General features: G+C 42.4%; 50 protein-coding genes and 2 pseudogenes (1 of these 52 running past the window's edge). 43 read left to right on the forward strand and 9 right to left on the reverse strand.

What is annotated here, in order from left to right; translation table 11 throughout:
* The first annotated feature begins 87 nt into the window (after window positions 1-87).
* The 3 genes from ligA (at window position 88) to V7654_RS04780 (ending at window position 3,818) form a co-directional block, all read left to right on the forward strand.
* A complete protein-coding gene (gene ligA, locus V7654_RS04770; protein WP_335428902.1) occupies window positions 88-2,094 on the forward strand; it encodes an NAD-dependent DNA ligase LigA in 2,007 nt (668 codons plus the stop codon).
* A gap of 196 nt (window positions 2,095-2,290) precedes the next feature.
* Window positions 2,291-3,469, forward strand: coding sequence for a CamS family sex pheromone protein (locus tag V7654_RS04775; protein ID WP_335428903.1), 1,179 nt, complete (start codon window positions 2,291-2,293; stop codon window positions 3,467-3,469).
* 214 nt (window positions 3,470-3,683) lie between these two features.
* Window positions 3,684-3,818 (forward strand): hypothetical protein, encoded by a 135-nt coding sequence (locus tag V7654_RS04780; RefSeq protein ID WP_335428904.1) that lies wholly within the window; start codon window positions 3,684-3,686, stop codon window positions 3,816-3,818.
* Window positions 3,819-3,994: 176 nt separating this feature from the next.
* On the opposite strand, the gene ftsZ is transcribed toward V7654_RS04780, so the two are convergent.
* Complete coding sequence (ftsZ, locus tag V7654_RS04785; protein WP_335428905.1) at window positions 3,995-5,230, reverse strand: cell division protein FtsZ; 1,236 nt, start codon at window positions 5,228-5,230, stop codon at window positions 3,995-3,997.
* 389 nt (window positions 5,231-5,619) lie between these two features.
* Here ftsZ and V7654_RS04790 point away from each other — a divergent pair, with 389 nt between their 5' ends.
* The 15 genes from V7654_RS04790 (at window position 5,620) to V7654_RS04860 (ending at window position 26,181) form a co-directional block, all read left to right on the forward strand.
* Window positions 5,620-6,723 (forward strand): sugar ABC transporter substrate-binding protein, encoded by a 1,104-nt coding sequence (locus V7654_RS04790; protein ID WP_335428906.1) that lies wholly within the window; start codon window positions 5,620-5,622, stop codon window positions 6,721-6,723.
* 86 nt (window positions 6,724-6,809) lie between these two features.
* The gene (locus tag V7654_RS04795; protein ID WP_335428907.1) at window positions 6,810-8,330 is read left to right on the forward strand and encodes a sugar ABC transporter ATP-binding protein; all 1,521 of its coding nucleotides are present in this window, start codon (window positions 6,810-6,812) and stop codon (window positions 8,328-8,330) included.
* Window positions 8,331-8,342: 12 nt separating this feature from the next.
* Window positions 8,343-9,518: a sugar ABC transporter permease gene (locus V7654_RS04800; RefSeq protein ID WP_335428909.1), complete on the forward strand. Its 1,176-nt coding sequence runs from the start codon at window positions 8,343-8,345 to the stop codon at window positions 9,516-9,518.
* A gap of 417 nt (window positions 9,519-9,935) precedes the next feature.
* Window positions 9,936-10,913, forward strand: coding sequence for a sugar ABC transporter substrate-binding protein (locus V7654_RS04805; protein ID WP_335428910.1), 978 nt, complete (start codon window positions 9,936-9,938; stop codon window positions 10,911-10,913).
* A complete protein-coding gene (locus V7654_RS04810) occupies window positions 10,910-12,379 on the forward strand; it encodes a sensor histidine kinase (RefSeq protein ID WP_335428912.1) in 1,470 nt (489 codons plus the stop codon). Before V7654_RS04805 ends, V7654_RS04810 begins: the two co-directional genes overlap by 4 nt.
* The gene (locus tag V7654_RS04815) at window positions 12,354-13,895 is read left to right on the forward strand and encodes a response regulator transcription factor (protein ID WP_335428916.1); all 1,542 of its coding nucleotides are present in this window, start codon (window positions 12,354-12,356) and stop codon (window positions 13,893-13,895) included. Before V7654_RS04810 ends, V7654_RS04815 begins: the two co-directional genes overlap by 26 nt.
* Window positions 13,896-13,922: 27 nt before the next feature.
* Window positions 13,923-15,020 carry a D-xylose ABC transporter substrate-binding protein gene (gene xylF, locus V7654_RS04820; RefSeq protein WP_335428917.1) on the forward strand — a complete coding sequence of 366 codons (1,098 nt, stop codon included), beginning with the start codon at window positions 13,923-13,925 and terminating at the stop codon, window positions 15,018-15,020.
* Between the two features lie 317 nt (window positions 15,021-15,337).
* Window positions 15,338-16,885, forward strand: coding sequence for an L-glutamate gamma-semialdehyde dehydrogenase (gene pruA / locus V7654_RS04825; protein WP_335428918.1), 1,548 nt, complete (start codon window positions 15,338-15,340; stop codon window positions 16,883-16,885).
* 617 nt (window positions 16,886-17,502) lie between these two features.
* On the forward strand, window positions 17,503-18,783 hold the full coding sequence (gene aceA, locus V7654_RS04830; RefSeq protein ID WP_335428919.1) for an isocitrate lyase: 1,281 nt from the start codon (window positions 17,503-17,505) through the stop codon (window positions 18,781-18,783).
* 351 nt (window positions 18,784-19,134) lie between these two features.
* A complete protein-coding gene (locus tag V7654_RS04835; protein ID WP_335428920.1) occupies window positions 19,135-19,581 on the forward strand; it encodes a YueI family protein in 447 nt (148 codons plus the stop codon).
* Window positions 19,582-20,135: 554 nt separating this feature from the next.
* A complete protein-coding gene (gatC, locus tag V7654_RS04840) occupies window positions 20,136-20,426 on the forward strand; it encodes an Asp-tRNA(Asn)/Glu-tRNA(Gln) amidotransferase subunit GatC (protein ID WP_207502662.1) in 291 nt (96 codons plus the stop codon).
* A 12-nt stretch (window positions 20,427-20,438) separates the two neighbouring features.
* Window positions 20,439-21,896, forward strand: a complete 1,458-nt coding sequence (gatA, locus tag V7654_RS04845; RefSeq protein WP_335428923.1) for an Asp-tRNA(Asn)/Glu-tRNA(Gln) amidotransferase subunit GatA — start codon at window positions 20,439-20,441, stop codon at window positions 21,894-21,896.
* Window positions 21,897-21,908: 12 nt separating this feature from the next.
* Entirely contained in the window at window positions 21,909-23,336 is a 1,428-nt protein-coding gene (gatB, locus tag V7654_RS04850; protein WP_335428924.1) for an Asp-tRNA(Asn)/Glu-tRNA(Gln) amidotransferase subunit GatB, read from the forward strand.
* Between the two features lie 418 nt (window positions 23,337-23,754).
* Window positions 23,755-25,392 (forward strand): PTS transporter subunit IIBC, encoded by a 1,638-nt coding sequence (locus V7654_RS04855; protein WP_335428925.1) that lies wholly within the window; start codon window positions 23,755-23,757, stop codon window positions 25,390-25,392.
* 3 nt (window positions 25,393-25,395) lie between these two features.
* On the forward strand, window positions 25,396-26,181 hold the full coding sequence (locus V7654_RS04860; protein ID WP_335428927.1) for an endonuclease/exonuclease/phosphatase family protein: 786 nt from the start codon (window positions 25,396-25,398) through the stop codon (window positions 26,179-26,181).
* 449 nt (window positions 26,182-26,630) lie between these two features.
* Here V7654_RS04860 and V7654_RS04865 read toward each other — a convergent pair whose 3' ends face one another.
* The 7 genes from V7654_RS04865 to V7654_RS04895 all read right to left on the reverse strand — a co-directional run bounded on the left by V7654_RS04865 (window position 26,631) and on the right by V7654_RS04895 (window position 32,488).
* Window positions 26,631-26,849 carry a helix-turn-helix domain-containing protein gene (locus V7654_RS04865; protein ID WP_064551977.1) on the reverse strand — a complete coding sequence of 73 codons (219 nt, stop codon included), beginning with the start codon at window positions 26,847-26,849 and terminating at the stop codon, window positions 26,631-26,633.
* A 10-nt stretch (window positions 26,850-26,859) separates the two neighbouring features.
* Complete coding sequence (locus V7654_RS04870; protein ID WP_335428930.1) at window positions 26,860-27,339, reverse strand: DUF2975 domain-containing protein; 480 nt, start codon at window positions 27,337-27,339, stop codon at window positions 26,860-26,862.
* Window positions 27,340-27,357: 18 nt separating this feature from the next.
* The gene (locus V7654_RS04875; RefSeq protein ID WP_335428931.1) at window positions 27,358-27,831 is read right to left on the reverse strand and encodes a DUF2975 domain-containing protein; all 474 of its coding nucleotides are present in this window, start codon (window positions 27,829-27,831) and stop codon (window positions 27,358-27,360) included.
* A gap of 596 nt (window positions 27,832-28,427) precedes the next feature.
* Window positions 28,428-29,159, reverse strand: a complete 732-nt coding sequence (locus V7654_RS04880) for a hypothetical protein (RefSeq protein WP_335428934.1) — start codon at window positions 29,157-29,159, stop codon at window positions 28,428-28,430.
* 108 nt (window positions 29,160-29,267) lie between these two features.
* A complete protein-coding gene (gene putP, locus V7654_RS04885; RefSeq protein ID WP_335428935.1) occupies window positions 29,268-30,743 on the reverse strand; it encodes a sodium/proline symporter PutP in 1,476 nt (491 codons plus the stop codon).
* A gap of 192 nt (window positions 30,744-30,935) precedes the next feature.
* Window positions 30,936-31,559 carry a glycerol-3-phosphate 1-O-acyltransferase PlsY gene (gene plsY / locus V7654_RS04890; protein ID WP_335428938.1) on the reverse strand — a complete coding sequence of 208 codons (624 nt, stop codon included), beginning with the start codon at window positions 31,557-31,559 and terminating at the stop codon, window positions 30,936-30,938.
* 62 nt (window positions 31,560-31,621) lie between these two features.
* The gene (locus V7654_RS04895; RefSeq protein ID WP_335428939.1) at window positions 31,622-32,488 is read right to left on the reverse strand and encodes an aminoglycoside 6-adenylyltransferase; all 867 of its coding nucleotides are present in this window, start codon (window positions 32,486-32,488) and stop codon (window positions 31,622-31,624) included.
* Between the two features lie 288 nt (window positions 32,489-32,776).
* Here V7654_RS04895 and V7654_RS04900 point away from each other — a divergent pair, with 288 nt between their 5' ends.
* The 13 genes and pseudogenes from V7654_RS04900 to V7654_RS04960 all read left to right on the forward strand — a co-directional run bounded on the left by V7654_RS04900 (window position 32,777) and on the right by V7654_RS04960 (window position 43,948).
* Entirely contained in the window at window positions 32,777-33,718 is a 942-nt protein-coding gene (locus V7654_RS04900; RefSeq protein WP_335428940.1) for a diacylglycerol kinase, read from the forward strand.
* Window positions 33,719-34,298: 580 nt separating this feature from the next.
* Entirely contained in the window at window positions 34,299-34,850 is a 552-nt protein-coding gene (locus V7654_RS04905) for a cysteine hydrolase family protein (RefSeq protein ID WP_335428942.1), read from the forward strand.
* 45 nt (window positions 34,851-34,895) lie between these two features.
* Entirely contained in the window at window positions 34,896-36,371 is a 1,476-nt protein-coding gene (locus tag V7654_RS04910) for a nicotinate phosphoribosyltransferase (RefSeq protein ID WP_335428945.1), read from the forward strand.
* Window positions 36,372-36,532: 161 nt separating this feature from the next.
* A complete protein-coding gene (locus V7654_RS04915) occupies window positions 36,533-37,552 on the forward strand; it encodes an STAS domain-containing protein (RefSeq protein WP_335428947.1) in 1,020 nt (339 codons plus the stop codon).
* Between the two features lie 54 nt (window positions 37,553-37,606).
* The gene (locus V7654_RS04920; RefSeq protein ID WP_335428949.1) at window positions 37,607-38,434 is read left to right on the forward strand and encodes an STAS domain-containing protein; all 828 of its coding nucleotides are present in this window, start codon (window positions 37,607-37,609) and stop codon (window positions 38,432-38,434) included.
* 39 nt (window positions 38,435-38,473) lie between these two features.
* The gene (locus tag V7654_RS04925) at window positions 38,474-38,749 is read left to right on the forward strand and encodes a hypothetical protein (protein ID WP_335428951.1); all 276 of its coding nucleotides are present in this window, start codon (window positions 38,474-38,476) and stop codon (window positions 38,747-38,749) included.
* A gap of 119 nt (window positions 38,750-38,868) precedes the next feature.
* Window positions 38,869-39,954: an ATP-binding protein gene (locus V7654_RS04930; protein WP_335428952.1), complete on the forward strand. Its 1,086-nt coding sequence runs from the start codon at window positions 38,869-38,871 to the stop codon at window positions 39,952-39,954.
* Between the two features lie 110 nt (window positions 39,955-40,064).
* Entirely contained in the window at window positions 40,065-40,445 is a 381-nt protein-coding gene (locus V7654_RS04935) for a VOC family protein (protein ID WP_335428954.1), read from the forward strand.
* A 712-nt stretch (window positions 40,446-41,157) separates the two neighbouring features.
* A pseudogene (locus V7654_RS04940) lies at window positions 41,158-41,763 on the forward strand (cupin domain-containing protein); the annotation flags it as partial.
* 442 nt (window positions 41,764-42,205) lie between these two features.
* On the forward strand, window positions 42,206-42,439 hold the full coding sequence (locus V7654_RS04945; RefSeq protein ID WP_335428957.1) for a hypothetical protein: 234 nt from the start codon (window positions 42,206-42,208) through the stop codon (window positions 42,437-42,439).
* Window positions 42,440-42,470: 31 nt separating this feature from the next.
* Window positions 42,471-42,614 carry a hypothetical protein gene (locus tag V7654_RS04950; protein ID WP_335428959.1) on the forward strand — a complete coding sequence of 48 codons (144 nt, stop codon included), beginning with the start codon at window positions 42,471-42,473 and terminating at the stop codon, window positions 42,612-42,614.
* A gap of 464 nt (window positions 42,615-43,078) precedes the next feature.
* Window positions 43,079-43,627 (forward strand): GNAT family N-acetyltransferase, encoded by a 549-nt coding sequence (locus tag V7654_RS04955; protein ID WP_335428962.1) that lies wholly within the window; start codon window positions 43,079-43,081, stop codon window positions 43,625-43,627.
* A gap of 177 nt (window positions 43,628-43,804) precedes the next feature.
* On the forward strand, window positions 43,805-43,948 hold the full coding sequence (locus V7654_RS04960; protein ID WP_335428963.1) for a hypothetical protein: 144 nt from the start codon (window positions 43,805-43,807) through the stop codon (window positions 43,946-43,948).
* A gap of 553 nt (window positions 43,949-44,501) precedes the next feature.
* Here V7654_RS04960 and V7654_RS04965 read toward each other — a convergent pair.
* Window positions 44,502-44,648, reverse strand: a pseudogene (locus V7654_RS04965) (cupin domain-containing protein); the annotation flags it as partial.
* On the opposite strand from V7654_RS04965, the gene V7654_RS04970 reads away from it, so the two are divergent.
* From V7654_RS04970 to rlmD, 12 genes are all read left to right on the forward strand, one after another.
* Window positions 44,645-45,565 carry a protein-ADP-ribose hydrolase gene (locus V7654_RS04970; protein ID WP_335428964.1) on the forward strand — a complete coding sequence of 307 codons (921 nt, stop codon included), beginning with the start codon at window positions 44,645-44,647 and terminating at the stop codon, window positions 45,563-45,565. The pseudogene V7654_RS04965 and the gene V7654_RS04970 overlap by 4 nt on opposite strands.
* Window positions 45,562-46,530: a zinc-binding alcohol dehydrogenase family protein gene (locus tag V7654_RS04975; RefSeq protein WP_335428966.1), complete on the forward strand. Its 969-nt coding sequence runs from the start codon at window positions 45,562-45,564 to the stop codon at window positions 46,528-46,530. The genes V7654_RS04970 and V7654_RS04975 overlap by 4 nt, the downstream gene beginning before the upstream one ends.
* A 20-nt stretch (window positions 46,531-46,550) precedes the next feature.
* Window positions 46,551-47,510, forward strand: coding sequence for an ABC transporter ATP-binding protein (locus V7654_RS04980; protein ID WP_335428967.1), 960 nt, complete (start codon window positions 46,551-46,553; stop codon window positions 47,508-47,510).
* On the forward strand, window positions 47,507-49,027 hold the full coding sequence (locus V7654_RS04985; protein ID WP_335428970.1) for an ABC transporter permease/substrate-binding protein: 1,521 nt from the start codon (window positions 47,507-47,509) through the stop codon (window positions 49,025-49,027). Before V7654_RS04980 ends, V7654_RS04985 begins: the two co-directional genes overlap by 4 nt.
* Window positions 49,028-49,418: 391 nt before the next feature.
* A complete protein-coding gene (locus tag V7654_RS04990) occupies window positions 49,419-50,138 on the forward strand; it encodes a hypothetical protein (protein ID WP_335428972.1) in 720 nt (239 codons plus the stop codon).
* Window positions 50,139-50,390: 252 nt separating this feature from the next.
* Window positions 50,391-52,523 carry a DNA helicase RecQ gene (recQ, locus tag V7654_RS04995; RefSeq protein WP_335428974.1) on the forward strand — a complete coding sequence of 711 codons (2,133 nt, stop codon included), beginning with the start codon at window positions 50,391-50,393 and terminating at the stop codon, window positions 52,521-52,523.
* A 149-nt stretch (window positions 52,524-52,672) separates the two neighbouring features.
* Window positions 52,673-53,152 carry a hypothetical protein gene (locus tag V7654_RS05000; RefSeq protein WP_335428977.1) on the forward strand — a complete coding sequence of 160 codons (480 nt, stop codon included), beginning with the start codon at window positions 52,673-52,675 and terminating at the stop codon, window positions 53,150-53,152.
* 111 nt (window positions 53,153-53,263) lie between these two features.
* Window positions 53,264-53,761 (forward strand): hypothetical protein, encoded by a 498-nt coding sequence (locus tag V7654_RS05005; RefSeq protein WP_335428979.1) that lies wholly within the window; start codon window positions 53,264-53,266, stop codon window positions 53,759-53,761.
* 177 nt (window positions 53,762-53,938) lie between these two features.
* Window positions 53,939-55,291: a TrkH family potassium uptake protein gene (locus V7654_RS05010; RefSeq protein ID WP_335428981.1), complete on the forward strand. Its 1,353-nt coding sequence runs from the start codon at window positions 53,939-53,941 to the stop codon at window positions 55,289-55,291.
* A gap of 171 nt (window positions 55,292-55,462) precedes the next feature.
* A complete protein-coding gene (locus V7654_RS05015; RefSeq protein ID WP_335428983.1) occupies window positions 55,463-55,927 on the forward strand; it encodes a BsuPI-related putative proteinase inhibitor in 465 nt (154 codons plus the stop codon).
* Window positions 55,928-56,043: 116 nt separating this feature from the next.
* Window positions 56,044-56,388 carry a DUF3221 domain-containing protein gene (locus V7654_RS05020; RefSeq protein WP_335428986.1) on the forward strand — a complete coding sequence of 115 codons (345 nt, stop codon included), beginning with the start codon at window positions 56,044-56,046 and terminating at the stop codon, window positions 56,386-56,388.
* 69 nt (window positions 56,389-56,457) lie between these two features.
* Window positions 56,458-57,671: the 5' portion of a 23S rRNA (uracil(1939)-C(5))-methyltransferase RlmD gene (gene rlmD, locus V7654_RS05025; RefSeq protein WP_335428987.1), read on the forward strand. Its footprint extends 157 nt past the window's final position; 1,214 of the gene's 1,371 nt are visible here — the first part of the coding sequence; the start codon lies at window positions 56,458-56,460; the stop codon falls past the right edge of the window.

The raw sequence follows: 57,671 nt of genomic DNA on the forward strand, positions 1-57,671 counted from the left end.
CACAGGACGTGGCGGTTTTAGTCGGCCAGCGCTTGTCGGGGCTGACCAAGGCGCCCTGAGCTTTTCGGTTATGAAAGGGCTGGATTTATGGATTTTCAGAGTGCTGAAAAAAAGGCCAAGGATTTGCAAAATCTGCTTAATCAATATGGATATGAATATTATGTTCTCGACCAGCCGTCGGTTCCGGATGCAGAATACGACCGATTATTAAGAGAATTGATTGAAATCGAAGAGCAGTTCCCTGAATTGCAGACGCCGGATTCTCCAACAAGGCGTATCGGCGGCGAGATTTTATCGATGTTCAACAAGGTGCAGCATGCAATCCCAATGCTAAGTCTCGGCAATGCTTTTGATGAGCAAGACCTTCGCGACTTTGACCGCCGTGTACGCCAGGGTGTGGGAGATAATGTTTCATATGTATGCGAGCTGAAAATCGATGGACTTGCTGTTTCTCTTATATATGAAGATGGGATGTTTGTCCGCGGTGCAACTCGTGGCGATGGAACGACAGGTGAGGATATTACGTCTAATCTTAGTACAATCCGCTCCGTGCCAATTCGCTTGAAGGAGCCAGTTTCCCTGGAGGTTCGCGGTGAAGCGTTCATGCCGAAAAAATCCTTTGAAGCATTGAACAAAGCAAGGCTGGAAAAAGAAGAAGAGCCATTTGCGAACCCGCGCAATGCAGCTGCAGGCTCGCTCCGCCAGCTTGATCCGAAGATTGCTGCATCACGGAATCTGGATGTATTCCTTTATGGAATCGCCAATTTAGGTAATACAGGAATTGAATCTCACAGTGAGGGATTGGATTTCTTAGAAAAGATGGGCTTCAAGACAAATAAAGAACGCCGTAAAGTCGCTGATATCGAGGGAGTCATTGAATATGTGAACGGATGGGTCGAAAAGCGCCCGAATCTTCCATATGATATTGATGGCATCGTCATTAAAGTCGATTCGTTTGACCAGCAGGCAGAGCTTGGTACCACCGCGAAAAGCCCTCGCTGGGCCATCGCTTTCAAGTTCCCGGCTGAAGAAGTCGTCACAACTTTGAAGGATATTGAATTGAGTGTCGGACGTACAGGCGTTGTCACTCCGACTGCCATTCTCGAGCCTGTTCAGGTTGCGGGTACGACGGTTGGACGAGCATCGTTGCACAATGAAGATCTGATCCGTGAAAAGGATATAAAAATCGGCGATAAAGTGGTCGTGAAAAAAGCCGGGGACATCATTCCGGAGGTTGTGAACGTTCTTGCAGAGCAACGGACTGGTGAGGAAGTTGAATTCCATATGCCTACCCATTGCCCTGAATGCGAAAGCGAGCTTGTTAGGATCGAAGGGGAAGTCGCCCTTCGCTGTATCAATCCTAAGTGCCCGGCGCAAATAAGGGAAGGTCTGATCCACTTTGTTTCTCGTGATGCGATGAACATTGATGGTCTTGGCGAAAGAGTAGTCAGCCAGCTTTTTGCAGAACAGCTGATTAAGGATGTTGCCGATATTTATAAACTGACTCGTGAACAACTGCTTGCGCTTGAGCGGATGGGCGAAAAGTCCGTCAATAACCTGCTGTCAGCGATCGAAGCTTCAAAAGCGAATTCGCTTGAAAAGCTATTATTCGGACTTGGCATCCGCCTTGTCGGGGCAAAAGCAGCCAAAACGCTTGCTCAGGAATTTGGCACGATGGACCAGCTGATGGAGGCATCACGTGAGCAATTGACAGCGATCAACGAAATCGGCGACAAGATGGCTGATTCAGTTGTCATGTATTTTGATAATGATGAAGTAAAAGAATTAATTTCTGAGCTGAAGGCTGTTGGCGTTAACACGGAATATAAAGGTCCGAGAAAGGTTTCCGTTGAAGATTCGGATTCATTTTTTGCTGGTAAAACGGTCGTGCTGACAGGAAAGCTTGAGCAACTGTCACGAAACGAAGCGAAGGAAAAAATCGAGGCGCTTGGCGGCAACGTAGCCGGAAGCGTGAGCAAGAAGACAGATTTGGTCATCGCAGGTGAAGATGCCGGATCGAAACTGACAAAAGCAGAAAGCCTAGGGATTGAAGTGTGGAACGAGGAGAGAATGCTTGAAGAATTAAATAAGTAAGCTCTTTTCGTAAATTAGTTGCTTTTGAATAAAAGAGTAAAAATCGGCTTCTGGATTTTTACGAATCTTACTGAATTCTTGTCAAGAAGGTTACTCGAAAAGAGCACGAAGCGTTATGATATGCGAAAATATGACTATATACGTAAAAAAAAATAACCTTTGCGTAAATAGCAAATAAGTAAGAGGTGTAAACGCCATGAGGAAGCTCTCAATGGTCGCTCTATCTCTTGTCCTTTTGCTGACGGCCTGTGCCCCCAATTTTCAAAAGCAGGAAGAGGTCGTCCAGAAGAAGGATGATGATACGAAAGAAAAAGCGATTATCCCGAAATACAAGATTTCGGACGAATATTACCGGACCATCATGCCGTTTGAGCCAGGGGAAGCTCGTGGCATGGTCGTAAATAATTTAAATACGCGTTATGACATCACCGAGTTCGAAACCGGCTTGATGCGCATTGCGCAAAATTCATTTTCTACAGATCAATACGTTTTCAAGGAAGGGCAGTACCTTGATTCACGGACAGTTGGTTTGTGGCTGAACCGCCAGTTCACCGAGGACCAGCTAAAGAAAGAAGGCCTGAAGAAAAAGGACAATATCGGCTTGAACCCGCTGGATTCTGGTACAGGTGATGTCCATGAACGAAATAAAAAGAACCCGATTTACCTCGCCCACATCCTTGAGCACGACTACCTTGTAAAAGTAGGCGGAGAAAAGGGAACGTACCAGTTAGGCGGCGTGTCAATCGGGCTGGCGCTGAATTCCGTTCACTACTACACGAAGGAAAAGTATGGCGCTGTTTATGAAAAAAATATTTCCCGTGCCGTCCTTGAAAGAGAAGGCAAGAAAATGGCCCAGGAAGTTGTCAACAGGCTAAGAGGAATCAAGGAATTAAGAGATGTGCCGATCACAGTCGGCCTGTTCGAACAGCAAAGCAGATCGTCTGTCGTTCCAGGAAACTTCTTTGCATATGCCGAGGTTTCCCAGGGAAGCAACAATATCGGAAGCTGGAAGGATGTAAAGGAAGAATATATCCTGTTCCCTTCAGATCAGGCACAGAAGGACCACAGGGATGACTTAACCTTTTTCCAGAACTTCAAACAAGATGTAGAAACCTATTTTCCTAACTTCAATGGCGTCATTGGAAAGGGATTTTATCTAGATGGCCAGCTTCAGGAGCTGAATATCAATATTCCAATCCAGTTCTACGGAAAAGCTGAAGCCATTGGATTCACCCAGTACGTAACAGGGCTCGTAATGGAGCATTTCCCGAGCTATGTCTCGGTGCAGGTCAACATATCCTCTGTCATGGGACCGGAAGCATTGATTGTTAAGAAACCAGACCAGGATGAACCGTTTGTTCATATTTATCAATAAGGGAATTCAGTAAAAGAAGCGAAGAGCTGCGGCACTTTGCTTCTTTTATGGAGGAGGAGACCTTCGCGCCTTTAAAAACCATTAAATCGGAATAAAAGGATTCCCGAAAAAAGAAGTCTTTTTTTATAATCGCACCACCTTTGAGGGAGACTACGATGGTATCGAATCCGAGTAGTTGACCTAATATAAACATTCAATGGAGGGCAAGGGGTTAATGACTGCAACAAAAGAAGAACTTAAGCAACAGATAAGTGTACTCACCGCTCGCAGGGACCGGATGCAGAAAAATCTTTACGAGGTCGAGAAGGAAATAGCTGAAATCAATAAGAAGTTGGCAAAGATGAAATAACCAAGAAAGTCTAGCAACGATTGTATGACACAAAAAAGGAAGCTGCTGCAATGAGGTAGCTTCCTTTTATAAATTTTGGGAGTTTAGTAAAAATAAAACATGACCACCTCGATAGCTCAAATTATTCTCTGAACACACAAAAAGCATCCTTAATCGTAAGGATGCTTTTTGTGAATTCATCTCCTTCTGCTCCTTTTACGAAGGAAGGCTGGAATATTTAGTGGGTCTTCTTGTTTTTGCGTTTGTCGATCATGCTGTACAGGTTCTTCATATCTTCCTTGTTCTTCATATTCACCGTATTCTTCATATTCTATAGGTTCCATATATTTTACAGGGTTTTCGTAATTAGAAGGTTCTTTGTAAGTTGCATTCCCATGCCGTGCTGTGTGTCTTTGAGATTGGTACGTTCCGTTTCCTTCTGTTAAAGAACGTTGAGAGGTGTTGGCTGTTAGTTCGTCGTCATGGTTGAATCCAGTAGCAATCACTGTAATCATGATATTCTTATCAAGCTGTTCGTTAATGACGGAACCAAAAATCATATTTAATTCCTGGCCGGTTGCTTCGGCTACAATATCTGCTGCCTCTTGTACTTCATACAGGCTTAAATCTCTGCCGCCAGTTATATTCAACAATACACCTTGAGCTCCATCGATGGAGGTCTCAAGCAATGGGCTGGAGATGGCTTTCTTCGCTGCTGCGACGGCACGGCCATCACCAGAGGCAACACCGATCCCCATTAATGCTGTTCCTGGAAAAGACATGATTGTTTTTACGTCAGCAAAATCAAGGTTAATCAAACCTGGTACAGCAATTAAATCCGAGATACCTTGAACACCCTGCCTGAGGACATTGTCTGCTTCACGGAAGGCTTCGAGCATCGGCGTTTTTTTGTCGACTACTTCCAATAATCGTTCGTTTGGAATGATGATTAATGTGTTCACGGCTTTTTTCATCTCTTTAATTCCGGCTGCCGCATTTTGTGCACGCTTGTTTCCTTCGAATTTAAATGGACGCGTCACCACACCAATGGTCAGAGCACCAACATCACGTGCGATTTGGGCAATAGCAGGTGCAGCTCCAGTACCAGTGCCTCCACCCATACCAGCTGTCACGAAAACCATATCCGCGCCTTTTAACACTTCCTGAAGTTCTTGTCTGCTTTCCTCGGCTGCCTTTCTGCCAATTTCGGGATTTGCGCCTGCACCCAATCCTCTTGTCAATGTATTACCGATCTGCATCTTGATTTCCGCTTTTGACATATTAAGTGCTTGTGCATCTGTATTGACAGCAATAAACTCTACACCTTGTACACCATCTTCAATCATCCGATTAACGGCATTATTTCCACCGCCACCTACTCCAATTACTTTTACCGTAGCGAATTTATCTATATATGGATCCATATCAAACATCCCTAGTCCTCCTAATTTTTGATTTAAATGTCCCTAACCAACTTTTCGTTTCCCTCTATCATTATACACTTCGTTCTAGAGAGTCATTTCCTGAAGGTTGTTAATCATTTGTAACTTCAAAGTAATAAAAGAGACAAGGGGAAGGTTTTTATAGCTGACAAAAAGTAAGGCTTTTTATGTTGCTTTAGATTGGTCACTGATCCTCCAATCTCCATCATTTTTCAAAGAAGAGGCCTCCACTTCGTCCCTAAAATCCTCCTGCAGCCAGTCCACAACAAAAAAGTATAGGTGATATTAAAAGAGTGCTAGTGATAGCGCTTTCACAGGCTTTTTCCCTAGATATAATGGACTTGTAAGCATATAAATACAAGTTTGAAAGGGGAATGGTAATGAAGAAAGCTTGGAAATTGATATCTCTTATGCTGGTTGTCATGATGTTTACGGTCTTGGCTGCTGGATGTAACAACAGTGGAGGCGAGGTCAACGTCGGAATCGTGTTGCCTACAAAGGATGAGCCTCGGTGGGTGCAGGATGAGCAGCGATTTAAAGATGCTTTAGCGGATACAAAGTATTCCACTGAAATTTTATTCAGCCAGGGATCGTCCGCAAAGGAAAAGGAAAACGTTGAAACATTGATTAACAAAGGCATCAAGGTTCTGATTATCAGTCCTCAGGATGGCGATGCTGCAGCTGCTGCCGTAGAAGCCGCTAAAAAGGAAGACATCACGGTTATTGCTTATGACCGTCTTATTACAAATACAGATGCTGTTGACTACTATGTAACGTTCGACAGCCTGGCTGTAGGTGCTGCACAGGCGCAATACTTGATCGACAATGCAAAGGGTTCTAGCGTGCCATTGTACTTATACGCTGGTGCTGCTTCTGACAACAATGCGTTCTTGTTCTTCGAAGGTGCTTGGAAGGTACTTCAGCCTAAGATTGCTGATGGCACATTCAAAATCGCAAACTCAAGCGAGGCTGAATCTTTGAAGGATAAAGCTGAGCTTTCTCGAGATGAGCTAAGCAAGATTCTTGGCCAGGTCACAACAAACTGGGATGCAAACGAAGCTAAAAATAAAGCTCAAACACATTTGACTGCAGCAAGCGCTGATATGAAAGGCGATGTAGCAATTCTTGCACCAAATGATGGCACCGCTCGTTCAATCGCTGATGTTTTTGCATCAGATGGAGATGTATCAAGCTTTGTCGTAACAGGACAGGATGCGGAAAAAGCATCAATCCAATATATCATTGATGGCAAGCAATCTATGACTGTCTTCAAAGACGTGCGTACTCTAGTAAAAGATGCAATCGATATGGCGGTTACAGTACTGGATGGCAAAAAGCCTGAAACAACAGGATCTTACGATAACGGGAAAATCGATGTAAAAGCAAAACAAACTGACGTCATCGTTGTTGATAAGGAAAATGTGAAAAAAGAACTGATTGATTCTAAGTACTATAAGGCAGACGACTTTACAGGTTTAGAATAATACTCAATATTTGCGCGAAATAGTGGCAGGACATTCTGCCACTATTTCGCAAATGCATCAGTTGTTTGGTTAAGGGAGGGATCAGGATGAGCGAATATATTTTGGAGATGAATCAGATATCCAAGGAGTTTACAGGGGTCAAAGCGCTCTCCGATGTTAATTTTAAAGTGAAAAAAGGCGAGATTCACTGTTTGATAGGGGAGAACGGAGCAGGAAAGTCCACCCTGATGAAGGTGCTCAGCGGCGTGTATCCCTATGGCACATACGAGGGTGATATCGTTTTCGAAGGAGCTGTGCAGCAGTTTAATAGAATCAGTGACAGCGTGAATGCGGGCATCGCAATTATTTACCAGGAGTTAGCATTGTTCCCTGATCTTACGGTATATGAAAATATTTTCGCGGGCAACGAAGTGAAGCGTGGCTCAATCGTCGACTGGAACCAGACCATCGTGAAAGCGAAGGAATTGCTGAAAAAGGTGAAGCTGAATGTAAACCCGGAAACGCTTGTAAAGGATTTGAGCGTAGGGAAGCAGCAGCTGGTCGAAATTGCGAAAGCGCTAAGCAAAAATGTAAAACTGCTCATTCTTGACGAACCAACTGCCGCACTTAATGAAGACGACAGCGAAAACCTGCTGGAGTTATTGGGAGACCTGAAAAATCAGGGAATCACCTGCATCATGATCTCACACAAGCTGAAGGAAGTCATTTCAATTGCCGATCAGGCAACCGTTCTCCGTGACGGCCGGACGATCTGTACTCTGGACGCCTCCAAAGGGGAAGTATCGGAAAGCATTATCATCAAGAATATGGTCGGCAGGGATATTGAGGATATTTATCCTAAGAGAGCGAACAAAACCTTCGGGGAAAAAATTCTTGAATTGAAAAATTGGTCGGCTTACGATGCACAGCTTGGCCGCCAGGTTGTAAAGGATGCCAATCTCCATGTGAAAAAGGGTGAAATCGTCGGGATAGCCGGATTGATGGGATCAGGACGGACTGAACTGGCATTAAGCATTTTTGGCAATCCAAAATCATATAAGGTGCAGGGAAATCTGCTTTTAGATGGTTCTACAAGGAAGCTGAAGCATCCGAGAGAAGCTATCAAAGCGGGAATAGCTTACGTCACTGAAGATCGGAAGGGTGATGGCCTGTTTTTGCTTCAGGATATAAAAAGCAATGTTTCCGCTGCGCACCTGCAGGGTGTCTCAACAAATGGAGTCATAAACGATAATGAAGAAATAAAAGTCGCAACGGATTACAAAAAATCCTTAAACATCAAATCATCATCACTCGAGCAATTGGTCGGCAATTTAAGCGGCGGCAACCAGCAAAAGGTGTCTCTCGGCAAGTGGCTGTTCGTTGGGCCGAAGCTCTTGATTCTGGATGAACCGACACGAGGGATCGATGTTGGGGCCAAATTCGAAATTTACACAATCATGAACAAGTTAATCAGCGAAGGCATGAGCATTATCATGATTTCCTCTGAGCTTGGCGAGGTACTTGGGATGAGCGACCGAGTGTACGTCATGGCGGAAGGACAAATCAAAGGCGAGATGTCCATAGCTGAGGCGAATCAAGAAAATATCATGCAGCTTGCTACGCAATAGGAGGTAATCCCTTTGAACTTTTTTACTGAACTTAGGTCGTTGGTCAAAGTAAATATACGTGACTACGGAATGTATATTGCGCTGTTATTCATTATGCTTACCTTCTCACTTATGACGGATGGGCTTTTCATGTCCTCACGTAATATCAGCAATCTGCTTGATTCTGCTGGTTATATTGCTGTGCTCGCAGTGGGAATGACGCTGGTCATTGTCATCAGGCACATTGATTTGTCTGTAGGATTTTTGGCAGGCTTTCTCGGAGCGATTGCTGCGATCCTGCTCACACAGGCAGGCGTGCCCATCTATTTAACGATTCCAATCATTCTTGTGCTGGGAATCATTATAGGAATGTTCAATGGCCTTTTGGTCGCTCAGATCGGTATTCCTTCTTTTGTGGCTACGCTTGCTGGGATGCTTATTTTCAGAGGCGCTTTGCTTCAGGTAACGGAGAAATCCGGAACGATCATTATCAAGGACGAAAATTTCAATGCAATCGGCAATGGCTTCATTCCTTCCATCGTTGAAGTGAATGGCCTGCATTTGCTCTCGTTGATTGTTGGTATTGTAGGAATCATTTTATACATTTACAGTGAAATTTCCACGCGTAAAAATAAGCTTAAATACCAGTTTGAGGTTGTTTCTAAAGGAATTTTCACTCTGAAGCTAGTATTCGTTTCAGCAATCATTGCCTATATTACTTGGATTCTCGCAGGCTATAACGGTTTCTCCTGGACGGTTGTCATCATGCTGCTTGTTGTTCTTGTCTATCACTTCCTGACAACGAAAACAGTACTTGGCAGACATATTTACGCTGTCGGAAGCAACCCGGAAGCAGCACACCTCAGCGGGATCAACGTAAAGAAAATCACGTACATGGTTTTCGGCTCAATGGGGATGCTTGCTGCTCTGTCAGGCATTTTATTTACATCCCGCCTGCAATCGGCGACTACGACTGCTGGAACATTGTTTGAACTTGATGCCATTGCTGCAGCCTATGTAGGCGGAGTTTCTTCAGCAGGCGGTGTTGGCAAAGTAACAGGTGCTATTATTGGGGCAATTGTAATGGCATCGCTGTCCAATGGGATGAACCTTTTAGGGGTAGGCATCTCTTATCAGTACATCATTCGCGGAGGAGTATTGGCCGCAGCGGTCATTTTTGATGTCATGACCCGCAGGAAAAAAGCTTAGTACGGTTATAAATAGTCGAGGCTGTGTGACATGTTGAACGTAAAGAACGGTGAGTTTCACATGGCCTCTAATCTATGAAAAATTCCACAAAGTCTTGAATATGTGAAAAAATTCCACAAAGTCTTGAATCTAGGGAAAATTCCACAAAGTCTTGAATCTATAAAAAAATTTAACAAAGTCTCAAATCGATGAAAAATTCCACAAAGTCTTGAATCCATGAAGAAATTTTAAATAGTTGCGTATCTATCAAGTAGTTTGACATCGATCGAATCGCTATTTTTTTTGAAAAACCCTTCAAGTATTCCCCTAAGCCCTCCTCCTCAACGTATTTTTCTGAATTGTCCAAGAAGTATTGAACATTCTCCCGCAGATGGTATTATGAAACTAATTTACTAGTAGAAAAAGGGGATTCTTCTTTTGCGAAAAATAGGCATAATCCTACTCTCTTTCTTAATCATTGTCCTTTTTTATTTTACATGTTCGTCCGCGGTAAAGGTTTTTCGCTTTGATTGGGAGATGCCTGAGACTGCAGATTCAAAGGAGGCTCCATACCGGCTTGTGCTGATTACGCAGGAGCTGGATACACCGTTTTGGGATAAGGTTGGAGCTGGCGCCGAAAAGCAGGCAACAGATGAAGGGGCAAGCCTGGAGGTATGGGGCAGCTATGGGAAGAACCAGGAGGATTTTTTGAAGAAAGTTGAAATTGCCATCCATTCAAAGGTTGATGGAATCATTGTGCAGGGATTGGATTCGGAAGAGTTTAAGAATTTGACGAAGGTGAAAGCGGCCTTCTATGGAATTCCGATTATCACGGTAGCCAATGATGTGCCAATGACGGAGAGCCTGAGAAGGACATACGTTGGATCTGATCAGTACCTGGCCGGAAGGATGATAGCCAGCGAGATGCTCTCTGTCATGGGAGCGTCGGGGAAAATTATCTTGCTGTCTGACAGCCGCCATGAATATTATCAGCAGCAGCGGCTTAACGGAATTCAGGATGTTTTCAAGGACTATCCTGATATACAGACAATCAATGCGGAAACTACCGAGGCGAGGGAGCAGGTTATCGCCACTACGAGGGATATGCTGAATAAGACGCCTGACGCAGATGGTTTTATTGCAGTCAATGCAAATATTGCTGGTTCGATGATTCAGGAAATCAGCAGACGTTCACAGGTCGAACCTTTCCACATTTATACGTTCGACGATGCTCCAGATTCGCTCTCGCTGCTGATGCGGGGGAAGCTTGATGGAGTGATCGAGCAATCACCCGAGGAGATGGGCAAGGTGAGTGTCAATCTAATCATGAAATGGCTGAGGAATGAAACGGTTCCTCTCGATAATAAAGGCTACTTGACGGATATCCGGATGCTGAAAGCGATGGACGAAAAATGAACAAAATACAGAAGAAAATTTGGATGCTCACCATGGTCGTTCTGGTCTTCATGTCGGCAATTTGGATAGCGCTTACATACTACAATCATAAAACTCAAAGTCAATATAATGAGATTTTGCAAAGATATTTAAGCTTTAACGAGGTAACGATAGCAAGCCAGCAGCTGGTGACGGATTTGAATAATTACTTGCTTCTTCCTTCCCCGGCCAATTTAGAGAGGATCAGCCACAGCAAAGAGAAAATCCGCATTGCGAAATACGATGTGTATAAGCTGAAAAATGCTGAAAACGATTTTGCATTAACGAACTATATGAATCTGATGGATAGTCTGATTGAAACGGCAGACAGGGCACTTTTGTTCCAGTCTGAGAAGGAAACGGAGGATTCAGCACAAGAGTTTTCCGACGCGACGCGGATCTCGATGTATATTTCCGAGACGTCCCTCACCTTGCTTGATAAAGAACTGAAGACATATGAACTAATGTATCGGGGAATCATTGGCCAATCAAAGGAACTGAATAAGCTTGGCGTATGGCTGCTCCTCCTGATTACAAGCTTGAGTTTGCTATTAACCTATTGGATTTCGTTAAGTATCACAAGACCAGTAGAGAAGCTGACCAAAGCTGCGAATGAATTGTCAAAGGGGAGATTCGATTTGCAAATTAAGGTCGAATCCAACGATGAAATCGCCTTTCTTGCCAAAACATTTGACCATATGAGGGTGAATATCAATAACTTGATTTCAGAAATACAAGAGAAGGCGCAGCTCGAGCGGGAACTCCAGCAAAATAAGCTCCTGCTGCAGGAGAGCCAGCTGCTCAGCCTGCAAAGCCAGATCAACCCGCATTTTTTGTTCAACACACTGAATACACTTTCTAAGAAAGCCTATCTGGAAGGCTCAGAAGAAACGAGCAATATGATTGTGAATGTTGCCGGACTATTGCGCTACAGCTTAAAGCGGCTGGACAGGTCTGTCATGTTAAATGAGGAAGTGGCAGTTTTAAAACAGTATATCGACATCCAGAAAGCCAGGTTCACTGAACGGCTTCAGCTCCATATGGAGATTGATGAATCATGCCTGGGGGTGCAGATTCCGGGCCTGACCTTGCAGCCGATCATTGAAAATGCCGTCATTCATGCGGTCGAGCCTGAAGAAGATGGCGGTGTGATTTGGTTCCGGATTGCGGATGAAGGTGAAAGTGTAAGGATTGAGATTGAGGACGATGGACCGGGAATGACTGAGGAAAAAATCAAACAAATCCTTGAGGGGCAGCAGATTGTCCAGTCCGGAGGCCATTCAACTGGAATTGGACTCAGCAACGTCGTAAAACGTCTGCGGTTATTTTACGAGAATGAAAATGTGTTAGAGATTCATAGCGAGATTGGAAACGGCACAAAGGTAGTTTTAAAAATACCGAAGACTAGGAGGGTCGAAGAATATGATAAAACTCCTGATCGTGGATGACGAACAGATTGAGCGGGAAGGAATGCAGGCCATTTTGCATAGAGCCTATCCAGAACTGATCATTAAACAAGCGAGAAATGGAAAAGTTGCTGTAGAACTGGTGGAGGAGTTCATGCCGGATCTGATCTTGATGGATATCATGATGCCAGGAATGAACGGCCTTGAAGCGATAGAGCGCATAAGTGCCGTTCATCTAGACATTAAATTCGTCATGGTGACAGCCTATGATATGTTCGATTACGCCCGTTCTGCATTAAAACTAGGTGTGAAGGATTATTTACTTAAGCCCAGCAAGCCAAGTGAAATCCTCGATACCGTCGGGAAAGTGCTCGAGGAAATAGAAGCGGAGAGAGAAACGCATGCTGTAAACAAGCTTCAGAAGGATGCGCTTGAAAAAGCATTGAGCGTCGTTGAAACCGATGTGGTGACGCAGCTGCTGTATGATCACGTGCATGAAGTCCATATTGATCTGCTGATGGAAATGCTAGGCATACAGTCTGCAAGGGAAAGCTTTGTTATGGTTGTTTTGCTGCCTGCTGGCTCTGAACATCTATACCAGGTGATCAAAGAGAAGGTACGTAAAACAGGAAGCGGCTGGGTAGGAGCATTATCAGGCTGTCAGCTGCCGATCATTATTTTTCGTGAACAAGACCATTCATTTCGAGCCCAGGCTGTTTCGCTGGCAAGGGACATTCTTTCGGCTGTGAAATCGGATTCCGGTGCCCGCTGGTTCGTAGGGATTGGCAATGCCTATGGCTCTTTGGACCAAATCAGGCGATCCTATCAGGAAGCATTGAACGCCACCATGGATACGTCCCTCCCTGTAAAATATCGTTTTTACGGAGATATGCCAGCCCTTGGCGCTGTCAGTGACGGGCAATTGGGCAGGCAAAGGGAAAAGCAGTTATTTGATCAAGTCCGGCTAGGGCAATGGGATCTTGTGATGGATACTGTCATGGATGTGATCCATAGCTACGCTAACGCCGGAACGAATCTTTTACAGGCGCAGCAGCGGATACTGGAGCTGCTTTGGATGACCTCCCGCGTGATGAGTGAGCTGGGCATTGAGATCGATACGCCTACCTATTCCCTCCAGGCGCAGGATTACCGCCAGCTTCGGATTGAAACAAGCCATTTGATCGGACAGATGAAACAGACCCATGAGGAGGCCTATGACCGGCTTGAGTCCGATAAAATCCAGCAGATTAAACAATACATTGTCGAACACTCACACGAAGATATTTCGCTTGATGCACTTGCCAATAAAGTGGGATTAAGCCCAATCTACATCAGTAAAATGTTCAAAGAGAAGCTTGGGGTCAACTATATCGATTTTTTAACGGAATGCCGGATTGAAAAAGCGAAGAAGCTGCTCGCTGACTCGGAGAAAAGCTTGAAGGAAATCACTTTTGAGATCGGCTACCACGAGCCGAATTATTTTAGCAAGGTATTCAAGAAAATGTGCGGTATTTCTCCGACGGAATACAGAAGGACTCTTTTGAGCAAAAAGTGCTGACGCATGTGGGGAATTGGGAGAGGGAAAATGAGAAAAATCCTTTTATATGTTGTAGTAGTCATAGGTTTCCTGTCTCTGATGGCCGTCGTGTCTGCATGCGAAGCTGAAAAAGAACAAGCTGTTGTCAATGGTGAGTCTTCGACTGCCGACCGATCGAAAAACAAAGGAACAGCTGAAGTAGACGAAAAGGTTAAAGTCGGCTTTACAATGGATACACTGGTCGAGGAACGCTGGCTGAGGGACAGGGAGATGTTCAGGGATGCCGTAAAGGCGCTGGGGGCTGAAGTGGAAATTTTAGCAGCGAATGGTGATGACATTCTGCAAATTGCTCATGCGGAATCCTTGATCAGCCAGGGAGTGGACGTGCTTGTTGTCGTTCCTCACAATGCTGAAGCGACCGCGACTATCGTTAAAAAGGCACATATGGCGGGGATCAAGGTCATGGCCTACGACCGGCTCGTTAAAAATGCGGATATTGATATGTATGTGTCCTTTGACAATGAGAAGGTCGGGGAGCTGCAGGCAGCAGCGATTACACAATTAGTCCCTAAGGGCAGATATGTCTATATCGGCGGTGCCATCACTGACAATAATGCACATTTATTTAAAAAGGGTGTATTCAACGTACTGCAGCCTTTCATCGACAAAGGGGATATTACCGTTGTATTCGATCAGTGGACGAAGGACTGGACACCTGCAAATGCCAAGGAAAATATGAAGGCGGCGCTCAAGGCGAATAACAATCAAATCGACGCGGTCATCTGTGCCAATGATGCAACAGCCGGCGGAGTAATCGAGGCGCTTGCCGAGCAGGGGCTGGCAGGCAAAATCCCAGTCTCCGGGCAAGATGCGGAGCTGGCAGGAGCCCAGCGGATTGTGGAAGGTACCCAGACGATGACCGTCTACAAGCCGCTCAAGGCATTAACGCAAAAAGCAGCCGAGATCGCCGTCATGATGGCAAAAGGCGAGAGCGTCGAGATCAACAGGAAAGTAAACAACGGCAAAATAGAAGTACCGTCCGTGCTGCTGCTGCCAATCGCTGTTGATAAAACAAATATAGAAGAAACGATTATTACGGATGGTTTTCATTCAAGGGAAGAGGTATTTAGGAATCTGGGTGAATGAGGTTTGGTAATGGTTTTATAGATTATGAAAAGGGCTCGGACTCTACTCGGTATTTGAAAGTGGAAATATCGGTGGCAGTTCTGCAGCTCTTTTCTTATTTTTAGGGCTAAAATTACCGAGCGGCAGACAGAGGCTGTCACCCATTTTAAGTCACTACTTTAATGCAGAACCCGTAGCACAATTACAATATTGCGATAATAAATATAAAGAAAATTCTCAATCCATTACTTACTAGTGCGTGGGCATTGAACACTACGAGACTCTCATGATAGAATATGAAAGGATGTAAACGTTTTAATACATAGGAGGGGATAGGAATGGTTCAGCCTTATAAACACGAGCCTTTCACGAATTTTAAAGTTGAGGATAACCGTCAGGATTACTTAACAGGATTAAAGACAGTAGAAGGCTATCTTGGCCAGGATTACGACTTGGTGATTGGCGGAGAGCGCATCTCAACTGAAGACAAGATTGTATCTTACAACCCATCCAATACAGAAGAAGTAATTGGACGAGTTTCTAAAGCAAACCGCGACTTAGCTGAAAAGGCTATGCAGGCTGCTGTTGAAGCGTTCAAAACTTGGAAAAAAGTTAAGCCGGAAACACGTGCGGACGTACTTTTCAAAGCAGCAGCGATCATTCGCCGCCGCAAGCATGAGTTCTCAGCACTTTTAACAAAAGAAGCTGGTAAGCCATGGAACGAGGCTGATGCTGATACAGCTGAAGCAATCGACTTCCTTGAATACTATGCTCGCCAAATGCTAAAAATCAAAGACGGCATGCCAGTAAACAGCCGTCCAAATGAATATAACCGTTATGATTACATTCCTCTAGGAGTGGGAATCATCATTTCTCCATGGAACTTCCCATTAGCGATCATGGCTGGTACTACTGTAGCAGCAATCGTAACTGGTAACACAGTTCTATTGAAGCCAGCTTCTACAACTCCTGTAGTTGCAGCTAAGTTTGTTGAAGTTATGGAAGAAGCAGGCCTTCCTGCGGGCGTTCTTAACTTCGTACCAGGAAGCGGCGCAGAAGTGGGCGACTACCTTGTTGACCACAAAGATACTCGCTTCGTAAGCTTCACAGGTTCACGTGACGTGGGTCTTCGTATTTACGAGCGCGCTTCAAAATTGAACGAAGGCCAAATCTGGCTTAAGCGCGTTATCGCTGAAATGGGCGGAAAAGACACAATGGTTGTTGACAAAGATGCTGATCTTGAATTAGCTGCTCAAGCAATCACTGCTTCAGCTTTCGGCTTCTCAGGACAAAAGTGTTCTGCATGTTCACGTGCTGTCATCGTTGAAGATGTGTACGACCAGGTTCTTAACCGCGTTGTTGAGCTTACTAATGAGCTTAAGCTTGACGATCCAACAGATCAAAGCACATTCATGGGTCCTGTAAATGACCAGGGTGCATTCGATAAGATCATGAGCTACATCGAAATCGGCAAGGAAGAAGGCCGTTTGATGACTGGCGGCGAAGGAGACAGCTCAAAAGGCTACTTCATCAAGCCAACAATTTTTGCTGACCTTGATCCAAATGCAAGGCTAATGCAGGAAGAAATCTTCGGACCTGTTGTTGCTTTCGCAAAAGCAAAAGATTTCGATCACGCGCTTGAAATCGCGAACAACACTGAATACGGCTTAACTGGAGCTGTTATCACTCGTAACCGTGAAAACATCCAGAAGGCTCGCGAAGATTTCCATGTCGGAAACCTTTACTTCAACCGCGGCTGCACAGGCGCAATCGTTGGTTACCAGCCATTCGGCGGCTTCAACATGTCAGGAACAGATTCAAAAGCTGGCGGACCAGACTATCTGCTTCTACACATGCAAGCTAAGACAACTTCAGAGATGTACTAATACAGATTTGGAAATCCCCTTCTCCTTTGTGAGAGGGGGATTTTTTTGTCATGGGAAGGGTTCTGAAGCCACTCACGAGTGGAAAACAGGGTGAGAGTTGTCGTGGGAAGGGTTCTGAAGACAACTCACGGGTGGAAAAGGTGATGCGAGTTGTCATGGGAAGGGTGATTGAGACATTGCAGTGAGTAAATGAAAGGGGCCCGATGTTCCAATGAGGGTGATTGGAACAATCCAGGCGGTGAAAAGGTGGTGCTCGATGTTCCAATAAGGGTGATTGGAACAATCCAGGCGGTGAAAAGATGAAACACGATGTTCCAATGGCAATAATACGAACAATCATTAGAGTGAAATAAGGCTTCGTATAATCGCCATTATCTATATTTTTATAGGGCATTTTAATCATTTCAAAAATTTTTACAGAAAAATTCAGTAAATTAATTGCATTTTGAAAAGTCTGTTATATAATACATATTAGAGTTATTGATTCTGTACTATAACAATCTATTAAAATAGTACATATCAATACAATTTAACAGAATAGAAGTGAGCATCAATAACCGAAGTATTGACACCGAAGACATTTAAAACAAAAAACCATTCATTAGGAGGAACGGAAAATGACTCAAGATCGTGTTAAGCAATTGCAGGAAAGCTGGGAATTGGATAGCCGTTGGAATGGAGTGGAAAGAACTTATAGTGCTGAAGAGGTCATCAAGCTCCGCGGATCGGTTGATATTGAATATACGCTTGCTCGTCGTGGCGCGGAAAAGCTATGGAAGCTTGTGAATGAAGAGGATTTTGTAAATGCTCTGGGTGCGTTGACTGGAAACCAGGCAGTGCAGCAGGTAAAAGCAGGTTTAAAGGCCATTTACCTGAGCGGCTGGCAGGTTGCGGCGGACGCGAACCTTTCCGGAAATATGTATCCAGACCAAAGCTTGTATCCAGCGAACAGTGTTCCTGCCGTTGTGAAGCGAATCAACCAGGCGCTGCAAAGAGCTGACCAAATCACTCACTCTGAAGGTGACAACTCTATTGACTGGTTCGCGCCAATCGTGGCTGACGCTGAGGCTGGCTTTGGCGGACAGCTGAATGTGTTCGAGCTGATGAAAGGCATGATCGAAGCAGGTGCTGCAGGCGTTCACTTTGAAGACCAGCTTTCCTCCGAAAAGAAGTGCGGGCACTTAGGCGGAAAGGTACTTCTGCCAACGCAAACAGCGGTTCGCAACCTGATTGCGGCGCGCCTTGCGGCTGACGTCATGGGAACTCCTACACTAATTGTCGCCCGTACTGACGCAAATGCGGCTGATTTGATCACAAGCGATGTTGATCCATATGATGCGCCATTCATCACTGGTGAAAGAACACCGGAAGGCTTTTTCCGTACCAATGCTGGCCTTGACCAGGCAATTGCCCGCGGTCTTGCGTACGCACCTTATGCAGACTTGGTGTGGTGTGAAACTTCTGAGCCGGACCTTGAGGAAGCTCGCCGCTTTGCTGAAGCGATTCATGCGAAGTATCCAGGAAAGCTGCTAGCTTACAATTGCTCGCCTTCATTTAACTGGAAAAAGAAGCTTGACGATGAAACGATCGCGAAGTTCCAGGTTGAGCTTGGCAAGATGGGCTACAAGTTCCAGTTTGTAACACTTGCAGGCTTCCATGCACTGAACCACGGCATGTTCGAACTTGCTCGCGGCTACAAAGACCGTGGTATGGCAGCTTACTCCGAGCTGCAGCAAGCTGAGTTTGCCAGCGAGCAGCATGGCTATACGGCAACAAGGCACCAGCGCGAAGTAGGAACAGGCTACTTCGACCAAGTATCGATGGTCATTTCAGGAGGAACATCTTCCACTACTGCTTTAAAAGGATCAACTGAGGAAGCTCAATTTACTGCTTCTTGATGACTCGCTTCGGATGTCATTTCTTTTCTGGCAGTTTAATGTGATTCAGCATCAATCTCGATGTAAGCTTTTCAACAATATATCGCCCGATTCATACTAATCGTATGGATCTAAATGCCAGCGTATCATTGTTATAACGGGGTTTATCCAAGCATGACCAGGTTAGGCGTATCGCCGGCCGATATGCGGGATTCACCATATTCCATCCATTCACCCTTGCATTCTCCTATTTGTTGCCTTCTCTTCGAGTCGAAGAGAAGGTTTTTTTACATGAAAATAGGTTAACCTTAAACTAGCACAGTCTCATAGCCAGAATCATACATAGTAGTAATGAATGTTGGAGGTGATTGGATGAGCAACAGCAAAGTGGATGAGTACTTGCAGCAGGGGATGTATGGGGCAAAACAGACGAAACCTGATGAGAGAAGGAGATTCCTGACCACCATTCGTGAGAGAGTTGTGATTGCGCTGACCCAGGCACAGGTGATGAAAAAAGGAGTTGAACCGGAAGTCACAAAGCTCATGGATGAAAACCTGCAGGCTCACATCTTCTTAAATGGACATATATCATATTCGTATTTATCCAAATACATTAAGGAAGCAGAAAAAAGAAATATCGAATTTACGATCGTTACAAATAAAGACTATGATTCCGAGTTGGGTCTTGTCCTGGCACATGATCATGCCATAGATAAAGAGGATATTTATCTTTCGAAAAAGCCGGTTGTGGCTCCAGTGCAGGCTGAAGAGAAGAAGGGCTTTTTTTCAGGGCTGGGGAAATGGTTCAAGAAAGGGTAAGGAGCTGCCTGCATGAGGCGGCTCTTTTTATCTGGATTTAATGTGCTTATCTAATAAAAGTACAAACTTTTTCTGTGCGCCTTCATCTCGGATCATTTTTTTAACACGAAACGAACTCTGCAAATAGGCCCTAACATGCCGGTTTACAAAGAATAAACGGTGGTACCTCTCGTCTTCATATAAAGACTTAAACCATGCGTGCTCGTTTAAAATTCTTATGTTCTGGTCAATTTTTCGAGTATTTAATGTTTGGCTATTGCCAGCACTCTCAAATAGATCTCCAATAAATTCGAAGATAAAAGTAAGGATAGCAATCTCTCCTAACCTAAAGTTTTGTTAAAGAATGTTTTCTTTAAGTATAACAGGTATTATTTCTCTAAAAAAATGTCCTCTATCCTGCGATCCGCCTCCACTCATGTTAAAATAGTACAAATGGCAAGGCTTGTATTGCTTTAACGTGTAAAACTTTGCTATGATCAATATTATTGTTTTTTCAGAAAAAGGGATTGAATGCCCCTTTGATGGACGTTTCACTTACTTATGGAGGTGCTTTTATGTCAAGGATTTCTGTCGATCAGGTGAAGCATGTGGCGCACCTGGCGAGATTGGCGATTACAGAGGAAGAGGCCAATACGTTTACGAAGCAGCTGGATAGCATTATTTCGTTTGCTGAGCAGCTGAATGAGCTGGATACTACGAATGTGGAGCCGACTGCACACGTGCTTGAAATAAAGAATGTTATGCGCGAGGACAAATCAAATCCAGGTTTACCGCGCGAGGAAGTTTTGAAGAATGCGCCTGAGCACCAGGATGGGCAGATCAAAGTACCTGGGATTATGGAGTAAGGAGGACTGACGATGAGTTTATTTGAACATAAGATTTCGGAGCTTCATGAGCTTTTACATAAAAGAGACCTCAGCGTTTCCGACCTGGTTGACCAATCGTTCAAAACAATTGGCGAGGTCGAAGGCAAGGTCCAGGCTTTTTTAACATTAAATGAAGAGAACGCCAGAGCGGCGGCAAAAGCGTTGGATGATAAGGCGATACAAAGCGCGCCAGCTAACAAACTGTACGGCATGCCAATTGGGATAAAGGACAATATTGTCACGAAGGGTCTGCGCACGACTTGTGCGAGCAAGATTCTCGAAAACTTCGATCCTATATATGACGCTACAGTCATGCAGAAGCTGAAGCAGGCTGAAACGGTCACGATCGGAAAGCTTAATATGGATGAGTTTGCGATGGGATCTTCTAATGAAAACTCAGGTTTCCAGAAGACGTTCAATCCATGGAACCTTGAAACAGTTCCAGGCGGTTCTTCAGGCGGATCTGCTGCATCGGTTGCGGCAGGTGAAGTGTTGTTCTCACTTGGTTCTGACACAGGCGGCTCTATCCGCCAGCCAGCTTCTTTCTGCGGCGTTGTCGGCATGAAGCCTACATACGGTCTTGTTTCTAGATTCGGACTTGTAGCATTTGCGTCATCTCTTGATCAAATCGGTCCAATCACGCGCAATGTTGAAGACAATGCCTTTTTGCTAAAAGCGATTGCCGGCCACGATGAGATGGATTCGACGTCCGCAAAGGTGGACATCCCTGACTATTTAAGTTCATTGACTGGTGATGTCAAAGGCTTGCGTATAGCTGTGCCGAAGGAATACATCGGTGAGGGAGTAAGTGAAGAGGTCCGTAAATCAGTGCTTGATGCCTTGGCGGTTCTTGAAAAGCAAGGAGCGACTTGGGAAGAGGTTTCACTGCCGCATTCCAAGTATGCTTTGGCCACATATTACCTGCTATCTTCATCAGAAGCGTCTGCGAACCTAGCGCGCTTTGATGGTGTTCGCTATGGCTACCGTACTCCGAACGCTGAAAACCTGATTGAAATGTACAAAAAGACGCGTGCTGAAGGCTTTGGCGATGAAGTGAAGCGCCGGATCATGCTTGGAACATTCGCTCTTAGCTCTGGTTATTATGATGCTTATTATAAAAAAGCACAAAAGGTCCGCACGCTGATCAAGCAGGACTTTGAAAATGTATTTGAAAAATTCGATGTAATTGTTGGACCAACGACACCCACACCTGCATTTAAAATTGGCGAAAACATCGCGGATCCATTGACGATGTACGCAAATGATATTTTAACAATCCCTGTGAACCTTGCAGGCGTGCCGGCCATCTCAGTTCCATGCGGATTCGATAAAGGGCTGCCATTAGGGCTGCAAATCATCGGCCGCCACTTTGATGAGAGCACTGTATACAAGGTTGCGCATGCATTCGAACAGGCAACGGAATTCCATAAACAAAGACCACAGCTGTAAGGGGTGAAAACAATGAAGTTTGAAACGGTAATTGGCCTTGAGGTCCATGTTGAATTAAAAACAGATTCGAAGATCTTTTCGGCGAGCCCGAACCATTTCGGTGCTGAGCCAAATACAAATACAACCGTGATCGATTTGGGATACCCAGGTGTCCTTCCTGTCGTGAACAAAAAAGCGGTCGAGTACGCAATGAAAGCTGCTATGGCTTTGAACTGTGAAGTAGCTGAACATACGAAATTCGACCGGAAGAACTATTTTTACCCGGATAACCCGAAGGCGTACCAGATTTCCCAGTTCGATAAGCCGATTGGCGAAAACGGCTGGATTGAAATCGAGGTTAACGGATATAAGAAGAAAATCGGCATCACTCGTATCCATATGGAAGAGGATGCAGGCAAGCTTACGCACGGCAACGGATATTCCTTAGTCGATTACAATCGCCAGGGAACTCCGCTTGTTGAGATCGTATCGGAACCCGATATAAGCACACCAGATGAGGCTTATGCTTATCTGGAAAAATTGAAGTCAATCATCCAATATACAGGCGTATCGGACTGTAAAATGGAAGAGGGGTCACTCCGCTGTGACGCGAATATTTCAATCAGACCGGTCGGACAGAAGGAGCTCGGCACAAAGACTGAGCTTAAAAACTTGAACTCATTTAACTTCGTCAGAAGAGGGCTTGAACATGAAGAAAAGCGTCAGGAAGAGGAAATCCTTGCTGGTCGTGAAATCCAGCAGGAGACTCGCCGCTTCGATGAAGCAACAAATACAACGATTCTCATGCGTGTAAAAGAAGGCTCTGATGATTATCGTTATTTCCCGGAGCCAGACCTGCCTGATCTTTATATCGATGAAGAGTGGAAGGCGAGAGTCCGCGCGCAAATCCCTGAGCTTCCAGACCAGCGTAAAAAGCGATATGTCGAGGAAATGGGATTACCTCCATACGATGCCGAAGTTCTAACAGTGACAAAAGAAATGGCTGATTTCTTTGAAGCTGCTGTTGCGGCAGAGGCTGATCCGAAGCAGGCATCCAACTGGCTGATGGGTGAATTCTCAGCATATTTGAAGGCTGAATCAAAGGAACTTCACGAAACGGCACTTACTCCAGAGGCTCTTGCCGGCATGATCAAGCTGATCGAAAACGGCACGATTTCCTCAAAGATCGCTAAACAGGTGTTCAAGGAATTGGTCGAAAACGGCGGAAATGCTGAGCAAATCGTTAAGGAAAAAGGACTTGTCCAGATTTCTGACGAAGGCGCGCTGCTTAAGATTATTTCCGAGATTCTTGATACGAACCCGCAATCCGTAGAGGATTTCAAAGGCGGCAAGGACAAGGCAAAAGGCTTCTTGGTCGGACAGATCATGAAAGCTACAAAAGGCCAGGCGAACCCGCCACTTGTTAATAAATTGCTTGTCGAAGAATTGAATAAGAGATAAAAGTTGCAGGAAAGGCTGGCGGAATGACTCCGTCAGCCTTTTTTTGATTTTCGAAGGTATACGCTGAATATGTAAGAAACGGAGTTTGTCGAATGGTATTTTCGACAGGATATTTCCCGGGAAAGGTAAAATATAGAATTTTCAGTCATTTTCGGATTCGACATTATATGAATCATCAGCATAGACTTCTATCATTCGATAAAATTTTTCATCGGCTGAAGCTTGGGAACAAATATTGCTTAAATATATTTGCTAATTTTAAAATTATCCGCAAACGTTTGCATAAATTTTGAAAGCGTGTTATTTTAATATAACAATAAAATTAAATTGATAAATTGATAGATATGGCTATTCGAAAATCTGCTGAAAAATTTTTTATGATTTAAATGAAAGCCTATACATCAAGGGAGGAAACGTTGTGAAGAAATTTTTATCTTTTGATTTTTGGCAGAAGTTCGGTAAAGCGCTGCTTGTTGTAGTAGCGGTTATGCCTGCTGCCGGGATCATGATTTCACTTGGGAAATTGGTCGGAATGACAGCTTCTGATATCGTTTTTCTGCAAACGATTGCACGAATTTTAGAAGACATCGGCTGGGCTATTATTACGAACCTACATATATTGTTTGCGGTAGCAATCGGGGGATCTTGGGCTAAGGAGCGTGCTGGTGGTGCATTCGCAGCACTTATCGCTTTTATCCTGATTAACCGGATTACCGGTGCTATTTTTGGCGTACAAGGTGATATGCTTACAAATCCTGAAGCGACTGTTAAGTCTCTCTTTGGACAAGAGTTAGTTGTAAAAGATTATTTCACATCAATCCTTGGTGCACCTGCATTGAACATGGGTGTGTTCGTGGGAATCATCGCAGGTTTCCTTGGGGCTAACCTGTTCAACAAGTATTATAACTATGATAAACTGCCAAACTCACTTTCTTTCTTTAACGGAAAGCGTTTTGTGCCATTCGTCGTAATCGGCGGTTCAGTCGTTGTTGCGCTGATTCTGTCACTTGTATGGCCTTTCATCCAGGGTCTTTTAAATGACTTTGGCCAATGGATCGCAACATCCCGTAATACAGCGCCAATCATCGCGCCATTTATTTTCGGTGCATTGGAACGTTTGCTATTGCCTTTCGGACTTCACCACATGCTGACGGTTCCAATCAACTATACAGAGCTAGGCGGAACGTACAAAATCCTGACTGGTTCAGGCGCTGGTTCAGTTGTAGCCGGACAGGATCCGTTATGGCTTGCATGGATCGCAGACTTGAACAACTTCCATGCTGCTGGTGATACGGCTAGCTACAAGCAATTGCTGAATGATGTAACACCTGCTCGTTTCAAAGTCGGACAGATGATTCTATCCACTGCGGCATTGATCGGTATCGCGCTTGCGATGTACCGCAACGTTGATCCTGATAAGCGTTCAAAGTACAAATCAATGTTTCTTTCTGCCGGTTTGGCTGTATTTTTAACTGGTGTAACGGAGCCGATTGAATTCATGTTCATGTTTGCGGCGCCTGTATTATATGTCGTTTATGCTGTTATGACAGGGCTTGCGTTCGCGATTGTTGATATCATTCACATTCGTGTACACTCTTTCGGTTTTATTGAATTAGTGACGAGAACACCGATGATCATTAAAGCTGGATTATGGCTAGACCTTGTTAACTTTGCAATCGCATGTTTAGTTTTCTTTGGCTTAAACTATGGTGTAGCCAACTTTATGATCAAAAAATTCAACTTCCCGACTCCAGGCCGCAACGGCAACTATATCGAGGAAGAAACTGCACCTGCTTCTACTTCTGCTGTAAAGAAGCATTCAATTGCTCCAGTGCTGATTGAATTACTAGGAGGACAAGAGAATATTGAAGATGTAGATGCATGTATGACTCGCTTGCGCGTGACGGTAAAAGACCCTTCTGCAGTTGCTGGCGAGAAAGAGTGGAAGAGCAATGGTGCTCTTGGGCTGATTGTAAAGGATAAAGGGGTCCAGGCGATATACGGACCAAAAGCGGATGTATTAAAGTCAGATATCCAAGACACTCTGGGGGCTTAATAGATGAAGTTACTGACGTTGAACTGCCACTCCTGGCAGGAAAACAACCAGCTTGAAAAAATAAAGACACTGGCTGAGACGATTGCGGAGAACGACTATGATGTCGTTGCCTTGCAGGAGGTCAGCCAGCGTATGGATTCTCCAATCGCGTACGATACGATTAGGGAAGATAATTTTGCACTCGTGCTTGTTGAGGAGCTTCGGAAGCTTGGTGCAGTGGATTATCGCTTTACATGGGATTTTGCTCATCTCGGTTATGAGGTCTATGAAGAAGGCCTTGCGATTTTGACCAAGCATAAGATTGAAGAAGAGTTTTCCTTTTTCATCTCTCGCAGTCATGACCAGAGCTACTGGAAGACAAGAAAGATTGTCGGCGCAAAGATTAATGTTGATGGGCAGCCTGTTTCCTTCTATTCATGCCATCTCGGATGGTGGCATGATGAAGAGGAGCCTTTCCAGTTCCAGGCCGATTCACTTTTGGAACAGGTAAAAAATGATGTTCCATTCTTTTTGATGGGCGATTTCAATAACGCTGCCTCTGTACGAGGAGAAGGTTATGAGTACCTCTTGGATAAGGATTTGCATGATACCTTTGAACTTGCGGCTGAGAAAGATTCCGGAGTGACGATTGCAGGGGATATCGCGGGCTGGGAAGAGAACAAGCAGGATTTGAGAATCGATCTAATTTTAGCTGGCCAGCCAGTCCAACCAAGATATTCAATGGTGATTTTTAACGGTAAAAATAAACCAGTTGTGTCGGATCATTATGGAGTGGAAGTAGAGATTTAGGTTTGCTTGCAACAGGGAATTTTCGTGGAGAATATCCAGTTCGCTAATATATAGGTAAAATCAATCTCGTGAAAAATCCTGCTTCAAAAGTGAAGTTCACATGGTGAATTTTTATTGTGATTAATTCAAATGTAAAAAAGACCCTGCAAATGTAACAGGTTCTGTTTTGAAGCACAAAATGTCAATTAACAAGTTAATTAACAATATAATACGCATCTTAATTAGCACAACCTTTAACAACAAAAAAACAGGGGAATCAGAATAACGGGTTCCCTTTTGAGGTGCAAACATTACAAATCACATCATATTTTTGTCACTAAAATCAATGCAATTCTCAATTGAATCCTCTAAGCAAATAACGTCAATAAACAAAAAGAAGGGATAGCTCGATGGCTATCCCTTAAATTCTCTATTGACTCCTGTTATTTAAATTAATTTGTTGTTTGTTTTTATTGAGTGTCTTCGTCGCTTTTGTACTCCAAAATATCACCTGGCTGACAATCCAAAGCCTTACATATCGCTTCTAATGTTGAAAAACGAACCGCTTTTGCTTTCCCATTTTTCAGAATGGAAAGGTTCGCCATCGTAATTCCAACCCTCTCCGAAAGCTCCGTTACGCTCATTTTCCGTTTTGCTAACATCACATCAATATTAATAATAATTGCCATATCCTCCACCTCAGACCGTCAAATCATTTTCTGATTTTATGTTAATCGCTTCTTGTAGAAGACGTTGGAGGATAGCAGCAAAAACGGCGATAACCAGCGAAGCAAAAATGATAATGAGCCCCAATAATCCAATAGGAGGGTCAACTTTCTTCGCTATAAAATGAAAGAGTGGCAAACCTAATACATACCAACCACTGATTGTAATCGCACAGCACTTTATGTTCTTTAACGCCTTTACAGATAATTCTGAGAACGCTGTGTTCTCGTCAATGTACCGTAAAAGATTGAAAGCCTGATAGAGAGCAAAGTAAAAAGGCACAGCCGCTCCATACATCACGATAAAAACGAGATATTTCATTGGAGCAATATTTGAATACAATTTTGCTGCGAAATTCGCCAAATGGGGCACTAAAAAGATACATAAAGCAAGAACCAGTAGTCCTATAATAAAAACAGCAATTTTTAAAAACAATGTTGTGACTTCTTTCAAAAAAAACACCTCCCATTTTTATTTCATTTTTTCTAGGAAATTTTTAATTGGTATTTGAAGAACACTTATAAAAGTTGCAACGATACTTGTCACTAAAATGCCCATTAGACTTAGTGATATAGGACCTGCTGCGTCATCTCCTGTGATTTTAGCAAGCACCATTAAACTTACTATTCCTAACAAAATGAGAAAAATGACTGTAAAAGCACATTTTTTTATAACCCTCAAAGATTTAAGGGATAATTCAGAGAAAGCATTGTTCTTTTCGATGTAGGTTAATAGTTTATATGCTTGATACAACGCAACAGAAAACGCAATACAGAATCCGTATGCACATACTAAAAAGGGGATTAGGAAGTAAGCCGTATCTGGATGTACTCTTGCATCTTTAACGGCTATCTCAGGCAACCAGATACACAATGCAAGCACTGCAATTCCAGCCATAAAAATAATTACCTTTAAGAAAGTTGTTGAACCTTGTTTAACATTCAATTAATGCACCTCACCGATTTAATAATAAAATGACTTTAACACACAATTTATTGTTTTTCAATAAACTAATATTGTTTTTAATTATATTATTATTGTTATAGATATATCCTTTTACTTTAAGTTGTTAAATTTACAACTAGTTCAACAAAATGTCTTTATCTTTTAAAAGATTAAGCAGAAACATATCAACCACTTCGCTCTCACTGTATTCTGTATATTCCGCATAGGTTTTACGATAGCTCGTACACGTTCCGATACAATCCAGTCTACATTGAGAGTATTGTTGTTTTTTGGCTTAATAAACTTCAATAATCATCGTCCTCCACAATCTAAAAATGACCGCTCAATTAACACACCTTTTTAGCACACCTTTTCGAGGCTGTCTGCCGTCCAACAGATACTCGCTAATTAGTATGCTAATTGGTATGTTAATTTGATTGTTAAAACTGCAACAACCCTTTTATATCAATAAAAAAAGCAGTACTAATTCTAAAGCGAATTGTACTGCTAATTGTTTTGTTTTTTTGAGTTTTGTACTTCAAAACCGAACCCGTTACTGCAAATGGGTCTTTTTTTATATTGAAAGCCTAATGTATCTAATTCTTAAGTAATTCCAACAATTCTTCTTTATTACTGGTCATCAGGATCAATTCTTTGCTGTTGAAGATGAGGTAGATCGGTACCATAGGAATCGACATTTCAGGATATTCCTGCCCAAGTCCCTCAGGATCCTCTGATAAATGGAATGCGGCCAATTTAGCTTTTAAATCTTCAGGTAGTTCATACTTTTCTGAATCTCCACGTGGAACAATGGCCAAAATAGATAGTTTTTTAGGATCCTTGGATAAAAAATCATAGAAGTCCGGCAAGTCCTCAATCTGCAATTTCACATAATATGTACTGAATGAATTGAAATCCTTATCCCAGGATGCAGTGATTTGGAAGTGAATCGGCCGCGAAGTCTGGCTTCTAGGGATGATAATGGAACTGCTTTCTTCTGTCATTTTTTCACCGCCCGGAACGGAATTCACCTGGCTGATGATGATGCTTTCGGGCTGTTGACCGGCTGGGAAATTCACATCCAGGCGCTGCTTTTGAACAACATCGACTGCTTCCATATCGGCCATTTTCTTTATCGGATCCGCAAAGGCTTCTTTCGTTCCGCGCCAAACATAGCCCCCTGATTTCAAGGGGATTTCCTTACCTTGGACAGTAACAACTGGCTGTGGCGGCTTTTCCTCCTTATATAATTTAAAGCGGTCCATTGCCAGTAATGCTACAAAAAGTAAGAAAGCTGCAGCGCCGTAGACTAATATTTTTCTTTTCATTGAATCCACCTAAAAAATTATTTCACTATTACTTCCATATCCTGTTATGCATTTCCTGCTTTTAACAAAAAAACAGTGCCACCCCATAAAGGAAGGCACTGCTGAATATTAGGAATTTAAGTTTTTAACGCTAAGATTAAATTCCTGCTCGATTTCAGGATTCGGTCTATAAGTAACTAAGCTGATTACCACTGAAACGATGAGATTGATGATGAAACCAGGGACGATTTCGTACATGACATCGCTCAGTCCTAATTTACTCCAGAGGATGACGGTTAGAGTACCTGCCACCATACCCCAGATAGCGCCCCAGTTGGTCATTTTTCTCCAGAACAAGCTCAGAAGGATAACAGGTCCAAAGGCGGCACCGAAGCCTGCCCATGCATATGCAACCAGGCCGAGGATGGTATTGTTTTGCTCCCATGCAAGGAAAGCGGCTATGACTGAAACGGCAAGTACGGCCATCCGTCCGAAGAAGACGTAATGTTTGTCAGTTCCATCCTTTTTGTATAAAACCTTATACAAGTCCTCTGTCAATGCGCTTGAAGTAACGATCAGCTGAGAAGAAATCGTGCTCATAATTGCGGCTAGCACTGCAGCAAGCAAGAACCCTGCGACCAGCGGGTGGAAGAATAATTGTCCGAGCTCAATGAAAACAGCCTCGGGATTATTCAGCTTAATATCGGGATTCTGCGCATAGAATGCAAGACCAATCAATGCAGTGAATATTGTTCCGAGTAAGGAGAAAATCATCCACGCCATACCAATTCTTCTAGCGCTTTTTGTTTCTTTTACTGTCGTTATTGCCATAAAGCGGACGATAATGTGTGGCTGTCCAAAATAACCTAAGCCCCATGCAGCAGCCGATATGATTCCGAGAAATGTCGTTCCTTTAAATAAATCAAATAAAGTAGGATCAATTGCCTTAATCGTATCAAACGTTTCTGCTGGACCTCCTGTTTTAGTAAATCCTAAAATAGGGACGAGCAACAATGCGATCACCATCATCAAACCCTGAATAAAATCCGTGTAACTAACGGCCAGGAAGCCGCCAAACAGAGTGTATGCAACCACAACTGCTGCTACAATCAATAATCCTGTATGATAATCAAGATTAAAAGAGCTTTCGAAGAATACAGCTCCAGCTACCATACCAGATGAAACGTAGAATGTGAAAAATAGTAAAATAACAATTCCGGATACAATTCTTAAGAGCTTTGTATCATCTTTAAAACGGTTTTCAAGGTAGCCAGGTATCGTGATGGAGTCGTTTGCTACCTGTGTGTAAGAGCGCAAGCGAGGTGCTACCAAAAGCCAGTTTAGATAGGCTCCAATTGTAAGGCCAATGGCAATCCACGCACTCGCTAAACCGCTTACATAAATTCCGCCAGGCAGTCCCATTAACAGCCAGCCGCTCATGTCAGCAGCACCAGCACTCAGAGCGGTTACTGCAGGTCCAAGCGATCTTCCGCCCAGCATGTAATCAGTCAGATTGCTTGTCTTCTTGTAGGAATACCAGCCGATATATAACATCGCGGCCATGTAAATCCCTATCGAAATAAGCTGGAAAACTTCATTCGACATAATCTTTCCCCCTTTGTTATAGTGAAAAATTATTAATAAAATATTGCTAATACAAATAATATTCTATCATTTTAACTAACTGAATAACAGAGCCTTTTTTCATAAAAAATATTATTCTGGTAATAATAATTTGCTTTATTAATATACTTATAGGATAAAGAAAAACCATAGCTTAAAAGCCATGGCTATGAATTAAGATTTGAATGAACCTTTTGGAGGAACGCGATCCTTTTTCACATTACGGTCATTGATTTTCGGTTCCGTTCCATTCATGAAGCTGCGAATGTTTGAACGATGAAGGAAAAATAATAATAAAATAAAGGCAATGAATAGAAGAGGTTCACTATTTTCCGTTGAGAAGAAAGAATAAACAAGCATGGCAAACCCAACAGAAATTGAACCCATGAACACATACTTGGTAATCAAGATTACGGCAAAGAATGTCAGATAGACCGCGAGAAACATCCCGATATCGACCACGAGCAGCGCACCTGCCGTTGTTGCGATTGCTTTTCCTCCACGAAAGCCGGCAAAAATCGGAAAGCAATGGCCAATGACAGCGATCAAGCCAGCGTACAGCGGATTAACCGGTACATCCAAAAGCAAGGGAAGGGAAGCGGCCAGCATGCCTTTTGCCACATCAACCAGCAGCACAATGACGGCGGCCTTTTTGCCCATCACCCTTAGTGTATTGGTCGCACCTGGGTTTTTGCTGCCATGGTCCCTGATATCAACATTGAAAAAATACTTGCCAACTAATAAAGCAGTCGGGATTGATCCAATCAAGTATGCGGCTAAAAGAATCAACCAGTTCATAGTAGTCACCCTTTTTATATAGTTAAAAAATCATATTCTGAAATTAACTAGCTAATGTACATTTATTTTACAGTGTGAATAGAATCTTCGCATAAGTGAACGAAACTGACAGCCGCAGCATCTGCCTTGTCGGGATATGGATAACTAAGTGCATTTCCAGTCTCAGTCGCAAGCAGCCTGAAGATATCCATCGTTTCCTTCATCGCATGGAGTATTTCGCTTCTATTATAGGTTGCAAAAATTTTGGTGAATGATTCTACCAGCCTTGGATCGGCCCATTTTTCAATAAATCGTCCATTATGCCATGGTGATTGGTCCAAAACGGTAATTGTGTGCCACTCGGCCATCGTCCTGAGCAAATACTTCAGGTTGCTGTCCAAACATTCCTTCGCCACCCAAAGTTCACCCCGCAGCATCTTTTTGCTCACCCATACGACGTGATACCAAAAATCCTGAACGAGATTATCATATTGCTCCTGGGTCGGCAGCGAGCGAATTTGCGTAAAATCATCGGAAACTTTTATCCCATTCGTAACGTCTGTTTTATCGAATAGCACTTTAAATCCATTTTTGAAAACCTGCTGAACTTCTTTTAATTGAAGCATGCCTGAAAATTGATCGGGTGCCAGGATGACAAAATCAACATCTGAATGCGGATTGAACATGACACGCTTTTCAATCCCATTTCCAACTGCTGTTTTTTCCAAAAAGGTAATGGAGTAAGGATGGATTTGATTCAGCCAGCTTTCCGAGTGGATGAACTGGTCTGGCTTGTCTGTCAAAAAGATAATATCAAGATCAGACCATTGATCGGCAGGCGCATCTGTCCTGGCCCTTGACCCAATAATCATTGCAGCGTGAATTTCTTTCTGCGCTTTTGCCCATGCTGTAAAACGGGTTATGATATCGTCAAAAGTACAAATATCCATAGAGATATCTCCTCAACTTTAATAGATTGATGGGTATTTCCAATTTATGTAACTCCTCTCTTTGTATTGTAAAAAAGATGTAGTATGAATGGAAGAGTTTTTCGAAAAATAGAATAGTTAACAATAAATACTCTTCGCCAAAAAGTTGTCTTTCCCTTTGGCAAAAAAACATAAATTGGTTTATGATATATCCGGTGAAAGATATTGCGGGCAATTGCCTGGCTGATGAAATTGAGCTATGATGTAAAATGATGGAATTTAAAAACCATATTAAGTAGGATGATGGGTATGAAAAGAGCAAGAATAATTTATAATCCAACTTCAGGACGTGAAATCTTTAAAAAGAATCTTGCGGACGTTTTGGAAAAGCTTGAGATTGCTGGATATGAAACGTCCTGTCATGCGACAACCAGTGAAGGCGATGCAATCAAGGCAGCGAGGATAGCTGTTGAGCGCCGTTATGACCTTGTCATCGCAGCTGGAGGAGATGGTACGATCAATGAAGTGGTCAATGGGATTGCTGAACAGAAGTACCGTCCAAAGGTAGGAGTCATTCCGGTTGGGACAACCAATGACTTTGCTCGCGCACTCCATATTCCGCGGGATATCATGTCGGCGGTGGACATCATTGTGAAAGGCGAAACGATTCCGGTTGATGTCGGACGGATCAATGATAAATATTTTATAAATATCGCAGGCGGGGGCAGACTGACAGAGCTGACCTATGAGGTTCCAAGTAAGCTGAAGACCGTCCTTGGCCAGCTGGCTTACTATTTAAAAGGGATGGAGATGCTGCCGTCCATCCGTGCTTCTGAAGTGAGCATTGAGTATGATGGAAAGCTGTTTGAAGGTGAAGCCATGATGTTCCTCGTCGGGCTGACGAACTCCGTCGGCGGCTTTGAAAAGCTGGCACCGAACTCTTCGATCAATGACGGCTTGTTCTCGCTGCTGATTTTGAAAAAGACAAACCTTGCCGATTTTATCAAAATCGCATCACTCGCAGTCCGCGGGGAGCATATCCATGATCCTAACGTGATCTATACACAAGCCAACCGCATCAAGGTCCATGCGAAAGAACACGTCCAGTTAAATCTTGACGGTGAATACGGCGGCAATTTACCAGCCGAATTCGAAAACCTGTTCAGGCACATCGAAGTCTTCGTACCGCTGGATGAAATCCGTCCGGAAGACCGACCAGAGAATCTGGATTTGAATTTTAAAGTAGAATGATGAAATCGCTCCTTTGTGGAGCGGTTTTTTTGTGTTTGGGTAGATTGTGTTTTGGTTGGTTTTAAATGCATTAGTGAAAGTTTTTGAAAAAGGAAGAAGCGAAAGCCATTGGAACAATTCTTGGTAAAAAATCTGCCACTGACTGTTCCAATAAGGGTCATTGGAACAGTTCAAGGTGAAAAACCATTCACGGACTGTTCCAATAAGGTTCATTGGAACAGTTCAAGGTGAAAAACCAGCTACGGATTGTTCCAATAAGGTTCATTGGAACAGTTCAAGGTGAAAAACCAGCTACGGACTGTTCCAATAAGGTTCATTGGAACAGCCCTAGGTGAAAAAAACTGTTACGGACTGTTCCAATAGGGGTCATTGGAACAGTTAGAGCGGTGAAAACAGCCCTCAGTTGGTTCCAAACAACTTCTTGGGAACCGGATATTCATATTCTAATTGAAAAACGCAATATATCCGTGACATTTGGGTAAATGCATAAGATAAATGTGTAAAATTTGCCTGTAACACATAAATGGAAGAAAATAAGAGATATCAGGCAAGATAATAATATGAAGGATGTGGATACATAATGGGGAACAAGGCGTTGATCAACATCGACTATACGTATGATTTTGTGGCTGATGACGGGGCTTTGACATGCGGCAAGCCGGGCCAGGACATTGAAGAGAAGCTTGTCGGCGTTACCAGGGAATTCATCCAGAATGGTGACTATGTGGTTTTCGCTATTGATGTCCATGATGAGGGCGATGAGTTCCACCCGGAAACGAAGCTGTACCCGCCTCATAATATCCGCGGCACGAAGGGAAGAGATTTGTACGGCAGCCTTCAAGCTGTGTACGAGGAGAATAAGCATCTGGAGCATGTATATTATATCGATAAAACAAGGTATTCAGCCTTTGCCGGAACGGATCTTGAAATGAAATTGCGTGAAAGAGGCATTACGGAAGTTCATCTTGTCGGCGTTTGCACTGATATATGTGTATTGCATACAGCAGTTGATGCTTACAATAAAGGATTTAAGGTTATTGTGTATAAGGAGGCTGTTGCTTCATTTGACCCTGTCGGCCATGAGTGGTCGCTTCGCCATTTCGAAAGCTCGATTGGCGCGGAGGTGAAGTAGCCTATGAAAAGGAACACGGATGGCAGCAAACTTGGAGGTTTTTGGATGAGCACGAAATTTACAGATGACAGCTTGATGCTTCATACAGACTTATATCAAATCAACATGATGGAAACATACTGGCGCGATGGTGTTCACAATCGACGTGCGGTATTTGATTTATTTTTCCGTAAGCTCCCTTTTGGAAATGGGTACGCTGTTTTTGCTGGACTGGAAAAAATCATCAGTTATATCGAGAACTTCGGATTTACCGAGGATGATATTCAATATTTAAGAGAAGAAGCCAATTACGGAGAGGATTTCCTTGCTTATCTGAAGGATCTTCGCTTTACAGGTACCATTCGTGCGATGCAGGAGGGCGAGATCGTTTTTGCCAACCAGCCATTAGTCAGAGTCGATGCACCACTGGCTGAAGCACAGCTGATCGAGACTGCTCTTTTAAATATTGTTAACTACCAAACGTTGATTGCGACGAAAGCATCGCGGATTAAGCAGGTGGTGAAGGATGAAATCGCGATGGAATTCGGTAGTCGCCGAGCTCATGAAATGGATGCAGCGCTTTGGGGAACGCGTGCGGCCTACATCGGCGGTTTTGATTCCACGAGCAATGTGCGCGCAGGCAAGCTGTTCGGAATTCCGGTTTCCGGAACGCACGCGCATTCAATGGTTCAGGCATACAAGGACGATTATCTTGCTTTTAAAAAATACGCGGAAACCCATAAGGACTGCGTGTTCCTAGTTGATACGTACGACACATTAAGGTCAGGTGTGCCAAACGCTATCCGTGTAGCCAAGGAATTTGGAGATAAGATCAATTTTATTGGTATCCGTCTCGACAGCGGAGACCTTGCTTATCTTTCGAAGGAAGCAAGGCGCATGCTAGATGAAGCGGGTTTTAAACAGGCTAAGATAGTAGCATCTAGTGATCTTGACGAATATACGATCATGAACCTGAAAGCCCAAGGCGCGAAAATCGATACATGGGGAGTCGGCACGAAGCTGATTACAGCCTATGATCAGGCGGCTCTTGGTGCTGTTTATAAAATCGTCTCGATTGAGAGAGCGGACGGAACAATGGAGGATACGATCAAAATTTCCTCCAATCCGGAAAAAGTCACGACCCCTGGAATCAAAAGGGTATACCGGATCATCAACAAGTCCAATAATCGTTCTGAGGGTGACTATATCGCGCTTGAGGATGAAAATCCGCAAGAGGAAAAACGCCTGAAAATGTTCCATCCTGTTCACACCTTCGTCAGCAAATTCGTTACGAATTTCGATGCGCGAGAGCTGCACCACGATATCTTTACGGATGGAAACCTCGTGTACACACAACCAAGCCTTGAGGAAGTGCGGTCGCATTCAAAGTACTGCCTTGGGGTCCTTTGGGAGGAGTACACACGTATGCTAAATCCAGAAGAATACCCAGTCGACCTCAGCCAGAAATGCTGGGACAACAAAATGCGCAATATAGAAGAAGTACGTGAGAAAGTCATGGAAATGACCGGAGAGAAAATGTAAGATGGGAGGCTGCTTTTCGAAATAGGGAAAGCAGCCTTTTTTGGCATTGATGTGTAAGGATTTTCAATAATTTTATAAAGACCAAAAAGATCCCATTCATGGATCATGGTGATTTCTTAGACTACATACGATGATTTTACTGAATTTAGGAGGAAATACATATGGAAGGGACTAAGTCCATTCGTGTTGCAGATACCGAGTTTGAATGGAATCTGGAAAAGGGGCAATTCTTGTTTGAAGGCGGGGATGTGGTCTTGTTCTGGATTGGTACAGCTATGAAGGACTTCTTCGATACGATAGAAGAGATTTCGGGTGAAGAATCGTCCAATCTAGTATTTGAGACAACTGGTTACCGCCAGGGGCTGGTGATTGGTGAATATTTTGAAGAAATGAAGCATGTTGATGCGAATGAAGCTGCTGGAATGTTGGCGAATATTTACGCGGCGGCAGGCTGGGGGAAGGTTTCTGTGCACGACTTCTGTTTTGATGATAAAACGACAACCATTCGCTTAAGGGATAGCTGGGAGTCGAAGATCAATCTGGCTCAGGGCAAAAAGAGAGGGACGAATTTCATAGCAGCACACTTTGCTGGGGTTTTCAGCGGCCTTTTTGGGACGAATATCTGGTATAAAGTCGTTCAGGATCAAGTAGAGGACCATGAATATAGCATTGTGGAATATTTTCCATCTGATGTGACGGTCTCACAGAATATACATGAGCTTGCAAGGAAGAAGGAAGCGGAACAAATCGGGCATCTTGAAAAACTGGTGGCTGAAAAGACGAAGGAACTAAAGGAATTAATTGAAAAACTTTCTTCGCCAACTATTCCTGTCCTCGAAGGGATCGTGGTTGTTCCGCTGATTGGTGCCTACGATGAGGAGCGTTCTGAAAAGCTGTTGGTTAACACGCTGAACAACCTGCCGGCACACAAGGCCAATTACCTTGTGCTTGATTTAACTGGATTAGACCAGGATCTCGGACCCCATACGGTCAGCATGATTGAAAAAATGGCTTTAGCTGCGTCACTAATCGGCACGACTACCATTCTTGTGGGAATCTCTGCTGAGCTTGGGGTTCAAATTACACAATCAGCCATTAATCTTGCAAGATTTGACTGCTTCCAAACTCTTCAGCATGGGATTCACTATGCGCTTGGCCAGATTGGAAGAGAAATTATCTAAATAGGTTTAAAAAGTGTTTATAAAGGGAAAAAGCTGATGTTAGGGGGGATTCTGATGATCAATTTAGCTGTAGTGACGAAAAGAATTAGGGACAGTAGATTTGAGTTGGCTGATTATGTAACCCAAACTCAAGCAGCCAAATTCCCCGAGAAATTACGTCCGGTGTCTAATGCGCTTCATTCTGAACGAATCAAGCTTATCGATTATTATGGTGAACTTTTGACAGATGATATAGAAACCGCCATGCAAAAAATAACCGATTGGGGCATGAATATCGGTAAAGTTTGTTCTGAGTTAGGGCTATCGATAGACTTGGCTCTGGATGAAGTCCATTTTTATAGAAAAAGATTTGCGGAAATCATTTTTGAAACGTTCATGGAACAAGGGTATGATTTGCCTTCTTACCACGAGACCATTCAAAAAATGCAAAGGATTACAGATCAGGCAGTACAAAGCTTTAGTATTGCTTTTGCCCGGCATCAGCAAGGAATTTTACAAATGGCACGGATGGAAATAGCCGAGCTTTCCGTTCCGGTGGTCCCGTTGGAAAAAGAGGTTGCAATCCTTCCCTTAATCGGAACCATTGATACATACCGTGCAAAATTGTTGTTGGAAGAATCACTGAGAAAAAGCGCTAAACTGGGAGTGTCCTATTTCATCCTGGATTTATCGGGCGTGCCAATCGTCGATACGATGGTGGCAAGCCAGCTTTTCCAGGTCATTAACGCCTTGAAGCTGTTGGGTGTTGAAGCGGTTATTAGCGGAATCCGCCCGGAAATCGCACAAACAATGGTGGCGCTTGGTATCGATTTTACAAAAGTGAAAACATACTCCTCGCTCCAGCAGGCAATGAGTGACTATAGAAAAAGAGGATTAACATAGATAGGGTAATGAACTTATCGGAAATTGAGGATTAAAACCATGAACTACTCGATACGGAATTTTGACGAAGCTGCAGAAACGATCTTGAAATTTATTAGTACCGTTATCCCTATCAATACACTATTTATCGCTAAAAACGATCGGTGTATAAATGAAATTGAAAAGGTGCTAAATAGGGAAGATATCCTTTTGAATGAAGGAGAACAGCTTCCATTTCAAGAAACGTACTGTAAGCTTAGCGTGGATCATGGGAATAAGATCCTGTTGATACCTGACTTGAGCTGCGCTATACCTATAAAAACTTTAATCTGCTAATAATGGACCTCGGCATTGGGCTGGGGTTCTTTTTTTAGGCAAGGTGTCGTTTTATAAAGGATTTTGAGTGTCAGTAAAGAATTATTACTATAATGATTTTTTCTGAGGGTGTTTTCGATATGAATGATAATAGTAATAAGGTGGATTACGAACAGTTTATACCTAGAGAAAGTGGTTTTATATTTAAGTTCGTTAAAAAAGAAGGTCAATTCATTCATACATTTATTGAAGGTAAACTCATTGAAAAAATTGGTCTTATTCCTGAAAGTGTCGTGGGGAATACCTTGTTTGAATTTCTGCCAGCTGAGCAGGCAGTCCGGAAAGAAGTCTTTTATGAGATAGCCTGGAATGGAGAAAACATTAACTATGAAGGGTGCGTTGGGGATACCCATTACCTGGCAATCCTTAATCCAATCCGCAGGAATGCAAAAACAGTTGAGGTTATTGGAACGGCCATTGATATTACAAAGGAAAAAAAGAGAGAAAAGCAGATTCAGCAAATGGAGAAGCTTTCTGTAGTAGGTGAGCTGGCTGCTGGAATTGCGCACGAAATTAGAAACCCCCTTACTTCTCTGAAAGGTTTTGCGAAAATCGTTAAAGAGAGTGTTGATAAGGAAGATTTAGTGGGATACCTAGATATCATGCTCGATGAAATGGACCGGATCAATCAGATTGTCAATGAATTTATGTTCATTGCAAAACCGAATGAGCATGTTCATTTTCAGCCTACAAATATAAATAAACTGCTTCAAAGCTGTATTCTGTTGATGGAGCCACAGGCGAATTTAAAAAGTATAAAAATAGAATCTAACCTTGAATCCGAATTATTTTTAAATTGCGATCAGAATCAAATTAAGCAAGTATTGATTAATCTCCTGCAAAATGCGATTGAAGCAACAGATGATCGGGGCCATCACATAGAGGTGACGTTAAAGGAAGCCTGTGAAAAAGACATCTTAATCCTCATTAAAGATAAGGGCTGCGGTATATCTGATAAGAGACATAAAAGGTTGTTTGAACCCTTTTATTCTACGAAAGAAAAAGGGACAGGCCTCGGGCTGATCACATGCAAACGAATTATTGACCTTCACCAAGGCAGCATTGATATTAAAAGCAAGCAAGGAGAAGGGACTACAATCACATTAAATTTGCCAAGGTATTGTAACGCAGATCATACGTTGTTGCGCCAGGTGGTATCTAGTTAAGTGATTGTGGGAAGTTTTATAGGTTTTTTAAAATATAAACTATTTATTAAGTTATAAAGCAGTATCGGAATTGATATACTTTTAAGAAAGTTGACAAGGGAGTGAAATAAATGATTAGTAAAGTCGGTCAAATCATGCTGTATGTAAATAACCAAGATGAGGCAGTGAATTTTTGGACGGAAAAAGTAGGGTTTAGTGTGATTTCGGAAGAAGATAACGGCCAGGGATTGAGATGGATTGAAATTGCGCCAACAAAGGATGCAGAAACAAGCATCATCCTGCACAATAAGGAATTCGTTGCTAAAATGTCGCCTGGAGTAAATCTTGGTACACCTTCATTAATGTTTTTCTCGGAAAATCTTGATCAATTACATAGCGACTTATCAAATAAAAATATCACAGTCGGAGAAATTGTAAATATGCCTTCAGGCAGAGTATTTAACTTTGCAGATGGTGAAGAAAATTACTTTGCAGTGATGGAAAAAAAGTAAAATAAGTACTAGTGAAAATAAACATAGATTAACAAGGTGCACTGATCCACGAAGGATTAGGGCACTTTTTTTGTAACTTCTTGTTCGTCGGAGAGGGAGCGGATATGCTGCGAAGTGTTTATGTTCTACTAGCTCTATCAAATGACCTTAAGAGCGAATCGCAACATGGGGCGTCTTGAGAGATTCATTCTCAAATGTAATTTCATTTTTAAGGCGCTGTAAAGGCTGCTGGTTTCGGACAATTTCATTTTCAGGTGGAAATTTCATGAATAATATAGGCTGAAGTAAAATATATAAACATTAAAAGTATAACGAAAAACACTTTTTGTTTCCTACTATGTATCTATAAGGTGCTGATTTTTTGTATAGGAATAAAAACTTGAATTTAATCATTTTTTTGCTATTGTGCTTACTTATCATTCTTGTTGTTCATGTTATTCTCCATATTAAGATTTATATAGTATACAGCGCGAGCATTGGTTCAATTTTCATGGTAGGATTCATCATTTTCCTTATTGTTTACCTTTATATAAATGGATGAAGCATGGGGACGTATCTTATGCTTCCTTTTTGTATAGAAGTGAATCCTATACAACTATGACGCTGAGCTTTACTCTAAGAGAAGCGAAGGGTACGTCCCTCTGCTTCTTTGGGCACATTCCCTTCAAAAGTGCATAGGATAATTTGATAAACTGTGAAGGGATTGTGAAAAATGTACAGTAATCCTTATACGTATCCATATCCGCAACAATATCAATATCCTTATAATGTTAATGTACCTGTGTATAACTATGGAAGTCAGTCTGTTCAATGGGGTTTTCCGAATGAGTTCGCGCATGCAAACTCATTCCGCTTTCCCAATGGAGAAGGAAATATTTTATTAAAAGATTATGGACCAAACCCATATTCCGTTAATATCAATGAAGCAACGAAGCAAAACAATACGTATCGTACTGCTTTATGGACAGGAAATCATTTGCAAGTGACATTAATGAGTATCAATGTCGGCGATGATATCGGCTTGGAAATCCATCCTAACGTGGATCAATTCTTACGTATTGAACAAGGCCAGGGGATTGTTCAAATGGGCAAGAGTAGAGAGAACTTAAGCTATGAAAGAAATGTCTCTGATGATTCTGCAATCATGATTCCTGCGGGTACATGGCATAACGTCACCAATACAGGTAATATTCCGCTGAAACTTTACGCAATCTATGCTCCACCTAACCATCCATTTGGTACTGTTCATGTTACCAAAGCAGATGCAATGGCTGGGGAAGGAGGCAACGGTAATGGAAATGGAAATACAGTTGCTTTTGGCAAGACCCCAGACGAATGGGTAAAGCACACTGAATTTCTGGTGAATGAAGGATTAGAAGATGTGAAAAGAGGAATAAATGCTCTACACATTCTTCAAGAATTCATTCTAATGGGAGTTCTCGTCGGGAAAGGGTACACCCCTGAAAAAGCATACGAAACAGTAGAAGCGTGGGAACGAACAGGAAAATCCAAACTACTTCAACAAAGCAAAAATCTGTAAAAATGAAGGAAGCATGGGGACGTATCTTATGCTTCCTTTTATTATTGAAGCTTTCAGCGATCCTATACTACTAACGCTGAACTTTACTCTAAAAGATGCGAAGTGTACGTCCCTCTGCTTCCTTGCTGAACCAAAGTAGTTAAATGGAAAAAGGAGGAATTTGAATGAGGGATGGAGAATCGATAGGTTGAGAAGTTTTAAATAGTAAGGGAGAGTAATAATGAAAGAATTGCTAGGGATTTTTATTGTGGTACAGGCAATACTTACTGGACTTATCCTTTATGGTCTGAATTCCATTTCAGATTCGATAATAATGGCAGCAGCCCATCAAAAGGATCCACTCAATACACTCGCTTGGGGCGGTGGTTTAGAAACCAGCACTTACATTGTACTTGGTGCAATAGTAATAGCAGGGGCTTATCTAATCTTAGCAAAAGATAATAAGGGCAAATGACAGCCTAATACATAAATAAGGAGCTGATAAGATGGTCGATTTTTCAAAAGAACTGAAAAGACTAATGGAAAAGCATCCAGTCCTTACAGCAGTGGGGTTAACATTATGGATTTGGTATGCATCCTACCGTCTGGGAGGTAACGTTGGGGAGTTTATTGCAAATATAAAGAATTAACCCAAGAGTGCGTTGCGATGAAGGGTTAACGCTTTTCTGTTGGAATGCTTATCAAGCTACCGGCTTTTTTGATTTGTGCAGTTCTATTTCTAATTATTTATGGTGGTCTGATCGTTTCGATTATGGTTATACATCTATAGATTAAAGCGAACCAGCTGCCAACCCAGGCAGCTTTCTTAATAAACAGACGGGGCAATAAGGAGGTTAAAATGGGAGTTATAATAGCAATATTATCTGTATTATTATCCGCGGGAGTCCTCTATTATTTGGGTAAGTCTGGTTTTGAATGGGGGAAAAAGATTGATGAGGATGAAAAATGACAGTATAAAAGGAAGCATGGGGACGTATCTTATGCTTCCATTTAAATAGAAGATGTCACAGGATCCTATTAAACTATGACGCTGAACTTTACTTTAAAAGAAGCAAAGGGTACGTCCCTCTGCTTCAACGCTAGGGGAGAGAATATGTTTTTACATAAAATCGATGAAGAATTATCTTTGAAATTAATTGAATTGCAGGATGCTGAGAGGGTTTTTGAATTGATCGATCGTTCAAGGGAGTACTTGAGGGAGTGGCTGCCATGGCTGGATTTTTCGATGAAGGTTGAGGATTCCAAGGAATTCATTGCAGGTACTTTGAAAGGATACGCTGAAAATAAAAGTATCACGACTCTAATTTTATACAAGGGTGAAATCGTCGGTACAGCAGGCTTCAACAGCCTTAATTGGTCAAACAAGACCGCCTACATAGGTTATTGGCTTGGGCACGAATACCAGGGCAATGGAATCATGACGAGGGTGGCCAAAGCGCTGACTGATTACGCGTTTGAGCACCTCGATCTCAATAAAGTTGAAATCAGGGCGGCTGTAGAGAATAAGAAAAGCAGAAGCATTCCTGAACGTTTGGGATTTGTGGAGGAAGGCAGAATCAGGCAGGCGGAATGGCTCTATGATCATTTTGTAGATCATGTGGTGTATGGCGTTTTGGCGGAGGAATGGAAAGCGAAAAAGTAAAGGGGGATTTAGCTGATGAAGGCACTCATGGTGATTGACGTCCAAATGGAATCAATAGCAATATCAAAAACGATATACTATAAAAAAACTAACTTGTAAATTTTTTACTATAATGGGTGATGAATTAAATTTTGCCAATCTAATTACCGCCCAATACATAAATAAGGAGCTAATGAGATGGTCGATTTTTCAAAAGAACTGAAAAGACTAATGGAAAAGCATCCAGTCCTTACAGCAGTTGGGTTAACAATATGGATTTGGTTTGGATTCTACCATCTGGGAGTTAACGTTGGCGAGTTTCTTGCCAATATAAAGAATTAGCCCAAGAGTGCGTTGATCAATGAAGGATGGAAGGTTAATGCTTTTTGTTGGAATGCTTATTAAGATACCGAGGCAGGTTAGTGAAACAATGAAATGTATATTTATGGTGAAATTAGAAGGGTATACCTAAATGGAGAGGGAATTATGAAAAATAAATACCTACTAACGTCATTTGTTTTATTTATTATTTGCTTAATAACTTGGCAGGTAACAGGATCTTTATCGGAAAAGACGAGTGATATGGATACGGTCACTTCAATTGCGATTTTTAGCTTTCTAGGAACAATTCTTTCTCTTACGATTACTATAGTTTTTTTGTTGATAGCAATTGTGTCTAAGTTGAAAAATAATAGCCTAGAAAGGTAAAAATAACTGGTTATCGCTCTAAGGTCTCATTCACTTCAAAACCTAAGATTGTGAAAAATTGTACTAAAGGAAGCATGGGGACGTATCTTATGCTTCCATTTTTAATAGAAGCTTTCATCTATAATACTATGACACTGAACTTAACTCTAAAAGAAGCAAAGGGAACTTCCCTCTGCTTCATTTCAAATTATAATTGATTATACGTTTCATCATTGACTGCTTCTAACCAATCGGTTTCTCCTGGTGTAAGGGCTAAATGTACAAACCAGCTGTCTTTTGTGGCTCCATGCCAATGTTTAACGTTCGGTGGAATATTAACTACATCACCAATTGGAACTAGCGGAATATTCTTCTCTCATTCAATTAGAAAATGAGTACACATCTTCTTTGCTTTCTTTAAATCATATAGATGAAATGATAAACGAGTTAATAGAGATACTATTAAAAGAAAATGATGAACTAAGAAAGGTTGATATCCCACGTCATTATGATGGCAAACGAAACCTATTGAAAGGGTTATTAACTGTCAGAGAACCAAATCCTCTTAATTTAGCTTTTCTAGAAAAATTAGATTCCCTTTTACAAACAGAACGAAAGGAAAAAGGTATTGTGGAAGTTAAGCAACTTGGAACGGTTTCAGATATAGTTCCTGATAACCCGTTTAACCATTCAGATCAATTTATTTTATGGCAAGGTGATCTTACACAATTAAAGGCAGATGTAATAGTAAATGCCGCAAATAAGTATATGCTTGGGTGCTTTCAACCGTCACATGCTTGTATTGATAACGCAATTCACTCCGCTGCAGGTCCACAGCTTAGGGAAGACTGTAAAACAATCATTTCTATCCAAGGAGGTTTAGAGGAAACTGGCGGTGCTAAAATAACAAGAGGCTATAATCTGCCAGCAAAATTTGTTCTCTATACAGTTGGTCCCATCGTGTCAAAAGGAACAGAATTAACAGAAAAACCAAAATCGGAATTAGCTACCTGTTATATTTCCTGTTTGGACCTTGCAAATGAAATAGAAGAAATAAAAACAATCGCTTTTTGTGCGATTTCAACGGGTGTGTTTGGTTTTCCAAAATCAGAGGCTGCCAGCATTGCGGTCAGGACAGTTGATGAATGGTTAAATACACATCCCAATCATTTTGAAAAAATTATCTTTAATGTCTTTAGTATCGATGATTACAACGAATACCTAAAAACTTTTCAACGCCAGGATTTTAGTAAAGGAGGCCACTTAAAATGAAAGCAGTTGTTTTGGAAAAGCCATGTACCGCACAGGAATTAGCAGTAAGGGAAGTGCCAATTCCTAACGTGAAGCCTGGCTGGGTGCTGGTGAAAATAATGGCATTTGGAATAAATCGTTCAGAGATTTTTACAAGACGTGGAGAATCCCCATCTGTGAAATTGCCCCGAATTATAGGTATAGAGTGTGTCGGAGAAATGGCAGATCCTTCTGATAGTTCTTTTCAAAAAGGACAAAGAGTGGTCTCTTTAATGGGCGGTCTTGGGCGTGAATTCGATGGCAGTTATGCGGAGTATGCCCTTATTCCTTCCACTCAGGTTTATCCGATAGGCAATGAGATGGACTGGGTAAAGTTGTCCGCAATTCCAGAAATGTATTATACAGCCTATGCATCGTTATTTGACGTGCTAATGCTAAAAAGTGAAGACACCCTTCTGATACGTGGAGGTACCAGCTCGGTAGGATTAGCAGCATTGCAGCTTGCAAAAAGTATTGGAGTAACGGTTATTTCCACCTCTCGCACTAGAAGCAAAATAGAATTATTAAAACAACAAGGTGCTGATTATGTATTATTAGATAAGGAAAATATACAAAAACAACTCCATTCCATTTTCCCACAAGGGGTAAATAAAATATTGGAACTAGTGGGAACGATCACTTTGAAAAATTCGCTGGGAATGCTCGCTGAAAAAGGGATCCTATGCATGACGGGAATATTAGGAGGCGAATGGGTGTTGGAGAATTTTGAACCTATGGTGGATATTCCTTCTGGATCGTATTTTACTCAGTTTGACAGCGGGGCAAATTTTAAAGAGAAATTGCTTTTCGATTTATTTCATCATATCAACCAATTTCAGATTGAAGTACCTGTAGCAAAGGTGTTTACATTAGATGAAATTAGTCAGGCTCACCTCCTAATGGAAAGTAACACTGCGAACGGGAAAATTGTCGTTGTTAACCCATAAAAAATATAAGGAGTCTAAAAATGATTCGATTTGAAAATGTATCTAAACAGTTTAATGATGGTACTGCCGCCGTTAAGTCATTGAACCTTACCATCAATAAAGGTGAATTTTTTGTTCTCATTGGGCCTAGCGGCAGTGGTAAAACCACGACTCTAAAAATGATTAATCGTTTAATAGACATAACGGATGGAACCATATCCATTAATGGGAAAAAAATAAGTGACTATGATATTCATGAGCTTCGGTGGAATGTAGGATATGTACTTCAGCATATTGCCCTATTTCCTCATATGACCATTGAAGAAAATATAGCTGTTGTTCCCGAAATGAAAAAGTGGAATAAAGAGAAAATCGCTAGTAGAGTAGACGAGTTGCTAAAAATGGTTGGATTAGACCCTGTCACATATAAACACAGAAAGCCCAGTGAGTTATCTGGCGGGCAGCAGCAAAGAATAGGAGTTGTAAGAGCATTAGCAGCCAATCCAGAAATTATTCTTATGGATGAACCTTTTAGTGCCCTTGATCCTATAAGTAGAGAGAAACTACAAGACGATATTTTAAATTTACAAAAAACAATTAAGAAAACCATCGTTTTCGTCACTCATGATATGCAAGAAGCTCTTAAATTAGGAGATCGTATTTGTATTATGAAAGAGGGAGAAATTGTGCAAGTCGGCACTCCGAAAGAATTGATCTATCATCCCAAAAATGATTTCGTCAAAGAATTTATTGGGGATGTGGATCATAAAAATTTTGATTTTAACCTAGAAAAAGTTCTCTCTCAAACCCACGATGAAAATTTTGATATAGAAAGAATGCCCATTATACCGATAAAAAGTTCACTTCATGAAACCTTAGAAGCATTGTCAAAACAAGACCAGATAGGTGTTGAAATAGACGGGAAAATAATCGGTTATTTAAATAGACAGAGCCTGATACAGAATCTGCTAAATAACATGAAAGAAGGTGAAAAAGAGTGAACAATTTTTATCATACCTTTTTAACAAGAAAAGAGGATTTGTTAAATGGTCTATTAAAGCATATTGAAATATCATTTGTTGCACTCTTTTTTGCTTTGTTCATTGCAATTCCGCTTGGAATTTACCTTACAAGAAACAAAAAATTGGCTGAGTATGTAATTGGAATAACGGCTGTATTTCAAACAATTCCGTCATTAGCACTATTAGGTCTCCTTATACCACTTGTTGGTATCGGAACAATACCTGCCATTATTGCTCTGGTCATTTATGCTTTACTTCCCATACTAAGAAACATATATACGGGAATAAAAGAAGTTGACCCCAATCTAATCGAAGCTGCTAAAGGGTTAGGTATGAATAATCGAAGATTGCTTTTCAAAGTAGAGCTTCCTCTTGCTATGCCAGTTATTATGGCTGGTATAAGAACAGCAATGGTTCTGATTATTGGGACAACTACTATCGCTTCCCTAATTGGAGCGGGTGGATTAGGAGATTTAATTATCGTTGGTATTAACCGCAATGATACCAATGTAATTTTACTCGGAGCGATTACAGCAGCACTATTAGCTTTATTTTTCGACTTCTTACTAAGAAGAATGGAGAAATTACCTTTTAAGAAATCGGTGATCTCGGTTGCATCTGTCATTATTGCAATGTTTTTAGTCATAACAGTGTCAACTTTAAACCAACCAAAAAAAGCGGATATTATCATAGGCGGTAAAATGGGTTCTGAACCAGAAATCTTAATGAATATGTATAAACTATTAATAGAACAAAATACTTCCCTTACTGTTGACCTTAAGCCAAATATGGGGGGAACAATGTTTGTCTACAATGCTTTAACATCTGGAAACATAGATATTTATCCTGAATTCACGGGGACAGCAATAATAGAATTTTTAAAAGAACAACCAAAAAGCACGGATCGAAATGAAGTATACGAACAAGCCAAAGAAGGATTATTAAGCAAATTGAATTTAGTTTTGCTTAATCCAATGAAATTTAATAACACTTATGCTTTAGCAATTCCTTCTTCTCTAGCAAAGAAGTATGACCTAAAGACCATTTCAGATTTAAAACCAATAGAAGGAAGTATAAAGGCTGGCTTTACGCCTGAATTTCCAGAACGTCAAGACGGGTATCTGGGGATTCAAAAACTCTACGGAATCCAATTCTCTAAGGTAAATATCATGCAACCAGAATTAAGGTACGCTGCTATTAAAAAAGGAGATATAAATATAGTAGATGCATACTCAACAGATAGCGAGATCCAAAGGAATAAACTGGTCGTATTAGAAGATGACAAGAATTTATTCCCTCCGTACCAAGGAGCACCCTTATTAAAGAAAGAGACTTTAGAAAAATATCCAGAGTTAAGATCCATTTTGAATAAACTAGCCGATAAGATTACAGATGATGAAATGAGAAAAATGAATTATGAAGTCGCAGTAGAGAAGAAAAAAGCAAACAGGGTGGCAAAAGCGTTTTTGGAAAGAAATAATTTACTTAATAAATAGCATTTCTGAAGAAGCATGGGGACGTACCTTATGCTTCATTTTTTTTTAGAAGCTTCATCGGATCCTATAATACTATGATGCTGAACATTACTCTAAAAGAAGCGAAGGGTACGTCCCCATATCCAACAAACCAAAGGTGCATTGATCGGAGAATGATTAATGTACTTTTTTAATGGGCTCTACTATTATGATACCGGGAAGTTGAAGAAGGATTTTTCAATCTCCTTTGGATTCAGAACCCCCTATCCTTCAGAAGTCCAGATACAGTTGTTGAGAATGAGGATTTATTCTCCATTGGATAATTGGAAAAAAGGCTAGTTCTGTTTTGATATTATTCTGGTAAAATGATTTGGTCTAGCTTCATAGAAAATACTTTAGGGGGAGTTACAAATTGAAAGATGTATTAGGGTTTTTAAAAAAGAGATGGAAGTATATATTAACAGCATTGATTGCTCTTAGTATTGGAGCGGCTGGTGGTCCTTCACAAGTGCAAATGGATAGTGCGAATGCTAAGGTGGATGAATTAGAGAAACAGCTGAATACGAAAACAGAAACAGTAGCAAGCCTAGAAACCAAAAACAAAGGTTTACAAGCGAAAGTAGATGAAGCAGCTCCGTGGTTTAAGATACAAGAAGATGAGCGGAAACGAAAAGAAGCTGAAGCTAAGGCCGCCGAAGAGAAACGTTTAGCGGATGAAAAAGCAAAACAAGAAGCAGAGGCAGCGGCTAAAGCTAAAGGGGAAGCGGATGCAAAAGCAGCCGCAGAAGCAGAAGCTGCACAATCACAACAGCCAATTACAGCTGAAAAAGTGAAAGAAATTGTTGAGGATTATTCTGTTGGAGAAAATGAAAATTTAAATGACTTTTCTTTTGAAAATGGAGAGATAAAAGCAACTGTTGTGTTAGCTCCCAGTGAACTATTTCCTGCAAAGGATTTGGCAGTTAACGCATACAGTCAATTATCAGATGAATTACTATACCATGAAGGCTGGCAAATACTGACTATTACATATGCTAATGTAGGGACTATTAGAATGAATCGTAATGAGAAGGAAACGAATGATTTTGGCGATTATTTCCCGACACTGGAAATTGAAGAAAGATTAAATTGATAAAAGGTGAAGCATGGGGACGTACCTTATGCTTCCATTTTTTTATAGAAGCTTTATCGGAACCTATAATACTAGGGCACTGAATCCTACTGTAAAGAAGCAAAGGGTATGTCCCTCTGCTTCTATTTTAATGCGTTTTCCATTGGGATTTATAGCCGTATCTGGTACAATGAAATAGTTACTCCACCCCTTAGTTCCTCTCGAAATCTCCTCAAACCAACCGAATTTTACATTGAAAGGAGCCCGCCTATCATGCTTCAAAAAGCCCGTGAGTTATTGCAAAATCATTTTGGTTATTCTTCATTTCGCCATGGTCAGGAACAGGCAATTAGTTCTGTACTTGACGGAAAAAATACGGTTTGCGTCATGCCTACTGGCGGCGGTAAATCGATTGTCTATCAAATTCCTGCCCTCGTGCTGCCAGGGACGACGATTGTCATTTCACCTCTCATCTCTTTGATGAAGGACCAGGTCGACACGCTTGTACAGCATGGCATTCCAGCGACCTATATCAACAGCTCGCTGACTGCAGGCGAAGCTGCTGCAAGGATGGACGATGCGCGCCGAGGAAAGTACAAGCTATTGTACATTGCACCTGAACGTCTGGGTTCATGGGAGTTCATGGACGATCTTCAGGACATGGATATCCCGTTGATTGCAGTCGACGAAGCGCACTGTATTTCGCAGTGGGGCCATGATTTCCGGCCGAGCTATTTGCACATCTCAAGTCTTGCTGACCGTCTGCCAAAGCAGCCAATCGTGCTCGCCTTAACGGCAACGGCTACACCAAAGGTTAGGGAGGACATCTGTGCCTCGCTAAAAATAAACCCTGAGAACACGGTCATTACAGGGTTTGAACGGACAAACTTAAGCTTCTCGGTCATTAAAGGCCAGGACCGACAAGCGTTTATGAAAGAATTTGTAAAAAAGAACGAAAAGGAAGCTGGCATTATCTATACGGCGACAAGGAAGAATGTCGACCAGCTTTATGAGTGGCTGAAAAAAGAAGGTATTAATGCAGCCCGCTATCATGCAGGTATGAATGATGAGGACCGGAACAACGAGCAGGAGCGATTTTTACAGGATGAAGCAACGGTAATGGTCGCGACCTCGGCATTCGGAATGGGTATCGATAAAAGCAACATCAGGTACGTGATCCACTTCCAGCTGCCGAAGAATATGGAGAGCTATTACCAGGAGGCCGGCCGTGCCGGGCGTGACGGGCTGGACAGTGAATGTATCGTGCTTTATTCGTCGCAGGATGTTCAGGTTCAGCGCTTCCTGATTGATCAATCAGCAGATCGCGAGCGGATTGCTCCTGAGCTTGAAAAGTTGCAGCAGATGGTCGGCTACTGCCATACCGAGGAATGCCTGCAGTCTTACATTCTTCATTATTTTGGCGAAACGGAAACGACTCCGTGCAGCCGCTGTGGCAACTGTACGGATGCCCGCGAAACGCAGGATGTCACGAAGGATGCCCAGATGGTGCTGAGCTGCATCATCCGGATGGGCCAGAAATTCGGGAAGGCGATGACCGCGAACGTTCTGACTGGTTCGAAAAATAAAAAAGTCATCGAGTTCCGTCTTGATAAACTGCCGACATATGGCTTGATGAAGGATCGGAACGCCAAGCAGGTGAATGACCTGATTGAATTTCTGATTTCCCAGGAGCTGATTGGCGTCGAGCATGGTTCGTTTCCAACCATCTTTGTGCCAGCGAAGGGGAAAGAAGTTCTTTTAGGCAAAACTCAGGTGTTCCGTAAAGAAGCGGTCCAAATCAAGCAGGTTTCAAATGATGATCCATTGTTCGAGGAGCTGCGGGCCCTGAGGAAGACGGTGGCGGAAAAGGAAAAGGTGCCGCCATTTGTGATTTTCTCGGATTCAGCTTTGAAGGACATGTGCCTGAAGCTGCCTTTAACAGATGATGAGTTCCTTAAGGTCAGCGGAGTCGGTGAGCACAAGCTGACGAAGTACGGAGCGCCATTTATCGAGAGAATCATAGAGTTTTGCGAGGAGAACCCGGAGCGACAGCCAGTGCTGAATGCTGTTGCAGAACCACCTAAGTCAGCGAGGAAGAAAACCGTAGGCGACTCTCATCTCGAAACGTACAAGCTGCATCAGGAAAAACTGTCTGTAAGCCAGATTGCTTCACAGCGTGAGCTCGCGGAAAGCACCGTGGAGAACCATCTGATCCAATGCATCCAGCAGGGAATGGAAGTCGATTATTCGCTGCTGATTCCTGCGGAGTACATCGGTGATCTTGAAAAAGCAGTTGCAGAAGCAGGACGTGACAAGCTGAAGCCGATTAAAGAACTACTGCCGGATGAAGTCAGCTATTTTATGATAAAAGCTTTCTTATATATGTCGAAGCAAAAAGTGAAGTAACAAGTGAAGTAACCAGTAGAGGTGGAACTGTTTAGGTTCCGCCTTTTTTGTATTCGTTAAAAATAAATATCACCCAAATTACGGTTTTTTTAAGAAAAACTGGCTATTTTTAATAAAAGAGTAGAATTCTTAAAGTGGGTGGAGTGTTCATGACGTCAAGGCGGCACTTTTTATTTAATCTAGCGATTACCATGATTCCGTGGTTATCGTTGTTATTTATAGGCAAGCGCATTATAAAACGTTATTCTTTTGCAGGCGTGTTTATTGTGATTTTTGAAATCATCAATCATCTGTATGGGCATAAGCGGAAGTGGTGGAAGTTTTATGATAAGCGCAAATCCTTCATAAAGGATGAACTTCCGTTTAGTGTTGGTCCTTACATGCCGCTTTCCATGTGGCTGCTGAAACTTTCGTACGGAAACTTTAAAAAGTTTGTGCTGCTTAATGTAATCGCCGATGGTCTTTTCGCTTTTCTGTTCATTGATGTACTGAAAAGGCTAAAAATCATCAGCCTAAACCGATTAAACCATTTTCAATTTTTCCTATACCTGCACTATAAAGCCTACCTGCTATATGGAGTCCAGTACCTGATCGAAAAATTTAGATTATCAAGATATAGGGCGCTGTAATACGGAAGCACGGGGACGGTTCTTCTGTTCTATTTTTAACTGAAAGGTTCAGTCATAGCGTTATTATTCCTAAGCGATGTAAAGTTAATAATTAGAGGGATTATCTGAATCATGAAGAATCTTAACGTAAGGCTAGAAAATCTGAAACTAGCAGTTGTCGCTGCAAGAGATCGGGGAGATGTCAGGATGCACCCAATTACCATAATCGAAATTTTAATAGCAATGGGGAGTGTGATCGGACTCCTTATTCTCGTTTATATTTTTCGGAAGAAATATCGACGGTTAGGGTTAATCCTCGTTTTTAGCCTGGCAATCGCTGAAATCACATTCTTCGCAGTGCGTCCATTCTGGATCGACTACCATGTCGCAATCAAAACCGAGCAGTTGGATGAGTATCTTGAAAAGAAGTACCCTGGTGAGAAATGGGAAATCAACAGGAGAATTGGCCGCCAATATGGTCCGTATCAATTAGAAGTCCGATTTGGAAATGAACAAGGCTGGGTGTATCTATATTCAGTAAATGAGAATAAAATCAACCAGGTTTCAGTCGGAGTGCCAGACGACGAATATTATGAAGCTGGGAAACATTACGAGGGATTAGGGGATTGAGAGAATCAGAGAACATGGGGACGGTTCTCCTGTTCCGTTTTTAATTGAAAGGTTCGGTCATCATGCATTAATGTGACGGACCTAAGCAAACCTGCTGAAGTTTATGCTGCAACGATTTGTGAAATAATAAAGGAATATGAATTGAAATAAACGTCTTTATTATACAAGGAGAACGATATGTCTTTTTTTCAGAAAATTAAAAGGCCAGGAATCGTAAATTTACAACCCGCTCATATCCTTTTACTCGGATTTCTAGCATTGATTATCATAGGCACCTTGCTATTCATGATTCCTGCCGCAACAAAGGACCGGCATCATTTAAGCTTTGTAGATGCGCTGTTTGAGGCAACTTCTGCCGTCTGTGTTACGGGACTGGCTGTTGTCGATACGGGAACGACCTTCACTTTGTTTGGGCAGATTGTCCTGCTTGCGCTGATTCAAGTGGGTGGCTGGGGGTTTATGACCAGCGGGATCTTGATGTTCATTGTCATGGGAAGAAGAATTGGCTATAAACAAAGAATGCTTCTTCAGGAGTCAATGAACGCTTTTTCACTGCAGGGAATCATTCAGCTGCTTAAACGAGTCATTATCATAACTTTAACGGTAGAAGCCATTGGTGCAACTGTGCTGGCCATTCGTTGGTCAAAGGAAATGAGCGTTGGCCAGGCCATCTACTATGGAATTTTCCATTCCATATCAGCTTTTAATAATGCGGGATTTGGCCTCGAACCAGATAACTTAATGAAGTGGGTGGGGGATCCCACTGTGAATATTGTGATTACAGGATTATTTATTGTGGGCGGAATCGGTTTCTTTGTTATAGCCGATATATTTGAAAAGAAAAATCTTATGAAAATTTCCCTTCATACAAAAATAGCGGTAACGGTCACTTTATTGCTTAATGTTCTCGGTACTCTCCTGATTTTTGCCCTGGAATATAATAACCCGGCAACTTTGGGAAGTCTTGGAACAGCAGATAAGTGGTGGGCGGCTTATTTCCAGGGGGTAGTCACACGTACTGCAGGCTTTAACACGATTGATATCAGCCAGATGACGTTAAGTTCCCTGGTCGTGATGATGGGCTTTATGTTTATCGGTGCATCATCAGGATCAACAGGAGGCGGAATCAAAGTCACCACCTTTGCGATCTTGATGTTAACGCTTTGGGCCGTTGTGACGAATAAGGAAGATATCAATATCTTCAGGCGGAGAATCCCGAGTTCCCTCGTATTCAGGTCTTTATCCATTGCTGTTTCTGGAATGTTATTCATCTTCGTTATTTTCTTTTTGCTCACACTGACGGAGCAGGGAACGGAAATGCATCTCCTTGCGTTTGAAACCGTATCAGCGTTCGGAACCGTAGGGCTCAGTGCCGGTTTAACCCCGAATTTAAGTGACTGGGGCAAAATATTAATTACCATCATGATGTTCATCGGCCGTGTAGGGCCCCTTACAATGGCATTTGCCCTGGCAATCCATAAAAAAGACGCAAACCTCCGCTACGCCGAAGAAAAAATCCTCATTGGGTGAACATGGGGACGGTTCTCGTGTTTCAGTTTTAAAGGAAACTCGGGGATGGTTCTCCTGCTACTTTTGAATGAGTGGAACTTTTTATTTAAAGGTTCATGTAACATTTCGCTCAACTTCTCTGACAAATAGAATGAAGGTTAATTTTAATGAACTCATCAGGAGGAGCGGGCGATGAAAAAGTTATCGATCATACTATTGCTGCTGGGAATTTTGGTTTCGGGATGCGGGACCGAGGACAGGGTAGCAAATGATGAACCAGTTAGTGGTACTGGTGGAGGAGGGCAAGGAATCGTGGCAGGAGAGATGGCTGCAAGCATGACCGAACAAAGTCCATTGATTTTTGATTATGAAGTAAAAAATCAAACGGAACAAGAAGTGACCCTTAAATTTACGAGCTCTCAGAGATATGATTATTCGGTTAAGACAATGGATGGTCAGGAAGTTTATCTTTTTTCTAGTACGGCGGCCTTTTTACAGGCTTTAGGGGAAGTGAAGATCAAGCAGGGAGAGACTTTGACCTATGTCATTGACCTGAAGGATCTTTCCCTCCAAAAGGGCGAATATACTCTTACCGTATGGATGACGCCAAAAGATGGGCCGAAATACAAGGTGACGAAAGAATTTACTGTGGAATAGAAGCAGTCGGTGTGCAGGGGACAGTTCTCCTGCTCTTTTTTATGGGCTCTTTTAGGCTGGGATGAGGGTAACTTTTTTTACATCGTAACGTCGAATTGGAAAAGGGGGAAATAGAGATGAAAGCGATGCAGTTCTTTTTTCTGCTGTTGGTAGCGATTTCGGTCATCGTGATTGGCTGTACAGGCAAGCTGGAAAATTCTGATTCCAAAGAGGGATTTATTTTAGAGAAAAAAGAGGGAAGGATCCTGGTGGTTCAGGATATTAGCCAGGAAAAATATAATGACATCAAAGATGTTTCGAGCGAGGCTCTGATCGACCAGGGCGGACTCAAACTCATCTGGGTAACCTATGAAAAATCGGATGGGTTCCAAAAAGGCGACCATGTGGTGTTCTGGCTGGAGGGGTCTGTAGCGGAGAGTTATCCGGAACAGGGCCGAGCCAAGAAAGTCGAAGCCAGATAAGCTTTTCGCAATCCGCCCTTCATTATGATAAAATCTGACTTAGCTAATTCACAGCAAAGGACGGAAAACATGAGCAAAACGATACCGGTTCAAAAAAACGATTATATAGATGTAGTATTTGAGGATTTGACGCATGACGGAGCGGGTGTGGCCAAGGTTGAGGGCTACCCGATTTTCGTTCCAGGCGGACTTCCAGGAGAGAAAGCAAAGATAAAAGTCATCAAGGCGAACAAAGGCTATGGTTTTGGACGCTTAATGGAGATACTCGAAATGAGTTCTTTCCGGGTGGAGTGCCCTGCAGAGGATGCCCATAAATACGGCGGCTGCCAGCTGCAGCATATCAGCTATGAGGGCCAGCTGAAGTATAAGGAAAATCAAGTGAAGCAAGTTTTGACGCGGATTGGCAAGCTAGAAGACGTGAAGGTTCACCCAATTCTAGGAATGGAATATCCATGGCATTATCGAAATAAGGCGCAGGTGCCGGTTGGCGAGAAAGACGGCAAGCTGATCGCAGGCTTCTTCAAGCCGCGCAGCCACGAAATCGTCGATACGAACGAGAGCCTCCTGCACCTTAATGAGATTAATGAGGCTGTCCAGGCGGTAAAAGAAATCGCCAGTGAACTTGGGATTCAGCCTTATAACGAGGAATCCCATAAAGGTGTGCTCCGCCACATTATGGCCCGCTACGGCAGGCAGACTGGCGAATTAATGGTCGTCGTTGTCACAAGAACGAATGACATTCCACATAAGAACAAGCTGGTCGAGGAGATTATTGCGGGACTCCCTAAGGTAAAATCAATCGTCCACAACGTGAACTCCAAGAAAACGAATGTGATCATGGGCGACAAAACAGAAGTCCTCTGGGGCAGCGAGGTCATCTATGATTTTATCGGCGACATTAAGTTCGCGATCTCTGCGCGTTCCTTTTACCAAGTAAACCCTGAGCAGACGAAGGTGCTCTACGATAAAGCGCTAGAGTACGCAGAGCTGACAGGCGAAGAATCCGTCATCGATGCGTATTGCGGGATCGGCACGATTTCGTTGTTTCTAGCGCAAAAAGCGAAGAAGGTTTTCGGAGTCGAAATCGTACCAGAAGCGATTGAAGATGCAAAAAGAAATGCAGAGCTGAATGGCATCACCAATGCAGAATTTGCAGTCGGTGAAGCCGAAACCGTTATCCCAGCCTGGTACAAAGAAGGCAACAGCGCGGACGTTTTAGTTGTCGATCCCCCTCGTAAAGGCTGCGACGAAGCACTTTTGCAGACCATTATTGATATGAAACC

It is taken from the genome of Bacillus sp. JJ1609, assembly GCF_036967045.1.
In the GTDB taxonomy this organism is placed as follows: domain Bacteria; phylum Bacillota; class Bacilli; order Bacillales; family Cytobacillaceae; genus Mesobacillus.

Excerpts from the sequence above, each read along its gene's own strand:
- ligA (WP_335428902.1), top strand. The coding sequence starts at position 88 with ATGGATTTTCAGAGTGCTGAAAAAAAGGCCAAGGATTTGCAAAATCTG.
- V7654_RS04775 (WP_335428903.1), top strand. The coding sequence starts at position 2,291 with ATGAGGAAGCTCTCAATGGTCGCTCTATCTCTTGTCCTTTTGCTGACG.
- V7654_RS04780 (WP_335428904.1), top strand. The coding sequence starts at position 3,684 with ATGACTGCAACAAAAGAAGAACTTAAGCAACAGATAAGTGTACTCACC.
- ftsZ (WP_335428905.1), bottom strand. The coding sequence starts at position 5,230 with ATGTTTGATATGGATCCATATATAGATAAATTCGCTACGGTAAAAGTA.
- V7654_RS04790 (WP_335428906.1), top strand. The coding sequence starts at position 5,620 with ATGAAGAAAGCTTGGAAATTGATATCTCTTATGCTGGTTGTCATGATG.
- V7654_RS04795 (WP_335428907.1), top strand. The coding sequence starts at position 6,810 with ATGAGCGAATATATTTTGGAGATGAATCAGATATCCAAGGAGTTTACA.
- V7654_RS04810 (WP_335428912.1), top strand. The coding sequence starts at position 10,910 with ATGAACAAAATACAGAAGAAAATTTGGATGCTCACCATGGTCGTTCTG.
- V7654_RS04815 (WP_335428916.1), top strand. The coding sequence starts at position 12,354 with ATGATAAAACTCCTGATCGTGGATGACGAACAGATTGAGCGGGAAGGA.
- xylF (WP_335428917.1), top strand. The coding sequence starts at position 13,923 with ATGAGAAAAATCCTTTTATATGTTGTAGTAGTCATAGGTTTCCTGTCT.
- pruA (WP_335428918.1), top strand. The coding sequence starts at position 15,338 with ATGGTTCAGCCTTATAAACACGAGCCTTTCACGAATTTTAAAGTTGAG.
- aceA (WP_335428919.1), top strand. The coding sequence starts at position 17,503 with ATGACTCAAGATCGTGTTAAGCAATTGCAGGAAAGCTGGGAATTGGAT.
- V7654_RS04835 (WP_335428920.1), top strand. The coding sequence starts at position 19,135 with ATGAGCAACAGCAAAGTGGATGAGTACTTGCAGCAGGGGATGTATGGG.
- gatC (WP_207502662.1), top strand. The coding sequence starts at position 20,136 with ATGTCAAGGATTTCTGTCGATCAGGTGAAGCATGTGGCGCACCTGGCG.
- gatA (WP_335428923.1), top strand. The coding sequence starts at position 20,439 with ATGAGTTTATTTGAACATAAGATTTCGGAGCTTCATGAGCTTTTACAT.
- gatB (WP_335428924.1), top strand. The coding sequence starts at position 21,909 with ATGAAGTTTGAAACGGTAATTGGCCTTGAGGTCCATGTTGAATTAAAA.
- V7654_RS04860 (WP_335428927.1), top strand. The coding sequence starts at position 25,396 with ATGAAGTTACTGACGTTGAACTGCCACTCCTGGCAGGAAAACAACCAG.
- V7654_RS04865 (WP_064551977.1), bottom strand. The coding sequence starts at position 26,849 with ATGGCAATTATTATTAATATTGATGTGATGTTAGCAAAACGGAAAATG.
- V7654_RS04880 (WP_335428934.1), bottom strand. The coding sequence starts at position 29,159 with ATGAAAAGAAAAATATTAGTCTACGGCGCTGCAGCTTTCTTACTTTTT.
- putP (WP_335428935.1), bottom strand. The coding sequence starts at position 30,743 with ATGTCGAATGAAGTTTTCCAGCTTATTTCGATAGGGATTTACATGGCC.
- plsY (WP_335428938.1), bottom strand. The coding sequence starts at position 31,559 with ATGAACTGGTTGATTCTTTTAGCCGCATACTTGATTGGATCAATCCCG.
- V7654_RS04895 (WP_335428939.1), bottom strand. The coding sequence starts at position 32,488 with ATGGATATTTGTACTTTTGACGATATCATAACCCGTTTTACAGCATGG.
- V7654_RS04900 (WP_335428940.1), top strand. The coding sequence starts at position 32,777 with ATGAAAAGAGCAAGAATAATTTATAATCCAACTTCAGGACGTGAAATC.
- V7654_RS04905 (WP_335428942.1), top strand. The coding sequence starts at position 34,299 with ATGGGGAACAAGGCGTTGATCAACATCGACTATACGTATGATTTTGTG.
- V7654_RS04910 (WP_335428945.1), top strand. The coding sequence starts at position 34,896 with ATGAGCACGAAATTTACAGATGACAGCTTGATGCTTCATACAGACTTA.
- V7654_RS04915 (WP_335428947.1), top strand. The coding sequence starts at position 36,533 with ATGGAAGGGACTAAGTCCATTCGTGTTGCAGATACCGAGTTTGAATGG.
- V7654_RS04920 (WP_335428949.1), top strand. The coding sequence starts at position 37,607 with ATGATCAATTTAGCTGTAGTGACGAAAAGAATTAGGGACAGTAGATTT.
- V7654_RS04925 (WP_335428951.1), top strand. The coding sequence starts at position 38,474 with ATGAACTACTCGATACGGAATTTTGACGAAGCTGCAGAAACGATCTTG.
- V7654_RS04930 (WP_335428952.1), top strand. The coding sequence starts at position 38,869 with ATGAATGATAATAGTAATAAGGTGGATTACGAACAGTTTATACCTAGA.
- V7654_RS04935 (WP_335428954.1), top strand. The coding sequence starts at position 40,065 with ATGATTAGTAAAGTCGGTCAAATCATGCTGTATGTAAATAACCAAGAT.
- V7654_RS04945 (WP_335428957.1), top strand. The coding sequence starts at position 42,206 with ATGAAAGAATTGCTAGGGATTTTTATTGTGGTACAGGCAATACTTACT.
- V7654_RS04950 (WP_335428959.1), top strand. The coding sequence starts at position 42,471 with ATGGTCGATTTTTCAAAAGAACTGAAAAGACTAATGGAAAAGCATCCA.
- V7654_RS04955 (WP_335428962.1), top strand. The coding sequence starts at position 43,079 with ATGTTTTTACATAAAATCGATGAAGAATTATCTTTGAAATTAATTGAA.
- V7654_RS04960 (WP_335428963.1), top strand. The coding sequence starts at position 43,805 with ATGGTCGATTTTTCAAAAGAACTGAAAAGACTAATGGAAAAGCATCCA.
- V7654_RS04975 (WP_335428966.1), top strand. The coding sequence starts at position 45,562 with ATGAAAGCAGTTGTTTTGGAAAAGCCATGTACCGCACAGGAATTAGCA.
- V7654_RS04980 (WP_335428967.1), top strand. The coding sequence starts at position 46,551 with ATGATTCGATTTGAAAATGTATCTAAACAGTTTAATGATGGTACTGCC.
- recQ (WP_335428974.1), top strand. The coding sequence starts at position 50,391 with ATGCTTCAAAAAGCCCGTGAGTTATTGCAAAATCATTTTGGTTATTCT.
- V7654_RS05000 (WP_335428977.1), top strand. The coding sequence starts at position 52,673 with ATGACGTCAAGGCGGCACTTTTTATTTAATCTAGCGATTACCATGATT.
- V7654_RS05005 (WP_335428979.1), top strand. The coding sequence starts at position 53,264 with ATGAAGAATCTTAACGTAAGGCTAGAAAATCTGAAACTAGCAGTTGTC.
- V7654_RS05010 (WP_335428981.1), top strand. The coding sequence starts at position 53,939 with ATGTCTTTTTTTCAGAAAATTAAAAGGCCAGGAATCGTAAATTTACAA.
- V7654_RS05015 (WP_335428983.1), top strand. The coding sequence starts at position 55,463 with ATGAAAAAGTTATCGATCATACTATTGCTGCTGGGAATTTTGGTTTCG.
- V7654_RS05020 (WP_335428986.1), top strand. The coding sequence starts at position 56,044 with ATGAAAGCGATGCAGTTCTTTTTTCTGCTGTTGGTAGCGATTTCGGTC.